This is a genomic window from Acinetobacter sp. YH12128, assembly GCF_013418655.1.
Classification (GTDB): domain Bacteria; phylum Pseudomonadota; class Gammaproteobacteria; order Pseudomonadales; family Moraxellaceae; genus Acinetobacter; species Acinetobacter amyesii.
Map to the genome: position 1 here is coordinate 1 of NZ_VPBO01000024.1, position 55,351 is coordinate 55,351.

The 55,351-nt window shown below is 39.9% G+C and carries 47 protein-coding genes, 4 tRNA genes and 1 pseudogene; 24 read left to right on the forward strand and 28 right to left on the reverse strand.

Going from position 1 to position 55,351, the window contains the following annotated elements; all coding sequences use genetic code 11:
* The first annotated feature begins 540 nt into the window (after window positions 1-540).
* The 5 genes and pseudogenes from atzF to FTU64_RS12770 all read left to right on the forward strand — a co-directional run bounded on the left by atzF (window position 541) and on the right by FTU64_RS12770 (window position 7,895).
* Entirely contained in the window at window positions 541-2,355 is a 1,815-nt protein-coding gene (atzF, locus tag FTU64_RS12750; protein WP_180059933.1) for an allophanate hydrolase, read from the forward strand.
* 19 nt (window positions 2,356-2,374) lie between these two features.
* Window positions 2,375-5,974 carry an urea carboxylase gene (gene uca, locus FTU64_RS12755; RefSeq protein WP_180055000.1) on the forward strand — a complete coding sequence of 1,200 codons (3,600 nt, stop codon included), beginning with the start codon at window positions 2,375-2,377 and terminating at the stop codon, window positions 5,972-5,974.
* 2 nt (window positions 5,975-5,976) lie between these two features.
* On the forward strand, window positions 5,977-6,663 hold the full coding sequence (locus FTU64_RS12760; protein WP_180055001.1) for a GntR family transcriptional regulator: 687 nt from the start codon (window positions 5,977-5,979) through the stop codon (window positions 6,661-6,663).
* A 156-nt stretch (window positions 6,664-6,819) separates the two neighbouring features.
* A pseudogene (locus FTU64_RS12765) lies at window positions 6,820-7,221 on the forward strand (guanosine-3',5'-bis(diphosphate) 3'-pyrophosphohydrolase); the annotation flags it as partial.
* A gap of 524 nt (window positions 7,222-7,745) precedes the next feature.
* Complete coding sequence (locus FTU64_RS12770) at window positions 7,746-7,895, forward strand: hypothetical protein (RefSeq protein WP_180055003.1); 150 nt, start codon at window positions 7,746-7,748, stop codon at window positions 7,893-7,895.
* Between the two features lie 30 nt (window positions 7,896-7,925).
* Here the strand turns inward: FTU64_RS12770 and FTU64_RS12775 are convergent, their stop codons facing one another.
* Window positions 7,926-8,621, reverse strand: coding sequence for a pirin-like bicupin family protein (locus FTU64_RS12775; RefSeq protein ID WP_180055005.1), 696 nt, complete (start codon window positions 8,619-8,621; stop codon window positions 7,926-7,928).
* A 192-nt stretch (window positions 8,622-8,813) separates the two neighbouring features.
* A complete protein-coding gene (locus FTU64_RS12780) occupies window positions 8,814-10,034 on the reverse strand; it encodes a L,D-transpeptidase (protein ID WP_180055007.1) in 1,221 nt (406 codons plus the stop codon).
* Window positions 10,035-10,239: 205 nt separating this feature from the next.
* Here FTU64_RS12780 and hemE point away from each other — a divergent pair, with 205 nt between their 5' ends.
* The 5 genes from hemE to FTU64_RS12805 all read left to right on the forward strand — a co-directional run bounded on the left by hemE (window position 10,240) and on the right by FTU64_RS12805 (window position 16,230).
* A complete protein-coding gene (gene hemE / locus FTU64_RS12785) occupies window positions 10,240-11,310 on the forward strand; it encodes a uroporphyrinogen decarboxylase (protein ID WP_180055009.1) in 1,071 nt (356 codons plus the stop codon).
* 40 nt (window positions 11,311-11,350) lie between these two features.
* Window positions 11,351-12,142 carry a DUF817 family protein gene (locus FTU64_RS12790; protein WP_180055196.1) on the forward strand — a complete coding sequence of 264 codons (792 nt, stop codon included), beginning with the start codon at window positions 11,351-11,353 and terminating at the stop codon, window positions 12,140-12,142.
* A 150-nt stretch (window positions 12,143-12,292) separates the two neighbouring features.
* A complete protein-coding gene (locus tag FTU64_RS12795; RefSeq protein ID WP_078190276.1) occupies window positions 12,293-12,763 on the forward strand; it encodes a DUF3015 family protein in 471 nt (156 codons plus the stop codon).
* 109 nt (window positions 12,764-12,872) lie between these two features.
* Window positions 12,873-14,747 (forward strand): DUF4105 domain-containing protein, encoded by a 1,875-nt coding sequence (locus FTU64_RS12800; protein WP_257222257.1) that lies wholly within the window; start codon window positions 12,873-12,875, stop codon window positions 14,745-14,747.
* Window positions 14,748-14,853: 106 nt separating this feature from the next.
* Window positions 14,854-16,230, forward strand: coding sequence for a diguanylate cyclase (locus FTU64_RS12805; protein ID WP_180022745.1), 1,377 nt, complete (start codon window positions 14,854-14,856; stop codon window positions 16,228-16,230).
* 79 nt (window positions 16,231-16,309) lie between these two features.
* Here FTU64_RS12805 and FTU64_RS12810 read toward each other — a convergent pair whose 3' ends face one another.
* From FTU64_RS12810 to FTU64_RS12840, 7 genes are all read right to left on the reverse strand, one after another.
* Complete coding sequence (locus FTU64_RS12810) at window positions 16,310-16,666, reverse strand: cupin domain-containing protein (RefSeq protein WP_180059902.1); 357 nt, start codon at window positions 16,664-16,666, stop codon at window positions 16,310-16,312.
* 119 nt (window positions 16,667-16,785) lie between these two features.
* Window positions 16,786-17,334 (reverse strand): GTP cyclohydrolase I FolE, encoded by a 549-nt coding sequence (gene folE, locus FTU64_RS12815; RefSeq protein WP_171262632.1) that lies wholly within the window; start codon window positions 17,332-17,334, stop codon window positions 16,786-16,788.
* Window positions 17,335-17,429: 95 nt separating this feature from the next.
* Window positions 17,430-18,119: a Smr/MutS family protein gene (locus tag FTU64_RS12820; RefSeq protein WP_078190270.1), complete on the reverse strand. Its 690-nt coding sequence runs from the start codon at window positions 18,117-18,119 to the stop codon at window positions 17,430-17,432.
* A 111-nt stretch (window positions 18,120-18,230) separates the two neighbouring features.
* Window positions 18,231-19,151 (reverse strand): hypothetical protein, encoded by a 921-nt coding sequence (locus FTU64_RS12825; RefSeq protein ID WP_257222256.1) that lies wholly within the window; start codon window positions 19,149-19,151, stop codon window positions 18,231-18,233.
* A gap of 169 nt (window positions 19,152-19,320) precedes the next feature.
* On the reverse strand, window positions 19,321-20,127 hold the full coding sequence (gene trpC / locus FTU64_RS12830) for an indole-3-glycerol phosphate synthase TrpC (protein ID WP_180059905.1): 807 nt from the start codon (window positions 20,125-20,127) through the stop codon (window positions 19,321-19,323).
* A gap of 16 nt (window positions 20,128-20,143) precedes the next feature.
* A complete protein-coding gene (gene trpD, locus FTU64_RS12835) occupies window positions 20,144-21,190 on the reverse strand; it encodes an anthranilate phosphoribosyltransferase (RefSeq protein ID WP_078191968.1) in 1,047 nt (348 codons plus the stop codon).
* An 18-nt stretch (window positions 21,191-21,208) separates the two neighbouring features.
* Window positions 21,209-21,793, reverse strand: a complete 585-nt coding sequence (locus FTU64_RS12840) for an aminodeoxychorismate/anthranilate synthase component II (RefSeq protein ID WP_078190263.1) — start codon at window positions 21,791-21,793, stop codon at window positions 21,209-21,211.
* 888 nt (window positions 21,794-22,681) lie between these two features.
* Here FTU64_RS12840 and glnA point away from each other — a divergent pair.
* Complete coding sequence (glnA, locus tag FTU64_RS12845) at window positions 22,682-24,097, forward strand: type I glutamate--ammonia ligase (RefSeq protein ID WP_171262625.1); 1,416 nt, start codon at window positions 22,682-22,684, stop codon at window positions 24,095-24,097.
* Between the two features lie 96 nt (window positions 24,098-24,193).
* On the forward strand, window positions 24,194-24,472 hold the full coding sequence (locus FTU64_RS12850; protein ID WP_168379164.1) for a hypothetical protein: 279 nt from the start codon (window positions 24,194-24,196) through the stop codon (window positions 24,470-24,472).
* A gap of 84 nt (window positions 24,473-24,556) precedes the next feature.
* On the opposite strand, the gene FTU64_RS12855 is transcribed toward FTU64_RS12850, so the two are convergent.
* Window positions 24,557-25,471 carry a polysaccharide deacetylase family protein gene (locus FTU64_RS12855; RefSeq protein WP_180059907.1) on the reverse strand — a complete coding sequence of 305 codons (915 nt, stop codon included), beginning with the start codon at window positions 25,469-25,471 and terminating at the stop codon, window positions 24,557-24,559.
* 203 nt (window positions 25,472-25,674) lie between these two features.
* Between FTU64_RS12855 and FTU64_RS12860 the strand changes: the two genes are divergently transcribed.
* From FTU64_RS12860 to FTU64_RS12875, 4 genes are all read left to right on the forward strand, one after another.
* Window positions 25,675-26,160, forward strand: a complete 486-nt coding sequence (locus FTU64_RS12860) for a chorismate lyase (RefSeq protein WP_111884531.1) — start codon at window positions 25,675-25,677, stop codon at window positions 26,158-26,160.
* Between the two features lie 22 nt (window positions 26,161-26,182).
* The gene (gene ubiA, locus FTU64_RS12865; protein ID WP_180059909.1) at window positions 26,183-27,064 is read left to right on the forward strand and encodes a 4-hydroxybenzoate octaprenyltransferase; all 882 of its coding nucleotides are present in this window, start codon (window positions 26,183-26,185) and stop codon (window positions 27,062-27,064) included.
* Between the two features lie 122 nt (window positions 27,065-27,186).
* Entirely contained in the window at window positions 27,187-28,641 is a 1,455-nt protein-coding gene (locus tag FTU64_RS12870) for a S9 family peptidase (protein WP_180059912.1), read from the forward strand.
* Window positions 28,642-28,824: 183 nt separating this feature from the next.
* Entirely contained in the window at window positions 28,825-29,085 is a 261-nt protein-coding gene (locus FTU64_RS12875) for a hypothetical protein (protein WP_168379169.1), read from the forward strand.
* Between the two features lie 75 nt (window positions 29,086-29,160).
* On the opposite strand, the gene FTU64_RS12880 is transcribed toward FTU64_RS12875, so the two are convergent.
* The 5 genes from FTU64_RS12880 to FTU64_RS12900 all read right to left on the reverse strand — a co-directional run bounded on the left by FTU64_RS12880 (window position 29,161) and on the right by FTU64_RS12900 (window position 30,449).
* Window positions 29,161-29,643, reverse strand: a complete 483-nt coding sequence (locus tag FTU64_RS12880) for a DUF2726 domain-containing protein (protein WP_218945491.1) — start codon at window positions 29,641-29,643, stop codon at window positions 29,161-29,163.
* Window positions 29,644-29,665: 22 nt separating this feature from the next.
* Window positions 29,666-29,741: transfer RNA gene (locus tag FTU64_RS12885), tRNA-Asn, on the reverse strand.
* 258 nt (window positions 29,742-29,999) lie between these two features.
* Window positions 30,000-30,075 (reverse strand) — tRNA-Asn (locus FTU64_RS12890).
* 217 nt (window positions 30,076-30,292) lie between these two features.
* Window positions 30,293-30,368, reverse strand: a tRNA-Asn gene (locus tag FTU64_RS12895).
* Window positions 30,369-30,373: 5 nt separating this feature from the next.
* Window positions 30,374-30,449 (reverse strand) — tRNA-Asn (locus FTU64_RS12900).
* Between the two features lie 504 nt (window positions 30,450-30,953).
* Between FTU64_RS12900 and FTU64_RS12905 the strand changes: the two genes are divergently transcribed.
* On the forward strand, window positions 30,954-32,297 hold the full coding sequence (locus FTU64_RS12905) for a hypothetical protein (protein WP_180059914.1): 1,344 nt from the start codon (window positions 30,954-30,956) through the stop codon (window positions 32,295-32,297).
* 327 nt (window positions 32,298-32,624) lie between these two features.
* On the opposite strand, the gene FTU64_RS12910 is transcribed toward FTU64_RS12905, so the two are convergent.
* Window positions 32,625-33,251: a superoxide dismutase gene (locus tag FTU64_RS12910; protein WP_078192384.1), complete on the reverse strand. Its 627-nt coding sequence runs from the start codon at window positions 33,249-33,251 to the stop codon at window positions 32,625-32,627.
* Window positions 33,252-33,407: 156 nt separating this feature from the next.
* Window positions 33,408-34,166 carry a Nif3-like dinuclear metal center hexameric protein gene (locus FTU64_RS12915; RefSeq protein WP_180026345.1) on the reverse strand — a complete coding sequence of 253 codons (759 nt, stop codon included), beginning with the start codon at window positions 34,164-34,166 and terminating at the stop codon, window positions 33,408-33,410.
* A gap of 169 nt (window positions 34,167-34,335) precedes the next feature.
* Between FTU64_RS12915 and FTU64_RS12920 the strand changes: the two genes are divergently transcribed.
* Window positions 34,336-35,514, forward strand: coding sequence for a S1C family serine protease (locus FTU64_RS12920; protein ID WP_180026344.1), 1,179 nt, complete (start codon window positions 34,336-34,338; stop codon window positions 35,512-35,514).
* Between the two features lie 186 nt (window positions 35,515-35,700).
* Complete coding sequence (locus tag FTU64_RS12925; RefSeq protein ID WP_078191893.1) at window positions 35,701-35,958, forward strand: hypothetical protein; 258 nt, start codon at window positions 35,701-35,703, stop codon at window positions 35,956-35,958.
* Window positions 35,959-36,062: 104 nt separating this feature from the next.
* Here FTU64_RS12925 and FTU64_RS12930 read toward each other — a convergent pair whose 3' ends face one another.
* The 3 genes from FTU64_RS12930 to lipA form a co-directional block, all read right to left on the reverse strand.
* A complete protein-coding gene (locus FTU64_RS12930) occupies window positions 36,063-36,449 on the reverse strand; it encodes a carboxymuconolactone decarboxylase family protein (RefSeq protein WP_168379173.1) in 387 nt (128 codons plus the stop codon).
* A gap of 159 nt (window positions 36,450-36,608) precedes the next feature.
* Window positions 36,609-39,122, reverse strand: coding sequence for an acyl-CoA dehydrogenase (locus FTU64_RS12935; protein ID WP_180059916.1), 2,514 nt, complete (start codon window positions 39,120-39,122; stop codon window positions 36,609-36,611).
* A 423-nt stretch (window positions 39,123-39,545) separates the two neighbouring features.
* A complete protein-coding gene (lipA, locus tag FTU64_RS12940) occupies window positions 39,546-40,559 on the reverse strand; it encodes a lipoyl synthase (protein ID WP_078190238.1) in 1,014 nt (337 codons plus the stop codon).
* Window positions 40,560-40,765: 206 nt separating this feature from the next.
* Between lipA and sthA the strand changes: the two genes are divergently transcribed.
* Window positions 40,766-42,181, forward strand: coding sequence for a Si-specific NAD(P)(+) transhydrogenase (gene sthA / locus FTU64_RS12945; RefSeq protein WP_078190237.1), 1,416 nt, complete (start codon window positions 40,766-40,768; stop codon window positions 42,179-42,181).
* A 143-nt stretch (window positions 42,182-42,324) separates the two neighbouring features.
* On the forward strand, window positions 42,325-43,437 hold the full coding sequence (locus tag FTU64_RS12950) for an AAA family ATPase (RefSeq protein ID WP_180059918.1): 1,113 nt from the start codon (window positions 42,325-42,327) through the stop codon (window positions 43,435-43,437).
* A gap of 34 nt (window positions 43,438-43,471) precedes the next feature.
* Here the strand turns inward: FTU64_RS12950 and chrA are convergent, their stop codons facing one another.
* Window positions 43,472-44,710, reverse strand: a complete 1,239-nt coding sequence (chrA, locus tag FTU64_RS12955; protein ID WP_180059920.1) for a chromate efflux transporter — start codon at window positions 44,708-44,710, stop codon at window positions 43,472-43,474.
* Window positions 44,711-45,045: 335 nt separating this feature from the next.
* On the opposite strand from chrA, the gene FTU64_RS12960 reads away from it, so the two are divergent.
* Window positions 45,046-46,029: an alpha/beta hydrolase gene (locus FTU64_RS12960; protein ID WP_257222258.1), complete on the forward strand. Its 984-nt coding sequence runs from the start codon at window positions 45,046-45,048 to the stop codon at window positions 46,027-46,029.
* A 93-nt stretch (window positions 46,030-46,122) separates the two neighbouring features.
* Here FTU64_RS12960 and FTU64_RS12965 read toward each other — a convergent pair whose 3' ends face one another.
* On the reverse strand, window positions 46,123-46,974 hold the full coding sequence (locus FTU64_RS12965; RefSeq protein ID WP_180059924.1) for a pirin family protein: 852 nt from the start codon (window positions 46,972-46,974) through the stop codon (window positions 46,123-46,125).
* A gap of 102 nt (window positions 46,975-47,076) precedes the next feature.
* On the opposite strand from FTU64_RS12965, the gene FTU64_RS12970 reads away from it, so the two are divergent.
* Window positions 47,077-47,988, forward strand: a complete 912-nt coding sequence (locus tag FTU64_RS12970) for a LysR substrate-binding domain-containing protein (RefSeq protein ID WP_180059925.1) — start codon at window positions 47,077-47,079, stop codon at window positions 47,986-47,988.
* A gap of 107 nt (window positions 47,989-48,095) precedes the next feature.
* On the opposite strand, the gene FTU64_RS12975 is transcribed toward FTU64_RS12970, so the two are convergent.
* The 4 genes from FTU64_RS12975 to FTU64_RS12985 form a co-directional block, all read right to left on the reverse strand.
* Entirely contained in the window at window positions 48,096-49,052 is a 957-nt protein-coding gene (locus tag FTU64_RS12975) for a TauD/TfdA family dioxygenase (RefSeq protein WP_180059927.1), read from the reverse strand.
* 221 nt (window positions 49,053-49,273) lie between these two features.
* On the reverse strand, window positions 49,274-49,408 hold the full coding sequence (locus tag FTU64_RS16390) for a hypothetical protein (RefSeq protein ID WP_257220694.1): 135 nt from the start codon (window positions 49,406-49,408) through the stop codon (window positions 49,274-49,276).
* A complete protein-coding gene (locus FTU64_RS12980; RefSeq protein ID WP_180004934.1) occupies window positions 49,401-50,612 on the reverse strand; it encodes an MFS transporter in 1,212 nt (403 codons plus the stop codon). The genes FTU64_RS16390 and FTU64_RS12980 overlap by 8 nt, the downstream gene beginning before the upstream one ends.
* A 240-nt stretch (window positions 50,613-50,852) precedes the next feature.
* Window positions 50,853-51,911, reverse strand: a complete 1,059-nt coding sequence (locus FTU64_RS12985) for an OmpW family protein (RefSeq protein WP_180059929.1) — start codon at window positions 51,909-51,911, stop codon at window positions 50,853-50,855.
* Window positions 51,912-52,355: 444 nt separating this feature from the next.
* Between FTU64_RS12985 and FTU64_RS12990 the strand changes: the two genes are divergently transcribed.
* Complete coding sequence (locus FTU64_RS12990) at window positions 52,356-52,535, forward strand: hypothetical protein (RefSeq protein WP_078190224.1); 180 nt, start codon at window positions 52,356-52,358, stop codon at window positions 52,533-52,535.
* 60 nt (window positions 52,536-52,595) lie between these two features.
* Here FTU64_RS12990 and FTU64_RS12995 read toward each other — a convergent pair whose 3' ends face one another.
* Together FTU64_RS12995 and FTU64_RS13000 are read right to left on the reverse strand one after the other, a co-directional pair.
* On the reverse strand, window positions 52,596-54,053 hold the full coding sequence (locus FTU64_RS12995) for a sensor domain-containing diguanylate cyclase (protein ID WP_180059935.1): 1,458 nt from the start codon (window positions 54,051-54,053) through the stop codon (window positions 52,596-52,598).
* Between the two features lie 196 nt (window positions 54,054-54,249).
* A complete protein-coding gene (locus tag FTU64_RS13000; RefSeq protein WP_180059931.1) occupies window positions 54,250-55,038 on the reverse strand; it encodes a hypothetical protein in 789 nt (262 codons plus the stop codon).
* Window positions 55,039-55,351: the final 313 nt, after the last annotated feature.

Sequence of the window (55,351 nt, forward strand, 5' to 3'; positions counted from 1 at the left end):
AGCAAGTAACTTGGACCAGTGTTGATCATTTAGCATTGTTCGAGGCATAGCGAGTGTAAAATTGGGTTTGGCGATTTAATTTTACTATCTCGCTATTTTTTTAATCAACAAATGTCAACAGACCCTACTACTTTTCTATTCAACCCGATCAATCTCAAAGCCCAATATTGCTTTAGCCATCATTGATGTATCTTTTTCTATATATAAAATTCAAAATATTTCTCAGTTCTTTTTATTCTAAGTTCAAAGTCATACAAAACATCTAAATTGAAAGCTTATAAAGAGTGAAAATAGAAAGTTCACTGTATTTATATCTGCATCTAAATGAAAAGAATCTATTGAAAACACGATTATAAAAGTCATGCACCAAAATAGTGGAGCTTGGAAACTTAATAGAACATTTATCCTTTTGTACTGGCTAAATAAAATAGGCAAATGATTGATAAAATATATTAAGATATTGAAAAATAAATAATAATTAGAGTTGGCATGATGTGTGCAACACAGTATTCAAACTTGGATACAAGAATGAGCACATCAATGAACTCAATAAAAACTTTAGGCTGGACCTTAGCGGAATGGAAAGCGGCCTACACGAATAACACAATTCAACTTGAAGACTTATATGCCTTGGTCGAGCAATTTGATCGCGTAGACCCAGCATGGATTTCCATTGCATCTATAGAGCAATTAACTTCTCAGATTAAAGCTTTAAAACAAATTGAAAATGCTACGGCCTTACCTTTATTTGGTGTGCCTATTGCAGTGAAAGACAATATTGATGTGGTGGGCTTTGCATCGACGGCTGCATTTAAATTATTTACGGACATTAAAACTGAAGATGCCTCTGTGGTGCAGCGCTTAAAACAAGCAGGTGCCATCATTGTAGGTAAAACCAATTTAGATCAATTCGCTACTGGTTTAGTCGGTACGCGTTCGCCATTTGGTGCCGTGCCGAATACTGTTAATCCTGACTATGTAAGCGGTGGTTCAAGCTCTGGTTCAGGCAGTGTAGTAGCACGTGGTTTAGTCCCGATTGCACTCGGTACAGATACTGCAGGTTCAGGACGAATCCCTGCAGCTTTCAATAATATTGTCGGTTTAAAGCCGACCAAAGGTCGCTTTTCAAATACAGGCTTATTGCCTGCCTGTAAGAGCTTAGATTGCATTTCAATTTTTGCCTTAACCGTCGCTGATGCGACTGCTGTGGCAGATGTTATGGAAGGTTTTGATGTAAGCGACAGCTATTCACGTGTGAATCCTGCAACAGCGCCTGCAACGTTCAGCGCACAATTAAAGTTAGCCATTCCAAAACAATTAGAATTTTTTGGCGATGCTCAATCGGCGGATGCATTTCAGCAAGCACTGACTAAATTAAAAAACTTAGGCGCAGAACTGACAGAAATTGATTTCAGCGCTTTTAGTCAATTGGCGAGCCAACTTTACCAAGGGTCATGGGTCGCAGAGCGTACGGCAGCCGTAGCTGAAATTTTAGACAGCCATGCAGATGACTTTGATCCAACAGTTTTAGAAATTATTCAAAAAGGGCAGCAGTACACTGCGGTGGATGCTTATAACGCCGAATATTTAAAGCAAGATTTGGCACGCCAAATTCAGCAAACCTTAGCGCAATTTGATGCTTTAGTGGTGCCAAGTTCGCCAACCATTCACACACTGGCTGAAATGGCAGAAGCGCCAATTGAAAATAATAGCCACTTTGGCACCTATACCAACTTTACTAATTTAGCTGACCTCAGTGCCATCGCTGTTCCTGCAGGCTTTCGTGCCGACGGGCTGCCTTTTGGAATCACATTCATTGCACCGGCTTGGCACGATACGGCTTTAGCAAACTTTGCAGAAAAATGGCAAAACCATCTGAAATTACCGCTGGGTGCAGTAGCGAAAACATTGCCTGAAAAAGCTTCAGTCATTTCTGCACCATCTGCACAGCATTTTCGCGTTGCAGTCGTAGGCGCACATCTCACAGGTATGCCACTCAATTTCCAACTGACAACACGTCAAGCCGTGCATGTCGAAACCACAACCACTTCTGCTGATTATGCCCTCTATGCACTGCCGGGCACTGTACCGCCGAAACCAGGTTTAGCACGTCAGGAATCGGGTCAAAAAATTATTGTCGAGCTTTGGGATATTCCAAAAGCACGCTTTGGTGAATTTGTTGCTGAAATTCCAACACCACTTGGTATGGGCAATGTCGAGCTTGCCGATGGACGTTGGGTGAAAGGCTTTATTTGTGAACCTTATGGCCTAAACGGTGCAAAAAATATCAGTGAATTTGGCGGCTGGCGCGCCTATATCCAATCACTGCAAGCAACAACAGCAAAATCAAATTAAAAAATTCGGGGAAATAATCATGTTTAAAACAGTGTTAATTGCAAACCGTGGTGAAATTGCTGTTCGTGCGATTCGTACATTAAAGAAACTCGGTGTTCAGTCGGTTGCCGTGTACTCAGAGACAGACCGTTATGCACAGCATGTGTTAGATGCAGATGTAGCGGTTTCACTTGAAGGTGTTAAACCTGCAGAAACTTATTTAAGTATTGAAAAATTGATTCAAGCAGCCAAACAAACCGGCGCTGAAGCGATTTTCCCAGGTTATGGTTTTTTATCTGAAAGTGCCGACTTTGCCCGTGCATGTGAGGAAAATGGTATCGCCTTTATGGGGCCAACGGCTGAACAAATTTTAGAGTTTGGTTTGAAGCATCGTGCACGTGAATTGGCGGCTGCAGCCAATGTACCTATGACACCGGGCACAGGTTTATTGGCAAGTTTGGATGAAGCGCTCGCATCTGCTGCAGAGATTGGCTATCCCATCATGCTGAAAAGTACTGCGGGTGGTGGCGGGATTGGTTTAACGCGCTGTGATGATGAACAATCATTAAAAGATGCGTATGAAAGTGTAAAGCGTCTAGGAGAGCAGTTCTTTAAAGATGCGGGTGTGTTTCTTGAACGTTTTGTCGATAAAGCCCGTCACGTAGAAGTACAAATTTTTGGTGATGGTTTAGGTCAAGTCGTTGCTTTTGGTGAGCGTGATTGTTCCTTGCAGCGCCGTAACCAAAAAGTCGTTGAGGAAACACCTGCACCGCATTTACCAGAAGCGACCCGTCAAAAATTGCACCGTGCTGCCGTAGAGCTCGGTCAATTGGTGAAATACCGCAGCGCGGGCACGGTTGAGTTTATCTATGATGCTGCCCGTGATGAAGTGTATTTCCTTGAAGTGAATACCCGTTTGCAGGTTGAACATCCAGTCACTGAAATGGTGACAGGATTAGATCTGATTGAATGCATGCTCAAAGTGGCAGCAGGTGATGCTTTGGACTGGGAAAAACTCAGCAATATTCAGCCCAATGGCGCTGCCATTGAAGTGCGAATTTATGCGGAAGACCCAGTGAAAAACTTCCAGCCAAGTCCGGGTGTACTCACGGATGTGTATTTCCCTGAAGACATCCGTGTGGATACGTGGGTATCTACAGGCACTGAAATTTCACAATATTTTGACCCGATGATTGCCAAAATTATTGTGCATGCAGCAGACCGAGACAGTGCGATTGCTAAGCTAAAAACAGCCTTGGCTGAAACCCGCCTGAATGGCATCAGTACCAACTTAGACTATGCGCATACCGTAGTGTCCGATGCACGCTTTGAAAATATGCAAATCTGGACACGTCTGCTGGATGATTTTAAATATGTGCCAAATGTAATTGAAGTGCTGCAACCGGGAACGCAAAGTACGATTCAAGACTATCCGGGGCGTGTGGGCTATTGGGATATTGGTGTACCGCCATCAGGCCCAATGGACGATTATGCATTTCAGTTGGCTAATCAAGTTGTCGGTAATCCAAAATCGGCAGCAGGTTTTGAGTTTACCTTACAAGGGCCAAGTCTTAAATTTCATGCCGATAGTATCGTAGCCCTTGCAGGTGCGCCATGCAGCGCGACTCTAGATGGCGTGAATATAGACTTTTGGCAGCCTATCAGTATCAAAGCCGGGCAAACTTTGGCGCTCGGACAAGTTGAATCGGGTTGCCGTACTTATCTTGCAATCCGCAATGGGTTAAATGTACCTGAATATCTAGGCAGCCGTTCAACCTTTGCATTGGGTAATTTTGGCGGTCATGCAGGACGAGTGCTGCGTGCAGGCGACATGATTAAAATGGTTAATCCAAGCCTGCCTTTAGATGGATTGGAAGTTGCTACAGCATCACCACAAGCTTTGGCAGCAGAGCGTATTCCAAGCTATGGCAAAGAATGGAAAATTGGCGTGCTGTATGGTCCGCATGGTGCACCAGATTTCTTTAAACCTGAATATATTGAAGAATTTTTTGCTTCAACATGGAATGTACACTTTAACTCAAACCGTTTAGGTATTCGCCTAACAGGCCCGACACCAAGCTGGGCACGTGAAAATGGCGGTGAAGCAGGTTTGCATCCATCCAATGTGCATGACTGTGAATATGCTATTGGGGCGATTAACTTCACTGGTGATTTTCCCGTGATTTTGGCTAAAGATGGCCCAAGCCTCGGTGGCTTTGTTTGCCCAGTCACCATTGCCAAAGCAGAACTTTGGAAGATTGGTCAACTTAAGGCAGATGACAGCATCAGTTTCTATCCGATGAGTGTGGAACAAGCCAATGCCTTGGAAGTTCAGCAAATTGCCGATATCCAAAACTTTGCTCAAGCACCTGAAAACTCAGAGGTGGCAAATTTTGAATGTAAGCCTGAAGGGATATTGGCTGTGCGTGAAGCTGATGCACATGCGCCAAAAGCGGTGTACCGTCAGGCAGGTGACAGTTACATCTTGCTTGAATATGGCGAAAACGTCCTCGATTTGGCTTTACGCTTACGTGTCTATCGTTTGATGCAGCTGATTCGTGAAGCGAACATTGATGGCATCTTAGAGCTTTCTCCAGGTGTGCGTTCACTGCAAATTAAATATGATGGATTGCGTTTCAGCCAAGCGAATTTGATCCAGTTTTTATTGGGACTCGAAAATGAGATGGGCGATTTGAGCCAAATCAAAATTCCATCACGAATTATTCACTTGCCGATGGCATTTGAGGATTCGGCCACTTTAGGGGCTGTAGAACGTTATCAAGAAAGTGTCTGTGCAAAAGCGCCTTGGTTGCCAAATAACGTCGATTTCATTCAGCGCATTAATGGCTTAGACAGCCGTGAGCAAGTCAAAGACATCATTTTCGATGCCAATTACTTGATTTTAGGTTTGGGCGATGTGTATTTAACTGCACCTTGTGCTGTGCCAATTGATCCACGCCATCGTTTACTCAGCTCGAAATATAACCCTGCACGTACGTTTACCGCAGAAGGCACAGTTGGTATTGGTGGAATGTACATGTGTATCTATGGCATGGACTCACCAGGCGGTTATCAATTGATTGGTCGTACCTTGCCTATTTGGAATAAGTTTAAAAAGAACAAGCAGTTTAGCGATCAGCAATGGTTCTTACGTTTCTTTGACCAAATTAAATATTATGAAGTGACTGAAGCTGAACTGGATCAATTCCGTGCCGACTTTGCCAATGGTGTGGCTGAAATCAAAATTGAAGAAACAGAGTTTGATTTTGCAGCTTATCAAGCCTTTTTAGAAACAGAGAAAGACAGTATTGCCGAATTTAAAGCACAGCAGCAGCAGGCATTTACAACTGAAGTTGAACGCTGGAAAGATGAGTTCGATGCACCTGCGGAAATGGAAATCCTGCAAGATGATACCGACTATAGCCAATTTGCAGCCTTGAATGCGTCGATGACTGGCAACATTTGGAAAATTTTTGTCGAAGCTGGACAGTCTGTGAAGAAAGGCGATACTGTAGCCATTATTGAAGCGATGAAAATGGAGCTTCCAGTCTATGCCGATGATGACGGTATCGTGAAAGCGATTATTTGCCGTGCAGGACAAACGGTACATAGCGGTGAGCCGCTGGTTTATATGGAATAAATATGACCTCAGCCATTGTTGGGAAAAGCTCAGACAACTTGTCTGAGCTGGTTTTCCAAAAAATAAAAAACGATATTTTTGATTTCCAGCTCAAACCGGGCGCACGTTTTACCGAATCTGAAATTGCCGAGTTGTATGAAGTGAGCCGTACACCCGTACGTCAGGCTTTATACCGTTTACAGCAAGCTGGCTATGTAAGAGTACATTTTCGTAGCGGTTGGGAGGTGAAGCCGCTGAACTTTAAAGCTTATGAAGAACTGTATGATTTAAGGATTTTGCTGGAGTGCTATGCCATTGAGCAACTTTGTAAAATGGAATCAACTCAGCTCAAACTGGCTTTACAAGACTTAGTAAATGTGTGGTGTATTCCGCCTGAGCAGTTTTTGCATGATTTAAAAACTTTATCGATGCAAGATGAAGCATTTCACTGCCAATTGGTTGAGGCAATCGGTAATAGTGAAATGGCGAAAGTGCATCGGGATGTCAGTGAAAAAATCCGTATTATTCGACGTTTAGACTTTTCTAAAGATTATCGAATAGAAGCCACTTATGCAGAGCATCAACAGATTTTACAATTGATCCTTGGACATAATGTGACAGTGGCATTGGAGAAAATGCGCAGCCATATTCAGCAAAGTAAAAAAGAGGTGAAAAAAATTACTTTGGAAATGTTGGCACGAATGGCATAGAAGTATTTTCAAAAGATCTAGCTCACGATAAGCCACGGTAGTGTATTTTACGAGTCAATCTGTGTCGTTCAAGTAGCGCTTAGAGCTACAAATATCTGTATTCATTGGTTAATATGATGGAGAAAAATAAAAAAGACCACGAAGGGGAGATTCTTTATTTCAACTTTAGAAAACGCGATTTCTTTGGCGACTGAACGCCATTTCGGACAAGTCGATAAAGCGGGTCAAGCTTATATTCAGCATCCACTTCGTGTGATGCAAAATGTGCAACATCCCGACGCTAAAATCGTCGCTGTATTACATGACATTTTAGAAGATACAGAGACAACGACGGATGAGCTTCATGCTTTAGGTTTTCAAGCCCATATTATCGACGCAATACAGGCACTGACTAAAACAACAGGTGAGAACCGATTTCAAGCTGCGCAGCGTACTGCTAAAAATGCAATAGCGTGTGAAGTGAAACTCAGTGATTTACACGACAATATGGATTTGTCTCGCTTAACTTTGGTCACAGCAAAAGATCGACGTCGTTATCAACAATATTTAAAAGTTAAACGTAGATTAGATCGTGCTCGGAGCGTCCATTTACATCTGATCGAATTAAATCTAACAACAGATTATCCGAGATTTCAATTTCAAAGTTCACAGCAAAATTTTCAGTATCTGCTCAATGCGATGTTTGATCTAGAGCATTCATTAGGTGGCATTCAGATTGGAAGTCCACAGGAATGGTGGATTTTATTTGAAGATGTCAGTGCATATTTTGCATATTGCCAAAGAATGGGAGTGGTTCCCAAGCAGGCAATATTCTTAAATTTAATTTTAACCATAGATCGAGACTATTTCGGGGGCATCTTTCAAACTGAACAAGATCGGCAATTATTTGCCTCTATGTTTTGCGTCTTTATGCAAAATCATTTTTATCGCGTGGAAACTGAAGGCTGATTAGATAGATTGCATCAGCAATAGAATAAAATCACCTTTGATTGATGAATTTTATCTAGATAATTAGATGCTGAGTGTCATTTAAGAATATCTCGAAATGCTTGATTTCGAGACTTTTAAAGTGATTCCATCCATTGACATCTCCAATAAAACATTTGGCCATGCTTGCTGAACCTTATGCCTCAATCCTACATGGCATCATGGTGGCTGCAGGATTTATCATTCCAACTTTGGTGTTGATGTGGTTGTATCAACGCAGTGAACGCCTAAGCCAAGCGGCATAAAAAAAGCCCTCACATTTGAGGGCTTTTTCGTTATTTTACTTCGGGTAAATCAAACCAAATCACTTGAGCATCTTCAAGCGCTTCAATTTTGCTAGCTTCTAGAAAGGCGATTGCGCCACCAGCTTCAACGGTATGTTCAGCAATTTTCACTGAGCCTGAAATGACATGCACATAGTTAATGTGTTGTGTTGCTTCAATGTCTAAAGATTGACCTTTAGAAATGACTGCTGTTTTCACTTCAGCTTGTTGGCGAATATGCATCGGTGCATTGTCATTCGGTCCAACAATTAAATGCCATTGATTGGGTTGATCACGTGGATCGCATTTAATTTGTTGATAGGTCGGCTCTGCATCACGTTCGTTTGGAATGATCCAAATTTGCAATAAATGAACATCTTCATCACCTTGGTTCATTTCACTGTGACGAACACCAGTTCCCGCGCTCATCAGCTGCCATTCACCCGCAGAAATGCCACCATGGTTGCCCATGCTGTCTTTATGCGTAATGGTGCCTTTTAACACACAGGTCAAAATTTCCATGTTGTCATGTGGGTGTTGACCAAAACCTTCATGTGCTGCAATTAAGTCATCATTAATTACACGAAGCGCACTAACGCCCATGTATTTCGGGTCATACCAGTTACCAAAAGAAAAGCTGTGTTTAGACTCAAGCCAGCCCATTTTTACGTGACCACGGTTTTCACTTGGATGTAAAAAAGCATTCATGGCATTCATCCTTATCTTAATTATTGAACATATGCCTATTTTAGGATTGAACTAAATAGTGATATATAGTTTTTTAGCGACAATTCATCCTATTTTTGCAACGCTCAGCCAAGATAGAGTTTTTTGTTATACATAAAGGCGCAACTATAAAAAAAGCCTGCACGAAGCAGGCTTTTTTAAATATGACTAAAATTATTCTAAGAATTTAACAGTCACACCAGATTTCACTTTCTTACCTAAATCATTTGCATCCCAGTTAGTCAAACGAATACAACCGTGTGATGCTGTTTTAGAGATAGCAGATGGGTTCGGTGTACCGTGAATACCGAATGATTTTTTGCTCAAGCCAATCCAGATATTACCAACAGGACCATTTGGACCAGGTGGTAAAGACAATGGTTTTCTGTTGTTGCCTTGAACAAAGTTAGAAGGTGAGTAGCTGTACCAAGGATTTGGTGCAACACCTGTAACTTTGTATGTACCTGTAGGTGATGGCGTATCTGAACTACCAATCGTTGCAGGGAATGAACCGATCATTTGGTTGCGGCTATTAAACAAGTAAAGTTGTTTCGCGCCTTTATGTGCAACGATTAAGTGAATATCTTCAGGAACTTCGTTACGAATATTCGCAACTAAGATTTTTTCACCAGCTTTTTTAAATGTCGCTTTTGGATTCAACTTTTTCAAAAAGTCTTCGTCCATGTGGAATTTTTCACCCAACATTTCAGTCACACGTGTGTAGTACAAGCCTTTCATTTTTGCTTGTAATGCATAGTCGTGTGGAATTGATGCTGCATAAGGACCTTTCAAGTCTGCATCAGTCAACGTGTATTCAATGAATGCAGGTTTAGAACCTTGTTTCGCAATCAGCGCATCCCAAGTTTCTTTAGTTAAAGTCCCTGTAGGTTTCAACCCATTCATTTGTTGGAATGAAGCGATCGCCTTTAGGGTATTTTTACCACTGGTACCATCAATTGCACCCGGTGAAGCATGTGCATTATTGAGCATGACATGCGCACGTGCATAAACAGGGAATTGACCTTTACCAATGTTGTCATACCACTGAGCATTATTTAGGTCATTTAAACCCCAAGCAACTTTGGCAGCAGGCGAAGTTGGTGTTGGAGTTGTAGCAGTCGCTGTAGCAGGTGCAGCACCGATGTCGGCTTTAACATCTTCTGATTGTTGCAAGCTGTCTAAAGTTTGCGATGCTTGGTTCAGATCTTCTTGTTCTTGAGCGCTAATCTGGCTAGTTGCAGATGAAGCTTCAGTCGCTAACGGATCAATGGGATCCTGAACTGCAACATTAGTCACTTTTTTTGGCGTTAATGGTTGTTCAGCAGTAGATGCGGCAATAGCTGTACCAGCAAATATGCAACTTAGGCTCAGTGCGAGCATGGTGCGAACGAACATGTAATTCAACCTTAAGAATTATTCATTTACTGTGTATTAAAAACTGGCTAAGTATTACAGAAAAAAAGTGGAGATGCAGTAGTTGTTTTGTGTAAATATCATTTTTGGTACTCAACATGATCGGTTTTTAAATGCTTGAGAAGTTATTATATTTACAACCTTTTTGATATGATGATGTGAATATCGAATTAAGTTGGGAAAGTGAATGACGACCTTAAAAAATGATCGTTTCTTGCGTGCCTTATTACGTGAACCGGTAGATGCCACTCCGGTTTGGATGATGCGTCAGGCTGGCCGTTATTTACCAGAGTATCGTGAAACACGTGCAAAAGCGGGTGATTTCCTATCCCTTTGTAAAAATACAGAATTTGCTTGTGAAGTTACTTTACAACCTTTGCGTCGTTATGACTTAGACGCAGCCATTTTATTTTCAGACATTTTGACTGTACCTGATGCGTTGGGTTTAGGACTGTATTTTGAAGCAGGTGAAGGTCCGAAGTTTCATAAAACTGTACGTACCGAACAAGATGTACTGAATTTACCTAAGTTTAATGCCAAATCTGACCTAGATTATGTCATGAATGCAGTGACTACGATTCGTTCAGCGTTGGGCGGACAAGTTCCTTTGATTGGCTTCTCAGGCAGTCCTTGGACACTGGCAACCTATATGGTGGAAGGCGGTTCAAGCAAAGATTTCCGTTTTACGAAACAAATGATGTATGCACAACCTGAAGTGCTGCATGCCTTATTAGACCGTTTGGCTGTGGCGGTGACTGAATATCTCAATGCGCAGATTGATGCAGGTGCCCAAGCCGTACAAATCTTTGATAGTTGGGGTGGGGCATTAGCACACCGTGAATACATCGAATTTTCACTAAACTACATGCAAAAAATCGTGGCAGGTTTACAGCGTGAAAAAGATGGACGCAAGGTTCCTGTGATTTTGTTTACCAAAGGTGGTGGTCAATGGTTAGAGCCAATGATTGCAACGGGTGCAGATGCCTTTGGTTTAGATTGGACTACGCCATTAAATGTGGCGCGTCAAACAGTTGCAGGCCGTGCAGCATTGCAAGGCAACTTAGACCCAGCAACATTGTATGGTTCGCCTGAAGCGATTGCGAAAGCGACGCGTGCCATGTTAGATGATGCATATGCCAACGGTGAAAAAACTGGTTATGTGGCGAACTTAGGCCATGGTATTACCCAGTGGGTAGATCCAACCAATCCGAAAGCCTTTATTGATACGGTACACGAATATAGTGCCAAGTATTTATAAGGCTTTAGGGAAATTGGTTTAGGATTCAACCGTGGTCAAGATGATAAAATCATGTTTTGAGTTCTCTTATAAGGCAGCTTCGGCTGCCTTATTTGGGATATTACTGCTGATCGCTTTTGCATTCACTGCAGCAATGGGAAGTCAGGAATATTTTGGCTTTTTCCGTTATGACTATTTATTGTTTTATGCACTGATCATTCAAGTGTGTTTACTCTGCTTAAAACTCGAGTCTTGGGCGGAAGCCAAAGTCATAGCACTGTTTCATATCCTTGCAATGGGGATGGAAATATTTCTGACCCATCCACATATTGCCTCATGGCAATATCCGCAGCCTGCGATTTTCAAATTGCTGACTGTGCCATTGTTTGCAGGTTTCATGTATTCGGCGGTGGGGAGTTTCTTTGCACGTTCGTTACGTCTATATCAGGTGTCGTTCAGTAACTTACCGCGTTTTGGCAATATGCTGTGCTTAGCCGTTTTGTCATATCTTAATTTTATGACCAAATTTTTTGTGCCAGATATTCGTATATTTTTGTTTGCTTGGAGTGTGGTGATCTTTTGGAAAACTAAGCTCAGTTTTCAATTACAAAATTATGTGATTCAGTTGCCGATGTTACCAGTACTGTTGATTTTGGCATTTTTGATTTGGATCGCAGAAAATATCAGTACTTTCTATCAAATTTGGTTATATCCAAGTCAGGTCGATGCATGGCATATGGTCGGTTGGGGGAAACTCGGTTCTTGGTATTTGTTGCTATTACTCAGTTTGGTTTTAGTGCTCAAAATTCTTGGAAAACGTGATGAAAATGGTACTTGGTTGCTCAAAAAATAGTGAAAAAGAACGTATTATTTTTAGCCAAAAGTTTTAGATGAAAATGTTTTGCCTTATCTGAAAGATCAAGTTAATCTACAGGTGTGTAATCAAAATTACACATGTTTTAATAATTAAAAACAATGGAATAAAATTCCCTGGAGAAGTGCCATGTTAAAAAAATTAGCTTTAGTTGCAGTCGTTGCACTAGGTTCTACAGCTGCTTTTGCTGACCGTGACGTAGGTTGTGGTGTTGGTTCTCAAGTTTGGGCTGGTCAATCAGGTAAAATTCCTAAAATTTTAGCTGCGACTACCAACGGTATTTTTACTAACCAGTTACTTGGTATTACTTTTGGTACTTTAGGTTGTAGCGGTACTGGTACAGTGACTGCTCAAGCGGTAACATTTACCAATGAAAATGCTGAATCACTTGCTCGTGATATGGCGGTTGGTCAAGGTGAGAGCCTGAATGTTTTGGCTGAGCTTTTAAACATCCAATCAACAGATAAAGCACGTTTCTTTGCTGTGTCTAAAGCAAATTTTGCTGAAATCTATTCAGCTGAAAACCAGTCTTCTCTACAAGTACTTGCTTCATTACAAAGCGTAATGGCGAAAGATGAAGTACTTAAAGCATACGTTTAATCGATGCTTTCAAAACCCTGTCTCTCGGCAGGGTTTTTTATTATCTAAAATATATAAAAATGGATTTGAATATAACTGAATGAAATCAACTGCTTTATTTTGTACCTTTATGATTCCGAGCATCTTATATGCTCAGCAAGTTGTAGATCCAAACCTCTCTAAAACCGTAGAGCTACAGCGATATATTGAACTTGCACAATCAAAAAAACTGTCTGAACACATCAGTTGGCAACGACTTTTATATACAGATCATAAAGGACAAAGTGAAGTTGCTTTTTCAGGTTACTTTCTAGCTGAAAATGGCCGTCAAAATGCCCAAGCCGAATTAGAGGCAGATGTCGCTGCACTGTTTCAAACCGCCGAACATAATCAAGCCTTTCGTTGTCGTTTCCCTGCGCGTAGTCAGTGGTTGATGCAAGAATTATCCATCCGTTCAGAGCAGTTACCAGTAGTGAGTTGCCCTGAGTTTGATGAATGGTTTGGGAAAATTAAGCCGTATAAAGCGACATTAATTTACGCCACAGACTTTATGGGGAATCCAAGTTCTATGTTTGGACATACCTTGTTGCGTCTCGATCCGAAAGATCAGAAAGAGCTAAATTTGGTGTCCTATGCCATTAACTATGCTGCGACAGTTGCAGGTGAAGATAACTGGTCTTATGCATGGAAAGGCTTAACAGGGCAATATCCTGGTGAATATTCCTTGATGCCGTACTACCGAAAGGTGAAAGAATATGGTGATTTTGAAAGTCGTGATTTGTGGGAATATGAGCTAGCACTGACCGAGCAAGAAACCAGTTATTTGGTTAAACATCTTTGGGAAATGCAAAATGTCAGTTTTCCCTATTATTTTGCCAGTGATAACTGTGCATATCGATTATTGGGCCTAATGGATTTGGTTCGCCCGACACTGAATTTAACCGAAAAATTTAAAGTCGCTTCCATTCCTGTTGAAACGATTAAAGCGATCAATGATGAACAACTGATTCAAGCAGCGGTGTATCGTCCTGCATTAGAAACGCAGCTTTTATCACAAGCGCAGCAACATGGATATCGTTTAGCACGTGAAGCGCATAAGCTCGCTGAAATTAAACCTGATAACATGTCGACAGCAGTCGCTCAGTTTAATGAAGCAGAGCAAGCGAAAATATTGGAAATGGCGTACGACCATCTGTATTTATTACTGATTGGTCGAAAGGTGAGTGCGGAAGAAACGCAGCCTAAATTGCGTCAAATCTTGGCCTTACGTAGCCAATCTTCACAACCCAAACAACGGACTGAACCTAAGCAGCCAAGTCTAGACCCAGTCAATGGACATCATGCGCGAAATTTTTCAGCCGCAGTAGGCGAAGTTCAAGGTGAAAAATATATCGAACTCGGGCATCGTCAGGCATATCATGACTTGATCGATCCGCAAGGTGGCTTTCGGATTGGTACGCAGTTGATGTTTTGGGATGGCTCGATCCAATATCGAGACGACCAACTCAAACTCAATCATTTTGATTTTTTATCGGTCAATTCTTACAACCCGATCACGCCATTTAAAACACCGCTAAGCTGGGGTTTTAATTTTGGCTGGCAGCAAGTGTCAGTAGATGCAGGTCAATTTAGCGAAACGAAACAACATGGTGTAGCTGAATTAAAAGCTCAATCTGGATATAGCTGGGCCAATCAAGAACGCACGCATTTGTGTTATGTGCAGTCTCAAATGCAGGTGCAGGGCGGTAAGTCTCTCGATCAGGGCTGGCGAGTTGGCCTTGGGCCGACACTGGGTTGCCAAAATATTTGGTCAGAAAAATTAAATAGTTTGGTTCAGGCAGAGCTTCCGTATTGGGAAGATGCACATCAATGGAATCTGAAACTCGATGCAGAATTACAATATATCGTCAACCAACAAAATGCCTTAAGACTAGGCTATGAATACCAGCAGCAAGATGATCAAGATTGGAATAAATTGAAATTGAGTTATGTATTTTTCTATTAATTTTTAAGATAGATAAAATATGAAATATCAAATAAATTTGTTTTTTTATGTAAGTAAAGCAAGGTATGATTGCTAGCTTTGTAATAGCTGTGGTTTGTGTCACCGAATGAATCAAGAATGTATTACAGGTCTAAGTCAGACTTGGAAAGATATTTGTGATCAATATACTGAAAATGAACATCTTGCAGCATTGCAATTTATCCAAAGGCATGTTGAACATTTAGTTACTGTTTTTTATGAACAAATGTCACGTGAGCCAGAGTCGGCTGAATTTTTTAAAGACGATATCATTCAAAAAAGGCTCATCGACACTTTAAGAAAATGGTTGTTAGAAACGTTTAATGTCGCACTGAATGGTGAATTTGAAAGCTCAGTCAAAAGACAGCAGAAAGTTGGAATGGTACACGCGCGTGTTGGTATTCCGTCATGGTTCATCATACGTGGTGTGCGTGAAATAGAACGTAAAATATTTGAAATTTTAGAGCTAAACCAAACGCAAAGTATTCTCCATATGTGCAGTTATATTGTACAAATTATGGGGTTCAGCACAGAAATTATGTGCCGATCTTATGAGATCAATACGGAAAAAAACCAAGAAACAAAACACAATTATCGCTTATTTTCAGCGATGCAAGATGTGGCCGTGCATAAAGATAAACAACGGGGTTCATTGCTCGACTGGGAAAATGAACTGATGTTTAAAATCTTTTCGGGCAATGTTGGTTTTTATCATCCCTTATTTTCAAAATCAGAGTTTGGGCTATGGTTCATTCATAAAGCGGCATATGCTTTTTCAGGTTCAGATCAGGTTCAACTGATTATTGACAGAATTTATGAAGTGGATCAATTAACCCAGCAAACGATGCAGATGACGGAAAAAGATCAGCTGCAACAGTTGATTCAACAGATTCGTGAATTGAACCGTGAAATTCAGCATCTAGTTGATCAACTATTTCAAGTGGCTGAATATATTGAGTCTGGCAATGATTCTTTGACTCAACTCCTAAACCGTCGTTATCTCAGTACGATTATTTCACGTGAAATTACCTTTGCGCGGCAAAATGAAACACCGTTGTCTTTGCTCGCCTTTGACGCGGATTATTTCAAAATGATCAATGATAAGTTTGGTCATGCGGCAGGTGATCTTGCGCTCAAATTTATTGCCGAAGCCTTACAGCGTTATAGTCAAGGTAGCGATTATGCATTCCGTATTGGTGGGGAAGAGTTCTTATTACTCTTGGTGGATACTGGTGTAAACCGTGCGATGAAAATTGCAGAAAATATTCGCCAATATATTGAAAAGGGTTTGATCCGAACGGCACAAGGTCAGCAATTTAGTTTTACCGTAAGCATTGGTTGTGTACAGTATGATGGACATCCTGATTATCAGCGTTTCTTAGATGCAGCAGATCATGCGCTGTATGCGGCAAAAAATAATGGTCGAAACTGTATCCAAGTCACTAAGCATTTGTCGTATATCTAATTCGTTCAGAGTATAAAAAACTCCCTTATGTGGGAGTTTTTTATGGGTAAATGCGTTTTATGGCGAGATGTGCCGTAATTTAAACTTCAACAACCACATAGTATTTTTTGACGGCTTCGACAACTTCAAACTTGCCCTGAAACGATGGGGGAATAATGCCCGCTTGGCCAGCGGAAACTTCAATATACCCGCCTTGTTGATCATAAATACGTACTAATCCTTCAAGGATTGTAAAAAACTCTTGTTTATTGGGTGCAAAGACAATATTCCATGCGCCAACTTCACATTGCCAAATCCCGCAGTCCATATTGGGGTGTGCATACATGCTTGCAGTTTCACGTTTGGGATTGCCCTGAACCAAACGGTCTGGGCGAGGGTAATCTATGCTGTGATCGGCTTGCGCTAAACCCTGACCAGCAATATATACATCTGACATGATTCATCCTGAAAATAGTGCTTTGCTATCAAAGCAAATGATTTGGGACATTAAAACACAAATAAAAAAAGCCTCAAGAGTTTGAAGCTTTTTTATGAGTGCTAACGCTGAATGTTCTGTTAATAGCTTTCAGGTACAGCACTTAGGAATTCACGGCGTTCTTCTTTATTGGTTTTAAAGTCACCGACAAAAGAAACGGTACGGGTTGTAGACTCTTGTTTACCCACACCACGCATCATCATACACATGTGAGCTGAATCAATCACCACAGCAACACCACGCGCACCAGTCACTTCAGCCACTGCTTCAGCAATCTGCTGAGTAAGGTTTTCCTGAATTTGTAAGCGACGGGCAAACATTTCTGTAATACGTGCGAATTTTGATAAACCTAAAACATTGCCTTCTGGGAGATAAGCAATATGTACGCGACCATAAAAAGGTAATAAATGGTGCTCACACAAAGAATAGAATTCGATATTCTTAACTAAGACCATTTCACGGTTATCTGATGGGAAAACCGCATTGTTGGTCACTTCTTCAAGTGTCTGGCTATAACCAGAAGTAAGATATGAAAAAGCTTTAGCAGCACGCATAGGCGTATCTTTAAGACCCGGGCGATTCAGATCTTCACCAACGGCAGTTAGGATATTTGCGTAGGATTGCTGCATAGACATAAGACGTGTTCACTTACACTGAGAGATTGAACAAGGACGGCATTGTAGCAGAAAACTATTACAATGCCTTCTTTTGGAGTTAAATCCGATTATTGTTTAAACTGTGGGTTTTTTTCTGCACGTTTAAGCAGAACCAGTACAGCACCTGTGCCGCCTTGTTTTTCTGGGGCGCTCACAAATGCCAATACATCACGATGTTGACGTAACCAACTATTTACATAAGTTTTTAAAATTGCTTCTGGACCTTTGCCATGCACAATTTTAATGACGTTTTGATTGTCATCTTTCGCCATTTGAATAATTTGCAGCACGGCAGAACGGGCTTCTTCAACAGTGCAACCGTGTAAGTCGACAGCTTCAAACCAACGTAGATTACCAGCTTTCAAATCTTCAAAAACTTTATGTTGTAAGGTTGCAATGCGATAGCTTAAGGCCGCTTGACTGGCAACAGGGTTGAGCATCGCTTGCGTATCAGAAAGTAATGCATCATCTGTTTCCATAGGACCAATTGCAGCAGCACGTTTAGCCAACGTTTGCGCATCAGGTTTTTTACGACCCACTTTTTCCATTTTTGCAGTATTTCCTGCATTCATTTTTTGAACACCTTGCATTTGCTTTTGGAAAAGCGCGAAGTCTTCTTCCTGCTCTTGTTCAACAGTCTTTGGCGTTGGCTCAGGCTGTTTAGCAATCGTTGAGGAATGTGGATTCGTAATTTGCTTTTTAAAAGATTTCAGTAGGTTGTACTGATCTTTTGAAAGCGAAGAATCGTGTTTGCTCATAATGAAAAAACGGGAAATATACAAAAATTTAGTGCAATTATAGCCTTAAATGGCACTGATTTGAACTGGAAAGACTTTATATAAAGAAGATCTCCTAATTCATTACAAGTCCTATTTGGGCTTCAAAGTTGAATTAATTAATTTAATAACTTTTTTATTTTTATATTGTTCTGCAAGAGCTAATGCTGATTGTTCTTCATTAAATTTAGAAATACACACGATTTCGGTTGAAGCGCCTTTTTCAAGTAAATAAGAAATTATCTGATATTGATTTAGGCGGATAGCTTTACCTAATGGGGAGCATCTAGTGAAATAATATGTTTGTGGTTCAACTTCATCTACTACAAGTTCATTTATTTTTCTCAGCTTCATTTTTTTGATGAAAGAAATATCTGTGTGCTCGATAGCCGCCATAATTAAGGTGGTATCATAAAATTCATTGTTTTCACCAAAATTTAAATATTCAAGATACAAATTTTTGGCTTTTTCATAATTATCAATATCATTTTTCTGTGTCAGGTTCTTTATCGCATTTTGGAAAAAATCATTCATATCATCAAAATCATTTATTGCTGCATGGAACATGAATAGATTTATTAAATATGGCTCATCAGCTAAATTCTTTTTCAATAAATGAGGGGTATCTTTATAAAAAATCTGTTCAAAATGATTTAATTTTTCCATGGAATAAGGGTGAGATTTAATATTGATTGGTTTTGATAAAGAATTTTTTTGTCCTTTAGAAATAGAAAAATAGGTTGAATTTTCAATATTCTTGTTTTTAGTATTGATTGAGAAATTAATGACTATTGGTAAGCCTTGATAACTAACGATTTCAATTTGATTCTTATTGAAATCATAATTTTTGCCCTTTAGCACGTTAGTATTTATATTTGGAAAAATTTGATTTAGGTCAATCTGCGCAGCAATGATGCCTTCGGGCATAGTGGAAATATTAAAGTAGAGGATATGATTTTGGTCAATAAGATACGGTGAGCCTGTATACAGAGTTATATTTTTTGCCCAACTCATCTGGTGTAGTGAAACCAAGATTAATGAAATGAATAGAAGAGTAGAAGAAATAATCGACTTCATTATTTTTAATTCTCAAATGAATAAAAATTATAAAAAGGATGTGTAATTTTTTTAATATGGATGCAAAGGAGAAAAAGGGTGAGCGAACTCACCCTACATATTTCATTTATATTTTATCAGGCACACCAAACAGCTCTTTAAAAGCCTGATCAGGGCGTGGTTGCTTCATAAAACTTTCACCGACCAAGAAGGCATGAATGTCATGTTCTTGCATCATGGCTACATCAGTAGGTGTTGCAATACCGCTTTCTGTTACAAGTAGGCGAGAAGGCTCAAGTAACTTCTTCAAACGTAATGATGTATTGAGGTCAACATCAAAAGTTTTTAGATTGCGGTTATTGACGCCAAGTAGACAGTTGTCAGAAAGACGCATTGCACGCTCAAGTTCTTCTTCGTCATGTATTTCAACCAACACGTCGAGATTGTGCTCAAAAGCAGTTTTCGACATTTCTTCGAGTTGTTGATCAGACAAACAAGCCACGATTAATAAAATACAGTCCGCATGTAAAGCGCGTGCTTCAATTACGCCATAAGGATCAATTAAAAAATCTTTACGCAGCGCAGGTAAGTCACAGTTCTTACGTGCAATCTGAATGTTTTCATCGGCACCTTGGAAAAAATCCACATCGGTGAGAACAGACAAACATGCCGCACCAGCATCTTGATACTGCTGCGCAATTTCAGCAGGGTTAAAGTTTTCACGAATGATGCCTTTCGATGGTGATGCCTTTTTAATTTCAGCAATCACCCCCGGACGTTTAGAGCCGAGGTTTTGTGCAAAACCTCGAACAGGTGTAGCTGCTTGAGCTAGCTCTTCGACATCTTTATAGCTACGTTGTTTAAGACGGGCTGCAAATTCTTCTTTTTTACGGTCAACAATTTTACCTAAAATTGTATTGGCGATATCTACCATGATTTGAGTCCTAATCTTAAGCTTCGTATTCTTTTAAAGTTTTCGTAAATTCTGACAAAATGCCCATTTTCTCTAGAGCTTGACCGCCATAGATAATGTCATGTGCTAATGCAACACCTTGTTTATAGCTATTGGTTAAGCCTGAAACATAGATACCGGCACCTGCATTTAGGGCAATCATATTCGCGGCTTTATCACCGAGAGCAGATTTATTTTTACCTAAAGCATCTTTAATTAATTTCAGACTTTCCGCAGCACTATCTACAGATAGACCTGTTAAGGTTTGCGACTCGATATCTACAGCTTCAGGTTGAATTTCCCATTCAGTGACTTCGCCATCTTTGAGTTCAGCAACATAAGTACTTGATGCAAGGCTAATTTCATCTAAACCGTCTTTTGAATGCACCACCAAGACATGTTCTGCACCGAGTTGTTTTAAAACTTCAGCCATAGGACGACATAATTCTGTAGAGAAAACACCAATCACAAAACGTTTTACGCCGGCCGGATTCGTAAGCGGGCCAAGTAGGTTGAAAATACTACGGAAGCCCAATTCTTTACGTGGACCAGCAGCATATTTCATGGCTTTATGATGATTAGGTGCAAAGAGGAAACCAACGCCCATTTCACGAATACAACGTTCAGTTTGCTGCATGTTCAGGTCAAGGTTAATTCCAGCTTGTTCTAAAAGATCAGAAGAGCCTGATTTTGATGAAACACCACGACCGCCATGTTTAGCAATGGTTGCACCTGCTGCTGCAATGACAAAACTAGACGCAGTAGAAACGTTAAATAAGTTTTGACCATCACCACCTGTACCAACGATATCCACCAAATGTGGCAGATCACTGACATCGATTTTGATCGCAAACTCACGCATTACACGTGCTGCGGCAGTGATTTCATCAATACTTTCACCTTTTTGGCGTAAGCCCATCATAAGTGCGCCAATTTGCGCATCGGTTGCTTCACCTTGCATGATGGTACGCATCACTTCTTCCATTTGAGGTTGAGTGAGTTCAATATTTTTCGTGATGTTATTTAAAGCTTGTTGAATATTCATAATATTTTTTGCACTCGATTATGCGTAAATTTCTAAGAAGTTTTTAAAGATTTGATGGCCATGTTCACTAAGAATTGATTCAGGGTGAAACTGCACGCCTTCGACAGGCAATGTCTTATGTTTAACGCCCATGATTTCTTCCATCGTGCCATCTTCTTCATTGGTCCAGCAGGTCACTTCTAAACATTCAGGCAAAGTCGCTTGATCAATCACCAAAGAGTGATAACGCGTTGCGGAAAATGGAGAAGGGAGGTTGCTGAAAATACCTTGATCGCTGTGATACATGTCAGATAAACGACCGTGCATCACTTTTTTAGCACGAATAATATCGCCGCCAAAAGCTTGTCCTATGGCTTGGTGGCCTAAACACACACCGAGTAAAGGAATTTTTCCCGCAAAGTGTTGAATCGCAGGAATTGAAATACCTGCTTCACTTGGCGAACAAGGGCCAGGACCAATGACTAAATACTTCGGTTGCCATCGCTCGATATCTTCCAATGTCACGGCATCGTTACGTACAACTTTTACTTCCTGATTTAACTCGCCAAAATATTGGACGATGTTGTAGGTAAAAGAGTCATAATTGTCGATCATCAAAAGCATGAGCGTATTAACCTTTGAAATTTATGCACTTAACTGTGCTTAGAATAGTCCGAAATGATTCTAAATAGTTGTATATTGACCCAAATATCGTGTGGATATTTTAAATAGAAAAATAGTGAAATATTTAGAATGCAGTCAATCATAGCAAATATTATTCAATTTCTGCTGAACAATTTCGCCAAAGTTCATCGCAACTGAAATCATTTCAGCAAATTATCGACTTATAAATTTAGGATTTAAGTTGAACAAAGCAATAGGCTGAATTTAAGTGTTTAAAATGTGTTCAATTGATATTTTAAAAAGATCTGCTTACTGTCGTTAAAAATTGCAATTCAGGCTCTAGCTGGAAAAATATGAACCGTTTTGAAGCAAAATCACCAAAATGGAGCACAATTAATGCAAAGGTAGATTGATCAAAATTAAAACAAAATGGTTAAATCTACTTCAAAAAAAGAGTGCTTTAAGGGCTCAAAAAACCTAAATATCGATCATGAATATAGTGATTACGCTGGTATTTTTCCATCTAGAACTAGCTAAACCATTAGTTTCTATCGTATTTAAATTCGACCTTAAAGCTTGAATAAAATCCTAATAATTTTATCGTTGAAAGCGATTAATCATTTTGGTGCATACTGGTGCAAAACCAAGTTGCACTATTTTGATACACCTGCGAGAAGTTTTTAAACAAAAGTGATGAAGAGTGGCTGAATATGGTGCATTTACTGTTACACACAGTATAATAGTCGAAAAGCAAGGAGCTAAAATCTTCTATTCTGATAAGGAATTCAGTATTTTAGCTTAGCTTTTAAAAGTTGGTACGGTAATTGCTTAATAACTACCAACTACTAACACGCACTTCAGTGTGCACAAAAAAATCATCGGAGCAAAATGAGCATGGCGAACAAGGTCCTTCAACTCATCCAAGAAAGTGGCGCAAAATGGGTCGATTTTCGCTTTACTGATACTAAGGGTAAAGAACAACACGTAACTTACCCAGCAGATTCAATCGACGAAGATACGTTTGAAGATGGCAAAATGTTTGATGGTTCTTCAATTGCTGGTTGGAAAGGCATTGAAGCATCTGACATGATCTTACGTCCAGATGCAGAAACTGGTTTTATCGACCCGTTCTTTGCAGAAGCTACAGTTGTTGTGACTTGTGACGTTATCGAACCTTCAACTGGTCAAGGTTATGAACGTGACCCACGCTCTATTGCTCGCCGTGCGGAAGAATACCTAAAATCAACTGGTATCGGTGATACTGCTTTCTTTGGTCCAGAACCAGAATTCTTCGTTTTTGACGAAGTAAAATGGGACATCGATATGTCTGGCGCGCGTCACACATTAATCGCTGAAGAAGCTGCTTGGTCTACTGGTAAAGATTACGAAGCGGGTAACTCTGGTCACCGTCCACGTGTGAAAGGTGGTTACTTCCCAGTTCCTCCTGTAGATTCTTCACAAGATATGCGTGCAGATATGTGTGCAAAAATTGAAGACATCATGGGCCCAGGTCGTGTAGAAGTACATCACCACGAAGTTGCATCTTGCCAGCTTGAAATCGGTGTAAGCTTCAACACTATGGTTCGTAAAGCGGACGAAGTACAACAGTTCAAATATGCTGTTTGGAACGTTGCTCACCAATATGCTAAAACTGCTACGTTTATGCCTAAACCAATGGTTGGCGATAACGGTTCTGGTATGCACGTTCACATGTCGATCTCTAAAGACGGCAAGAACTTGTTTGCTGGTGATGAATACGCTGGTCTTTCAGAAATGGCGTTATACTTCATTGGTGGTGTGATCAAACATGCTCGTTCATTGAACGCAATCACAAACCCTTCGACTAACTCGTACAAACGTTTAGTTCCACATTTTGAAGCACCGATTATGCTTGCTTACTCAGCACGTAACCGTTCAGCTTCTATTCGTATTCCTTACGTTTCTAGCCCGAAAGGCAAACGTATCGAAGCACGTTTCCCAGATCCAATGATGAACCCGTACTTAGGTTTCGCTGCACTTCTTATGGCTGGTCTTGATGGTATTCAAAACAAGATCCACCCAGGTGAAGCTGCTGACAAGAACTTGTACGACCTTCCTCCTGAAGAAGAAGCTAAAATCCCTACAGTGGCTCATAGCCTAGATATGGCGCTTGAAGCGCTTGCTGCGGATCATGATTACCTTCTTAAAGGTGGTGTGTTCACTAAAGAAATGCTTGATGCCTACATCGAACTTAAAACTGAAGAAGTTCGTCGTCTTAACACGACTACTCACCCAGTTGAATTTGACATGTACTACAGCTTGTAATTCTGTACAGAATTTCACTGTAAAAAGACCCGCCTTGTGCGGGTTTTTTTATGGGATGGGTTAAGATAAAGCAAAGAGTTGAATGAATATCTAAACATGGCAAAACCACGTAAAAAACATACCGGTTTTTTCCCTTGGATTGATCCAGCAGATCAGGCAAAGGGATTTAAACTTAACTTCTCAGAAGTGACTTATTTGGAAGTGGGGCGGACCGTTGAAGGTTATAAGCAGGCTCAATTTATCGAGCTGAAAAACCCAGAGCTGGCATTGGAGTTTCATTACCCTGAAAGTTTTTATATTACAACCGAAGGGTTGGTTTTAATAAAAACGCCGCAAGGCAAGTTTGAAGCCATTGCCAAGACAGATAACTTTTAATTCAACACTAAAAAATTGAACTGAAAAAATGACCTACAACGTTGCAGGTCATTTTTTATTGAGCTTTAAGTGATTTGCTAACCGTCATTGCAAACCATGCTGTTTTAAATTATCGATTTCATATGGTGCATCTTCGGCAGGGTAGCGTAAGTTTTCTAATCCTTTGGTTTTGGCAATCGACCAAATCACACTTTCACCCGCAGGGATGTTTTGGCTGTGCTGTGCATATAACGGGTCTTGCAGGGCGCGCTCAGCTGAAATAAATGTCCAGCCATGCTGTTGAAAAGCAGTAATGGCATCCTTTAAAAATGCGGCATTAATGGCATTTACATGTAAAAGCAAAACATGCTGCGGTGAACGTTGTAAAGTGAGCTGCGCAAGCTGGTCATAATAATCCGCTCGGTGAAGCAGGTGAGCAATATACGCTTGTTTTAGACGCTCTAATTTGTCAAAGTCTTGCTGTTTGGCATAGTCGAGATATTTCCGGTTATAAAACCAGTCACTGGCATCAATACTCACACCGCCAATGCGGTATTGATGCTGCTCTAACCAGTGATAGACAGCATCACGTTTTTCAGCGTTATTACCTTCTTTTAAAAATGGATAACGGTAAATACGGATGTAATTCGGCAGTGTTTTTAATACGGTATCTGCCTGTTCAATGCTATGCAGATAATCGTGTACAGTGACATTTTCTTTATTTAGATTTTGGTGTGCTGCGCTGTGATTGCCAATTAGATGGCCGGATTGTCCCCACGCTTGAATCAGTTGTTTACCTTGATAATCGCCAATTTTAATCAGGCTAGGGAAGACAATAGTTTTGATTTGTTGATCATGCAGATGTTTTAAAATTTGGGCATTGATTTGTTCCGCTTGTGCGTTAAACGCTGGATTTAATCCATCATCAAAACTGAGCGCAATAGATTTTGCTTGAGCCGTGATATTGGCACAAAGTAAAACGAAAAAAATAAAAACATATAGCGGCTTATATGGAAACATTATGCTTGTGTAATTTAGTGGTTATCCACGACATCATACTGTGTATGTGAGGTTTGTGTTGATTACATATGTAATGAACTGCTTAAGCTGTTTTGGTTTTGCTCATTTTACTGAAAACAAGCTATTGGTCATGAAAAACGATGTTGAGTTGGTTACACTAAGGATTCGCTATACTCAGCAAATGCTTATAAGGGAAATGAAATATGCAGCGTCAAGCATGCGAAATGCGGGATAAAAGAATGTCTCCTGAATTAAGAACATGGTTGTATGCTTCGGGTTCATTAACCCAACAATTAACAGATTTTGCCCAAGGTGTATTTAAAGTTGAGCCGAGTATTGAGCAATTTCAACGTATGACGCTTCAAGATGCACGGTGGCTACAAATGCCAATACAGCACACAGCTTGGGTACGTGAAAGTTATTTATATGGCTGTGAAGCTGAGCCGTGGGTCAAGGCAAAAAGTATATTTCCAATCCTTAGCATACAAGGACGTGCGCGGATTTTTCAGCATATTGGTAAAAAACCGATCGGACATTTTTTATTTCAGCGTACCAATCCGAAGTGTGAGCGGCGTGTACTGTGGCTAGACGATGGTTGGACACGTCAGAGCTGTTATACTTGGCATGGTTGTAAATTTATAGTTCAGGAAACTTTTTTAGCGAGTTTTGAGCAATATTTGCAGAAATAACATTACCAGATGAAGGACAATCATGGCCGTGGTGCAACAGATTACTTGGCAGCAGCGTTTAGAAGCTTATTACTATTTATGTCGCTTCGATAAGCCAATTGGCACGGAACTGGTTTTTTGGCCAACCATGTGGGCACTGTGGATTGCCAATCAAGGAATACCGCAATTCAGTATTTTGATTCCCATGATTTTGGGCACGATATTTATGCGTGCAGCAGGTTGTGCGATTAATGACTTTGCTGACCGTAAAGTCGATGGTGCTGTGGAAAGAACCAAACATCGTCCTTTAGCCACTGGAGTGATTAGTGCTAAAGAAGCCATATATGTGTTCTTGATCTTGGTGCTTGCTAGCGCATGTATGTTGTTCTTTTTACCGATAGAAACTTTTTATTGGTCCTTTGGTGCATTGTTTTTAGCGTTCATTTATCCCTTTATGAAACGCTATACGCATCTGCCACAAGTATTTTTAGGCGCGGCATTTTCATGGTCGATTCCTATGGCTTATACCGCTGTGGGGCAAACACCTGATTTAACGTGTTGGTTATTGTATTTCGGTAATTTGGCGTGGACCATTGCATATGACACACAATATGCCATAACTGACCGTGAATATGATTTGAAAATTGGCGTGAAATCGACTGCGATTTTATTTGGTAAATACGATATTGAAATTATTTCATTATTGCAGGCGCTAAGCATTGTACTGATTGGTTCTGCGTTGTATTTAGAAGATCTCTTGATGCCATTTGGTTTAGTTGCAATGTTGGCTGTGGCTGCCGATTTTATTTACCAGTGGACTAAAACCAAAGGCCGTGATCCTCAGTTATGTTTTTGGGCGTTTCGCCATAACCGTTGGGTAGGGCTTATGATTTTTATTGGAATTTTCATGGCACTGACGCTTTAATGTCATTGATCTGAAACTGTTTAAAATGAACTAAAGCATCCTATTTGGGTGCTTTTTTTTATGCATTAATAAAAAGGCATGTAGTTTCATGCTTAAAGAATAATGATTAAAAAGGATATTTTATGAAACGTTCAAAAATAGCATTAGCTCTGACAGTTGCAGTTTCTATGCTGTCTTTAACCGCGTGTAATGACGATGATAATGACTCATCATCTTCGAATCAAAAATCAACATTTGTGTCTGAAGCAAATTATGCTTTAGATACTGTAGACAATACATCGTCCATTAAAGTCATGACGTATAACATGACCAATGTGCAGGGGAAAGCAGCAACAGCAACAGCCTTAGTATTATTTCCAAAAGCTACACAACCTAAAGATGGGTATCGTGTTGTGGTATGGGAGCATGGAACAGTCGGGGCTGGAGATGAATGTGCGCCAAGTAAAAATCTAATTCATCCACGTTTTAAAATTCTAGCTAATACGCTTATGGCGGCAGGTTATGTAATTGTGGCACCAGACTATGAAGGTTTAGGTACGAAGGGGGTGCATCCATACCTCAATTTATCGAGTGCGGCAAATTCGGCACTTACTGCGGTTAAAGCGGCAAAAGAACATTATGGTAAGCAACTCAATGGTCAGTGGATGTCGATCGGTCAATCGCAAGGTGGTCATGCATCCTTAGGGACGGCGGAATTTGCAAATACGGATGCAAACTATAAAGGGGCAGTGGCAGCCGCACCTGCATCGAGTTTGGGGACGATTATTAAGATCTATCTTGATCCTGCTTTAAATCTGGATGACAACGGCGTGAGTAAGGGCGTCAATATCTTAGATGAACAATTGCTTCAAATTCGTTACGCGCTTGCAAATAACATAATCAATGCACAGCAAGCAGATGCGTTAATGGGGCAACTTGCAGATGGCTATGCTGAGCTTTTGGCATATGCTGCATTGACCAGTTCGGGTATTAAAGCCTATGAGCCAAATTATGATTTAAAAAATATCTTTACTGCAGATGCTGGTGTTATTGCAGAAAAAGCCTATGGACGTACAGGGGATGATGGTGCATGTTTAAGTTATGCCGATCCAAATGGCGCAAATGGTTTGCAAGAACAGTTTAAAGCAGCTGTGATTGAATTCTTAAAAGATCCAACGCATATGGTTTCACAGTACGGAATTGATTTGAATAAAATCGATACCGATCCCGTTGTTCAGAAATTTTTAAATGATAATCAGCCAGCGACGAATGCAACTGCTGCCAAAGTAATTAAAGCCCCTGTTTATATTATTCAAGGTGAAGAAGATAAAGCTGTATTACCTCCTGTGACTCAAGCTTTATTTGAAAATATGAAATTGCAAGCGGTGAAATACTTCCCACAGGCAAAATATGAGGATGGATATTTATTGGATATTGTGCCAAAAGCAAGTCATACACAGGCGATTATCTGTAGAAATGCGCAAGCGGTCGAATTTATTCAAGCTAAAATGTCCGCAGGTACAGGTATTGATTTAACCAATGAGCAAAAAGATGCGAGCCAAAGTCCACATTGTACGGGTATAGTTGCTTCAAGCTAAGTTTTTAAATAATAAAAAAGGAGCATGTCTCCTTTTTTTATTGAATATTGGATTGTTAATCATTCAATCCGTGAAAATGAGGGGGTATAGTTGGTTAGAGTAAAGAATGATATGAAGGCTTGAGCGAATTTTGTTTTTTGCTATATTGGGCGTCGAATTATTTATGTAAATGAAAGAATCGTTATGTCTGAAGTTAAGCCAAAGCCCAATACCAAAAAGATGATCATTTTGATGGCACTTGGGCTATTGATTCCTATATTTTTGGTCAGTATGGCTTTTCTTGCAGTCAATAGTGATGCCAAAAACCAAGAAAAATATAAGCAACAACAAGCTGAAATGATTGAGCGCATTAAAGCTAAAGAAGCCCAAGATGAGGCTTTGGCTGCTGAGGCTGACCAAGCAGTATCAGAAGTGCTGGCTGCTCAAGAGTCAAATGCTCAATAAAATTCTGTTTACATTATCGATGTGAATGCAATGCGCATTCACTCAATGTTTGATTTTGATTTACGTATTTTACAACTATTTATTTATATCATGCCTGAGCGTGTGAACTGTTGGAATACTGGTGTAGCGGATTACACGGTAGCCCGCTTCTTCAAGCATTGCATCACGTTCAGCATCTTCTTGCTCTTTGCCTATATGACTAGGGTCATCCAGTTCGATAATCACAAGCACATTATAAGTTTGGTCAAGTATGACAAAATCAGTGACTTTTCGATTAAATCTATTCCTAATTTTATAATTTTGATTGGTGATCAGTGCGCTAAAAGCCACTTGGGCTAAAATGTGGTAGTTCGGAAATGCTTCATTTAAACGATGAAACATCTTACTTTCAAAGGCAGTGATTACACGACGTGGGAAAAACTTTTGTTTGCTTCTAAACAGTCTCGGAAAGACTAAGCAGACAAGTGCAAAAGTTGCCAAGCAACCAATAATAAAAAATATGAACTGACTGAGATCTGGCACGGAATAAACTACATATATGAAAAAAGCCCACGTCATGATGCGTGGGCTTTTTAGAATTTGGCTCTCCAACCTGGGCTCGAACCAGGGACCTGCGGATTAACAGTCCGTCGCTCTACCGACTGAGCTATTGGAGAATCTGCACGCATTCTATGGGGCAAATGCAGTGAGGTCAAGTCGGAATTGCAAAAAATAAGAAAATTTAGGCTGAATGTATTAAATATAAACACCTTTAATATAAAGTGTTTTTAAAACTTAAGCTTTGATAATTGCTTCTAATGTGGAAGGAGAGGTCGGTGAATAGCTTAGGTCATAGAGCAAGTGATTCTTATCTTAAAAATAAAAGCCTAGAGCATAAAAAAAGCCCACGACATAATGCGTGGGCTTTTAGAATTTGGCTCTCCAACCTGGGCTCGAACCAGGGACCTGCGGATTAACAGTCCGTCGCTCTACCGACTGAGCTATTGGAGAATCTGAAACGGATTCTAAAGATGTATGGCAGGGTGGTCAAGCCTGATTTAAATAAAATACAGAAAAATCAAATTAAGTGTTTTAAAAATAGCCTAATCAGACAACTTGGTACATATACGGATACTTTTAGGAAAGCAAAAACAAAAAAAGTAGGTATGCTTTGTTAAATAGTAGGCAATAAAAAACCCACTTCGCAATGAGTGGGCTTTTTAGAATCTGGCTCTTCCACCTGGGCTCGAACCAGGGACCTGCGGATTAACAGTCCGTCGCTCTACCGACTGAGCTATGGAAGAATAGATGGCTCTCCAACCTGGGTTCGAACCAGGGACCTGCGGATTAACAGTCCGTCGCTCTACCGACTGAGCTATTGGAGAATCTGATGCGCATTTTAGGGATGAAAGCTAAAGTGGTCAAGTAAAAATAAAAGATAAAGCGCTTAAATGTTTTTTTATTATCCAAAGATGTGTTTGTTGCTTATTTATTGATTCTTTTAAGCTTTTATCGTATTAAAAGTCATCAGAATACTTTGGTGATTATAGTTAAAAGTGTAATTGATGAAATGGTGAGTAAGGTTGCGTTAGATCGCTATTCTTGTTTTAGACATGCTGAGAGAAGTACGCACTGTCATTTTGTATGATCGCTATTTTGTTACATTGGGCAATAATTAGACGGCCAATTACAGTTTTTAAAATAAATAGAAGATTTTTTAATAATTTTTAGATAAAAAAATCGTCTAAGTACACAAGTGGCTTAGCTTCCTGTATAAGAACTAGGCAAAGTTTCATTGTTTTATGAAATGGTATTGAATATTTACAAAAGTAGTCTAAATTCAGTATTTTTATAAAATTTAAAAATTTATTTTTTAAACAAGGATTTATATGCTTCACCTTAGAAGAAAATTATTCCCTTTAACTCTTTTATCTATTTTATTAGTCGCATGTGGTGGAGGGGGAGGAGAAAGTAGTCCAACGTCATCAGAAACATCTGTACCGAAGCCTATTGAAGAAACTACTGTACTAAGTCCAGATTTGACGCATGGCTATTTTGAAATTGAAAATTCTGGCATTGCTAATCACTCAACCATCAAGTTTTCACCATTTCACACAGATAGTGTGATTGAAGCATCTGCTACAAACAATAATATGTGGGATTTAGAAATTCTTACACCAAGCAATGATTTGTCTGCCCATATTAATAATTTGGCGGGTCTTTATTTTTATCCTAATGACGATAAAGTTGGAGTTTTTAGCTATTCAGAGAATGATAACGGGTATCTGAGAGTTCAATGTCAAAATTCATGCAGCGATACATTTTCTTATAAAATTGAAAAGCAGAGTAATGGTAAAACTTACTTTATTATAGACGCAAATGGTTCTATAGCAGGACGTTTAAATAATATTGGCTTTGCATCTACAGCTAAAATTAAGGGCTCTGTTAAGTTTGAAGTAAATTCTGATTGGCCAGTGTGGAACACCAAACGATTTAATGAATATCATGCGGAATCAGACTTAGTTGTTAATGGTAAACCTGCAACAATAGAAAAATTTTTGGATTGGAAAACTAGTTCTGTTTTAAGTTTTACGACCGATAAAGAATACTATTTTAATTTTAATAATCCTGTGGATCTTGATCACGATAGATTTATCTTAACAGAGGGGAATTATTTCAGTAATGAGCAACCTAAAGATGTGCACATATATAAGGGATACTTCAATCGAGATTTTATATTAAATACAGATTATGAAAATGGTATAACGACCTTTAAATTCATCAATAACTTATTTACTAACCCTATTGAATATATTGCTTCTCCAGACTTAAAAGTATCTGGAGGTTTTGTGAAAAAAATTCCTTATGGTCAAGTCATTGCAGGAGATGAAGTTTTTAAAATTGATGAAACTGTTTCAGCAGTTGCATATGCAGAGAATGAAAGTAAATATTATCGTTTTATGAGTCGAGATAAGCAATCTGATCTAGAGTTCACAGTGAAATACGATACTATAACTAAAAATGTAAATGTAGCTTATCAAAGACCACAGAAGGGTCAATTAAATGTGAATATCTATCTGAAATGGAACTGTAAATTGACGAATAATCATTGTAGTGGTGTAACTGTCAATGATTCAGAGGGAACTATAGGATTTAAAAACGTGCAGTTAGATGATGGTCGTCTAATAAATGGCAAGTTTGGTCATTTAGGCGTAAATGATCTCTTAAGGTAATAATTGCGTAGTTATACTCTCAAAAATATAACTATGGTAATTCTCCTACAATTAATTTAATACATAGTATTTGAAAACACCTTAATTTTAATAAATTTCAGAATCTTGTGTTGGGAAAGGCCATACCTACGGATTTTAAATTTTTAAAATGTTTAACATGCAACATGTGTAATAAAAAATCCTTGTTGCATAACTTTATTTAATTTCACTTGAACTAAAACAAGAAAAAGTAGTGCTTATATATTTTTATAGATTTTAAAATTGTTAAGCCCATAAAAAATCACCCTAAAAGGGTGATTTTTTTGACTTTTGAATAAGTTTTAAAACTTATTTTTCAACGCCAGCAGCTTGACCTGCATATTTAGCGTTTGCATAGTCCCAGTTCACTAGGCTTTCTAAGAAAGTAGAGATGTATTTAGGACGAGCGTTACGGAAATCGATGTAGTAAGCGTGTTCCCAAACGTCGATAGTCAACACAGCAACTTTACCGTGAGCAAGTGGAGTGTCAGCATTTGAAGTTTTAAGGATAGAAAGGTTGCCGTTTACTTCGTCAGCAACTAACCAAGCCCAACCTGAACCGAACTGAGTTGCAGCAGCATTTGCAAATTCTTCAGCGAATTTTTCGTAAGAACCGAAAGCTTCGTCGATTTTAGCTGCTAAAGCGCCAGTAGCTTTACCGCCACCGTTTTTAGCCATACAGTTCCAGTAGAATGTGTGGTTCCATACTTGAGCTGCATTGTTGAAGATACCAGCTTTAGAAGCATCGCCTTTAACAGCAGTGATGATTTCTTCTAAAGTTTTGCCAGCAAGGTCAGTACCTTCAATTGCTTTGTTTAGGTTAACCACATAAGTATTGTGGTGTTTGTCGTGATGGTATTCTAAAGTTTCTTTGCTGATATGAGGAGCAAGATCTTCGTAACCGTAAGGTAACGCTGGTAAAGTAATCGTTGTCATGTTTTCAATTCCTTGCATTTTGCTGGGTTTTGACATTAAGTGCCGTTATTGTAATAGATTCTTGCAGTAAAATGCGCATTGCTTATAAATAACAATACAGAATAAAGCCTGAAAATATACGTATAAGGACTGAGCCAAAGACCAAGACGATTTAAATTAAATCGGGTTATTTAATTCGAAATAACTATACTCAATATTGAACTGTTCTGAAATAGCTTTCGCGAGTCGTTGTACACCATAACGCTCGGTTGCATGATGCCCACATGCATAATAATGCACGTTTAATTCTTGAGCCTCGTAAAAAGTACGTTCACTCACTTCACCTGAAATGTACGCATCACAATCTAATGCAGCCGCTTTACCGATAAAGTCCTGTGCGCCGCCTGTACAAAAACCAATTTTTTGAATAGATGGTTTATCTGCAGGCAGGTGAATGGCATCAAATCCTAATCTTTCAGAAACGAACTCTTTAAACGCTGCTGGAGTCATGGCTTGTTTTAAATAACCAACATTGCCAATAGGATTGCGTTCAGTAGGATCTAAAGCTTCAATATTTTCTAATTCGAGCAAATCTGCTATCGCTGCATTATTACCTAAAGTAGGGTGACTATCTAAAGGTAAGTGATAACCAACGAGTGAAATATCGTTTTTGATCAGGCTTTTGATGCGTTTGCCGCGCATACCTGTGATTGGGTAAGCTTCACCTTTCCAAAAATAACCATGGTGTACCAATAGCAAATCAGCTTTTTCTGCTATCGCGGCTTCAATCGCTGTTTGTGATGCGGTAACTGCACATAAAATTTTATGCACTTCTGCTGAGCCTTCAATTTGCAAGCCGTTGGGAGCATAGTCCTTAAATTCATGTGCTTTGAGTGTGCTGTCACACCACTGAATAATTTCACTTAACTGAGCCATATATTGTCCAAAATCTCAAAGAGATGAATCAAAATTTACGATTGTTTAAATTGTAACTAAAGAATCACAAATCTCTGTATTTATTTTTAATTTTGTTGAAAAGATTACATTACAATACGATATAAATTATTTAGCCATCAATGAATTATAAAATTTAGAGGATATAGACGTGCGTCGGACCTTTACATGGTTACCTTGGGTATTATTAATACTTGTGATCATCGGTTTCTTTACATGGCAACAGGTTCAAAAACCTAAAGCACCCATTGCCCCAGATGGGGTTAAAATGCCTGCAGAAAAGGTTGAGCCCCTCATCGATACGTCGCGTACAGGCGGTGTAGTTTCGTATAGTGCTGCGGTAAAAGTTGCTGCTCCAGCGGTTGTCAATATTTTCACTACGCAAAAAGTGAAACAATTGGATCATCCTTTATTAAATGATCCTGTTTACCGTGAGTTTTTTGGTAATCAACTTCCAGATCAAACCAATCAAAACGAAAATAGTTTAGGTTCAGGTGTGATTGTTCGTCCAGATGGCTATATTTTGACGAATAACCACGTGATCGCACAGGCCGATCAGATCGTTGTGGCTTTACATGATGGTCGTCGTGCTGAAGCGAAAGTTGTGGGTACAGACCCAGATACAGACCTAGCTGTGATTAAGATTGAAATGAGTCAATTACCGGTTTTGCCATTTAAGCTAAGTGGCAATGAAGTCGGTGATGTCGTCCTAGCGATTGGTAACCCTTTTGGCGTGGGTCAGACGGTTACGCAAGGGATTATCTCAGCTACAGGTCGTTCAGATTTGGGAATCAACACTTACGAAGACTTTATTCAAACAGATGCTGCGATCAACCCCGGCAACTCTGGTGGTGCTTTAATTGATGTTGCAGGGAACTTAATTGGTGTAAATACCGCGATCTTCTCGCAGTCAGGTGGCTCTTTGGGGATTGGTTTTGCCATTCCTGCAAAAGTATGTCAACAAGTGCTGAACGCTATTTTAAAAGATGGGCGAGTGGTTCGTGGTTGGTTAGGTATTAGTTTACTTCCAATTAAACAAGAAAATATTTTAGATCCACGTGTGAATGGTGTGATTGTCGCAGATGTCATTCGTAATGGACCTGCAGCACAGGCAGGTTTAAAACGTGGTGATAAAATCGTGAAAGTGAATAATGAGCTGATTACCTCGACCTCACATTTAATCAATTACGTTGCACAACAAGCGCCATTGAGCACTATGCAAATTGAGATTGAGCGAGACGGAAAGGCGATGACATTGCCGGTACAAGTGGGAGAGCGTAAACTGCAAACTCAAAACAGTGACTCGCAATATATTCCATTACCCCGCTAGCATAGAAAATCCCTCTTCATGAGGGATTTTTTTTGAGTTCCTTTTTTTGTATATCGCTTTGAAGAGCTTCGTTTGCGCCAAACAATGCGCTTTGAAATTGAAATATCAATTACAAAAATGCATTGCACGCTTTGCTGAATTTGGCTTAATTTATAAGCAATAATAATCAGATAAGCGTATAAGAATATGAGCTTTTTACCCGCTGAACATGCCAAAGTTTTATCCAGTCAAGCCAATTTAGATATCGCCTTATATAAGACACGTTTGGCTTTGCTGATTGAGGAAAATGCCAAACAGGGGAATACCGCCGTATTTACGGTTTTACCCAAGCATTTAGCTTTAGAAGAGATTCGAAGTTTATCTGCTGAGCTTACAGAATTGGGATATCAAGTTCGATTTGAAGTGAATGAATTCTTCTATAATTTTAATGTCTACTGGATTTGATTCGGGATTCACTGCATTTAAGGTCCTAAGTTAAAAACAAGATGAAACCCTTTAGAAAACCACGCTAAGCGTAGTTTTCTAAAACTGTTTTATAACGCAGTAACTTATTTAGATTTTTGATAGTCATTAATGACTTCAAGTGCCGCACGAAAGGCTTCTTGAGTCGCCGGTGCGCCACAATATGGCAAACTATGAAGTAACACTTCCTGAATTTCTTCTACAGTCGCCCCATTATTTAAAGCACCTCGGACATGACCCTTGAGTTCTGTTGGACTTTTTTGTGCAGTTAAAAATGCAATGGTAATCAGTGAGCGATATTTACGGGGTAAAACGCCTTCACGCTGCCAAGTTGAACCCCATGCATGCTCATTAATCCAATCTTGCAAAGGTTGAGTAAATGGCACGGTATTGTCTTGAGCACGTTTAACGAAACTTTCACCCATAACTTCAGTACGAACTTTTAAGCCATTTTCATAATCTTGTTGTGACATGTAGCAAACCCTCTGTGATGTAATTTTGCAGTACAGCCTATACCTTTGACTCTGCGATACCATTGGCTGATGGTCGTATAAAAAAGCCATCCCATTGTTTAAGAATGGAATGGCTTTTATTTTGAGAAAAATAAAGCTTAAAAGCGATGCAGAAGCTGATTAATAACGTAGAAATGCTTCTGGTTCATCATCGGTGTGTTGTTGCTTTTTCACTTCTGGTGCAATGGTTAAATGTGGATTGGATAGCTCAAGTTCGTGGATGAGTTGCATATCGAAAACATCTGTGAGCATACTGTCATAGCGTTGAATGTTGTAAGTGCTGAGCTGTTCAGCTTCGGAGGCAGTAATGACTTTTTGTGCAATTGCATCGGCTATATGTGCTTCAAAAGTTAAACCTTTAAATTGGCCTTTAGATTCAGCTTTTTTAAATTGGTTCCACAGCGGTTCAATTTTCAACAATTGTAAAAAGGCATTTTCCATACGACCAGAAACTTCATCTGCTGCAGTGCTGTAATACACGTGCTTTTTCAGTTCTTGGCGGAAAGTATTGTCTAGCATCATTTGAGTGGCAACTTCACGTTTTAAACGGTCTGTCGGTTTAGCAACAACTCGTCCAAACGGAAAGCAGATGATTTTTACTACGCTTGCTGCTAGTCGCATTGGGAAGTTATCAAATAAGCCATGGAAAGCTTCTTCAACATTGTACAAAGCTTTATCTAATGCAAGTTGCGCATGTAATTGTTCAGCTTCGCTTCTTTGACCTTGTTCATAATATTTAAGAATAGCCGTTGCTATAAATAAATAAGAGTGAATGTCCGCCAAACGTCCCGAAAGCATTTCTTTACGTTTAATATCGCCGGCTAAAAGGCCAAGACACATATCTGCAGTCAGCGCGAAATCGGCACTGAATCGATTAATTTTTTTATAGTAGGGGCGACTAAATTCATCTGCTGAAGCAGGTGAGTCTGATGGGCCACCAGTGAACGCATAAGCAAAGGCACGTGCAGTTCGGTTAAAAGTATAGCCCAAGTGCTTAAAGAGCATTTCGTTGAATGTATTGAGTGCAGTGTTTTTATCTTCGGCTTGAAGTAATTGTAGCTCTTCAAATAAATATGGATGACAACGCATGGAGCCTTGTCCAAAAATCATCAGAGAGCGACTTAAAATATTGGCGCCTTCGACGGTAATTGATACGGGAATGGCCTGATAATTCAAAGCTAAAAAATTACGAGGTCCCATTTGCACGGCACGTCCACCGACGATGTCCATGCCATGATTGACTACTTTACGCATGGTTTCAGTGGCATAGTATTTGGCCATTGCAGTCATTACAGCAGGTTTGCCGCCTTGGTTTAAACCACAAGTCACCAAATAGCGGAATGCTTCAAGCATATAAGCATCTGATGCGATATCACTCGAAGCTTCTTGTACACCTTCAAAATTACCCACGGAAATTTTAAACTGCTGACGAACTTTGGCAAATGCACCGACATTTAGATATGCCATTTCACCGGCTGCCGTTGACAATGCAGGGAGTGAAATACCACGACCAACCGCTAAGCATTCCATTAGCATACGCCAGCCTTTGCCTGCATTTTCAATCCCACCAATGATCCAGTCTAAGGGAATAAAGACATCTTTACCTTCAACTGTCCCATTCATAAATGGTGAGCCTGGATTATGACGAGGGCCTGTAATGACACCGTCATGACTCGCCGGTAGCAGCGCGCAGGTGATACCATATTCCGTTTTATTTTTATCTCCCAATAAGCCATCTGGATCGTATAACTTAAATGCAAGACCAATGACGGTGGCAATTGGTGCAAGAGTAATCCAGCGTTTGGAGAAGTTCATGTTTAAGCCGAGCACTTGTTGTCCCTCAAAGGTGCCATAACAGACAACACCTGTATCTGGAATAGCACCTGCATCCGAACCGGCTTCAGGACTGGTAAGTCCAAAACATGGAATTTCTTCACCTTTTGCAAGGCCAGGGAGGTATCTGTCTTTTTGTGCTTCGGTACCATAGTGTAGAAGTAATTCCCCCGGTCCAAGCGAGTTGGGCACCATACAACTGACTGCGGCAGTGAGTGATCGGGATGCAATCTTGCTCATGACACGGCTTTGTGCAAATGAACTAAATTCACGTCCTCCATACGATTTTGGAATCACCAGTCCTAAGAAGCCATTATCTTTAATAAATTGCCAAGCTTCTGGTGGGAGGTCTTTATGTTTATGGTGAATATCCCATTCGTTGAGCATGGCACAAAGTTGTTCGACTTCATTATCAATGAAGGATTGTTCTTCAGCGCTGAGCTGAGGGTAGGGATAAGCCTCAAATTTTTTCCAATCAGGAGCGCCCATAAATAGCTCTTTTTCCCACCAACTTGTTCCTGCATCCAACGCTTCACGTTCCGTAGTACTCATACTCGGCATTGCATTTGCTAAGGTTTTATAGGCAGGTTTGGTGAGCAGATTGAGCCGCAGTGGGTCAATCAACACAACTAAACTCAAAGCAATAAGAGGGATGCCAAGTATTAATGACCATGGGGTTAAAAAGGCGAGTGCAATTGAAACAAATATCAGTGTTATTGCGCCTACAGCTCGTGAAAGTTCAAAGAAAAAAACGGCCCAAAGAGCAAAAATAAAGAGTACTGCACTGAGTATAAATAGCATTTGTTATGGCTCCAGTGACAAGGGCCAGAGCGTTATGCGTTTAAAACAGCCTACATGCGTTTAAAAATGATCTCATCTTTTGTCTTTCTGATTTTAAAGTGCATGAGACTGTCAAAATGGCATCACTCGGCTGGTGAGTATGATTGGACAATTGCGCGAATATAATGAAAGCGCAAATAAATTGTTATCAATAGGTTGATTAATAAATAATCACAACACAATCCCTATCGGGCAAAGAAATGTCACATTACGTAAACTTGGATGATTCGATATATTGGGTTGAACATTGCATACAGGTGTAAGGAACGCACTATTTTCGAAAAATCTTATATTGGTAAACGAATTGGGCTGAGTGTGAAAGTCACAAAAAAGCCCTCAATCAATGAGGGCTTTTAATTTGCGATGTTTTAAATCTTTGCGTGATTAGGCTTCAATCGTTTGAACTGCAATTTTCTTTGCAGGATCAGTTTTACGACGTACCGCAGGCACTGGCTCACCATAGTATTGACGGTCAGCAAAGTAGCTTGAACGGACCATTGGTGCAGCCCAAATGTTTTTGAAACCAAGCTTTTGACCATGTGCAGTGTAACGCTCAAATTCTTCTGGGCTTACAAAACGGTCAATAGGGGCATGTTCTTTAGAGGGCTGTAAGTACTGACCAATGGTGACATAGTCAACATCGTGTGCTTTTAAGTCGTCTAATAGCGCAATGACTTCTTCTTCAGTTTCACCAATACCGACCATCAAACCACATTTGGTAGGGACATCTGGGCAGTATTCTTTAAACATTTTTAATAAGTTTAGAGAGTGTTGGTAGTCAGAACCTGGACGCATTGCTTTATACAAACGTGGCACAGTTTCAATGTTGTGGTTAAACACATCAGGTGGGCACTCCGTCATGATACGAAGGGCAACATCCATACGACCACGGAAGTCAGGGACTAAAATTTCCAAAAGTGTTTTTGGACTCAAGTCACGAGCTTCTTTAATACAGTCAACAAAGTGCTGCGCACCGCCATCAACTAGGTCATCACGGTCGACAGAAGTAATTACGGCATATTTCAAACCAAGATTGGCAATGGTTTCTGCCATGTGACGTGGTTCATCTGGGTCAAGAGCATTGGGACGACCATGTGCAACGTCGCAGAATGGGCAACGACGAGTACAGATATCGCCCATAATCATAAAGGTTGCAGTACCGCCACCGAAACATTCAGGTAAGTTCGGGCAAGCCGCTTCTTCACACACGGTATGTAATTTTTGTGCGCGCAAAGTTGTTTTAATACGTTGAACTTCATCAGGGGCAGCCATTTTGACCCGAATCCAGTCAGGCTTACGAGGCGTTTCAACCGTTGGCACGACCTTCACAGGTATGCGAGCGACTTTTTCTGCGCCACGAAGTTTTACACCCTGTACAGGTTTACGGTTCTCAGACATATTCAACTTTTCCACTGTTTTTGACAAGGAGATATTCAAAAAATTAGCTCGATCATTATAGCGGACTTGAGCTTAAATAGGGGGAAAACGATATTCATATAATAAATGTGGTTATCACATAATATATGTGAGCTAAATATCCAAAAAAGTTAGGATATACGTCATAATACAGCCTAGATTAAAGAATATTTGTAAAGGAGCGTTGAATGCCACGTAAGAAAGAGGTCGTTAGTGGAACTTTCGTGAAATACGATGCGGTAGTTCTGGGTTCTGGCCCTGCGGGTGAAGGCGCTGCAATGAAACTTGCTAAATCAGGTAAGCGAGTTGCAATTGTAGATATGCGTGAACAGCTTGGTGGTAACTGTACCCATGTAGGAACAATTCCAAGTAAAGCATTGCGTCAGACCGTTTCAAGCATTTTACGTTACCAACGTGACCCTATGTTCCAAAAAGTCGGTGAATGGAAACAGTTCACGATGAAACAGGTGTTACGTAATGCGCATAAAGTGATTCAACAACAAGTTGAAACGCATTCACGTTTTTATGACCGTAATAAAATTGATATTTTCCACGGCCGTGCGTATATCCAAGATCAAAACACTGTTTTGATTTTTAGCAATGAAGGTATGACGGAAACTTTAGTATTCCAGCAATTAGTGATTGCGACAGGTTCACGTCCTTACCGTCCAGCTGCTTTAGACTTTAATCATCCTCGCGTATTTGATTCAGACAAAATTTTGGATCTGGATTATTCAATCCAAAAAATCATCATTTATGGTGCAGGTGTGATTGGTTGTGAATATGCGTCTATCTTTATTGGTCTAGATCACAAAGTAGACTTGATCAATACACAACACAAATTACTCAGCTACTTAGACGATGAAATTTCAGATGCATTGTCATATCGTTTACGTGAGCAGGGTGTACTGATTCGCCATAACGAACAGATTGATCATCTTGAAACACATGATGATCATGTCGTTCTTCACTTGCAAAGTGGTAAGAAAATTAAAGCCGACGCGATTTTGTGGTGTAACGGCCGTTCTGGTAATACAGATGGTTTAGGCCTAGAAAATGTAGGTATCAAACCAAACAGCCGTGGTCAATTAACCGTGAATGATCAATATCAAACTGAAGTAGAGAATATCTTTGCTGCGGGTGATGTAATCGGTTGGCCTTCACTTGCATCTGCTGCGTATGACCAAGGTCGTTGTGCCGGTTCTAACATGAGCGGTGAAGAAGGAATTGCACCTGTAACGGATATTCCTACAGGTATTTATACAATTCCTGAAATTTCTTCGATTGGTAAAACTGAACAACAGTTAACTGAAGAAAAAATTCCGTATGAAGTGGGTCAGGCATCGTTCCGTCATTTGGCACGTGCGCAAATTACGGGTGATACCGTAGGCGAGCTTAAAATCTTGTTCCATCGTGATACTTTAGAAATTTTAGGCGTTCATTGCTTCGGTAATAATGCTGCGGAAATTATTCACATTGGTCAGGCCGTGATGAACAGCCCGAACAATACGATTAAATATTTCGTAGAAACCACATTTAACTATCCGACTATGGCGGAAGCGTACCGTGTTGCAACATTGAATGGTATGAACCGTTTATTCTAAGGTTAAATTGAACTTAGAATGTACAATGAAAGACCCGTAAGTTTCGGCTTGCGGGTTTTTTTATAGTTAGGATAAAGTGTATGCAAAATATACATTCAATCCACTTATAATCATCAGCATTTCCAACTCATTTTAGGTAGCTTATGACGATCCGTTCAGTGACCATTCAAGGTTTTCGATCTATTCATCATATGAATCTGACCTTATCGCGTCTGAATATTGTCAGTGGTCCGAATGGTTGTGGTAAATCCAATCTATATCAAGCTGTACGTCTCCTGCATGAAGCTGCAAATGGCCAATTATCCCAAGCTATTGCAAATGAGGGCGGGATTCAAAAAATCATGTGGGCAGGTGGTCACCGTGCGGGTGATCGATCGAAAGACCCTAAGCGCATGAAGCTTGCAGTGGAGATGGAGCATTATGAATATCAACTTGAAATAGGTTTTCCTGAACCGCTCATCACCTTGTTTGCACTCGATCCTTTGGTCAAAGTAGAAGGAATTTGGTTAAGCGGCTATCAACGTCGAAAAATGAGTGAGTTGTTGGAAAGAACCAACCAAGCGGCATTTCTTAAAAATGTTGATGAAGAACGGATTGCTTATCCGATGGCATTAACACCAGAAGAGTCGGTGTTTGGACAATTGTCCGATCCACACTTATATCCCGAAGTTTCACAAGTGCGTGAGACCATGAAAAACTGGCGCTTTTATCATGAGTTTTCAGTCAGTGGAAATTCACCGATCCGTGTCCCACAGGTGGGCATTCGTTCGCCAGTTTTAGCGCATGATGGTACAAATTTAGCCGCAGCTTTTGAAACCTTGCGTGAGCGGGGCAACAGTGAAACCTTGTTTGAAGTACTAGAAAAAGCCTTTCCGCAGACCCAATTTTATGTGCAGGAAATGGGAGGGCGCTTTCAAATGATGATGCAAAAGCAAGGGATCTTAAGACCTTTAGAAAGTGCAGAATTTTCAGATGGGACGTTACGATTTTTGTGTTTAGCCGTAGCTTTACTGAGTCCTAGACCCCCAAATTTCATGGCACTGAATGAGCCTGAAAATAGCTTACATCCCGATTTATTACCTGCCTTGGCGATGCTGATTGCCGAAGCAAGCCGCTATACACAGCTTTGGTTGACCACACATTCCAATGAGCTGGTTGAAATGATCAAACAGTATAGTGATGTGCAGCATTATCAACTGGATCAGGTCGAGGGGAAAACTGTGGTCAAGGGCGCAAGCTTAATCGATGAGGATTAGATTATTCCTTTAGCTATAGTTTTTTTGCTTTCGTTTAAAAAGGCAGAAAAGTTAAAAAAGCATAATAGCCGATAAAACTGCTTATTAAGCTGAACCAGATTGGCAGCTTGCTGCGAAGTAAAGCAATAACGACGGCAACAAATATAAAGTCCGTCCATTGAATGATGTATTTCTGGCTCATTTGAAATAGTAGACACAGTAAGAGACCGACGACAGCCGCATTGATTATTTTTAAGGTGCCAAAAAGCATCGGGTATTTCATCAACTTATTCCAAAACGGTAATAAGCCAAACAGTAATAAAAATGATGGTAAAAATATCGCCACAGTCGCGAGTGAGGCATTCAATATTGGCACATCGGTCATGGGTAAAAGTGTGCCGAGATAGGTGGCGAAACTAAACAAGGGCCCCGGCATGAGTTGTGCAAGGGCATAGCCTAAGTCAAAATTTTCATTACTGATCAGTCCTGTAGAGACAAAGTCCTGATGTAAAAATGGCAAAATAATATGTCCACCACCAAAGACGAGGGATGCTGTGCGGTAGAAGCTTTCTAAGCTGAAAGACAATATATTGCTATGTTGTATATCGAAGAATGGCAGAACGAAAAAAGGGCTGATAAAGGCGAGAAGCCATAGCCAAGAGGTGCGAGTATTTTCATATGCATTCTGGCTAAAATTGTCATGTTTGGGTGGAACTGTTTCGGTGATATTTGGCTTTTGGCTGCGTAATTGATTTGACGATAAAACTAAACCGATAATTGCAGCAGTTAAAATCACCAAAACTTGATTTAGAGAAAATTGAAAGAAATAAATAAAAAATGCAGCTAAAAGCATGACTAGATACTGAAATTTTGTTTTACAGAAGCTTCGCATCATTTGCCAAAATGCCCATGTAACCACAGCAAGGACAATCAACTGAATAACATGAAAGAACTGTGTTGAGAGTTGATCGCTAAGTTTTAAGCTTAAAATCGCCGCGGCACACATCAGCAGGGCGGATGGTAAAGTAAAGCCTAACCACGCCAAACAAGCACCTTGATAGCGGTTGAGTTGAAATCCAATCGCCATGCCGAGCTGGCTACTGGTTGGGCCTGGAAGGACTTGAGTCAAGGCAAGCAAATGCGCATATTCATGCTCCGTTATCCATTTTTCTTGTTTCACAAAATATTGAAAAAACAACACTAAATGCGCAGCAGGTCCACCAAATGCAATACACCCTAATCTTAAAAAGGTGAGAAAGATGACAAGGTTTCGTTGTGGTATGGACTGGCTCATGCGTTACCAATATTAAAAATCGAAATAAGGTTATGAATTTCTAAAGGATAAAATCTTGAATGTTAAAAGATTTTAAAGGTCGATTATTGCAGGAGCATGTAAGTCCTGCTTCAAAATTATTCTGAAGCGCTTAGCAGGGAAAAAGATAATTGGACGAAGTGACATAGTGCTGTCCCACATGCACATGGCATCAGTTTTCGCCGCTGATTAGCATCAGCACATACACATAAAAAATTTGTCTAAAAATGACTACTCCAAAATCAGACACATTAGCAGAAATTTTGAGCGCTTTATTAAAGTGGTTGATGAGTGGCATTGCATCGTTACTTTCAATCATGGCATTTGCAGATGATCAGCTACCTGCTTCACAACCATTAGCAAGTTATGCAGATCAAAACAGTTGGCAGGACATTCAGCACTATCTACCCAAAGAATACCATTTAGATGAAATTCAACGACCTAAAGAAGAGTGGTGGAATTGGCAGGGGCATACTGTTCACTTAGATACTTATCGAAATCCACAAGCAAAAGTGAGGGTCATTCTGTTTCATGGTGTGGGAACAAATGGTCGACAAATGTCGATGATTTTGGGTCAGCCTTTGGCACAGCGTGGCTATGAAACTATCGCTATTGACATGCCCGGTTATGGCCTAACTCAAGTCAAAAAAGGCTCTAAAACTCGTTATGATGATTGGGTTCAAGCAGGCAATGACCTCATTGAAGCTGAGCTACAAAAAGATCATCGTCCTATCGTTTTGTATGGGCTCAGTGCTGGTGGTATGTTGACCTATCACGTGGCGGCAAAGAATAAAAAGGTCAAAGGCATCGTCGGGATGACCTTTTTAGACACTTCAAATCAAACCGTGCGTGATCAAGTCTCTTTAAATAAATTTATGAGCCGCGTGGGCAGTCCAATGGCTCATGTGACAGCACATACACCATTATCAGCATTGCCAATGCCGATGCGTTGGGTAAGTAAAATGCACCGTTTGGTGAATAATGAGGCGGCATTGCAGGTCTTTATAAAAGATAAAACGTCAGCTGGGAATACTGTATCGGTTAAATTTCTAGATTCGTATTTATATTATAAAAATGATACGCCACCGGAGCAGTTTAATGTCTGCCCAATTCTACTGACGCAGCCTGAACAAGACCGCTGGACACCTTTGGCTTTAAGCCAGCCATTTTTAACACGGATTCATCAAGTTCCAGTCGATGTCGTCATGTTAAAAAACGCAGGACATTATCCTTTGGAACAACCGGGACTTGAGCAAATGGTCAATGCAATCGATGCGTTTTATCAAAAAGTCACGCAATAATCTGTTGAAAGCGTGATGCGTAATTCATACCAACATAGATATAAAAAACCGCTAGAAGGCGGTTTTTTTATTGGGACTTTATCGTGGAAATATTTAAGCAAAATGACCATGTTGAAAATCATAAAATGCCTGACGTATTTCATCTTCAGTATTCATTACGAATGGTCCATGTGCCGCAATAGGTTCATTTAAAGCTTCGCCACTTAAAATAAGCAGTTTGGTTGCTTCAAAAGATTTAAGTTTCAAGGACGATACTTGGTCACTGACATATAAAGTCTGTTTCGCATCAAAGCGTTGACCTTCAATTTCGATCGCGCCACTTAATACAAAAATCATGTTATTCCACTGTGGGTTGAATGAAAATTCCTGTTCAGCATTTGCATTCAAGCGCACATCCAATACATTCATCGGGCTAAAGGTTTCAGCGGCGCCCAATGTATCTTCAAATTGGCCAGCAATGACGCGTACCACGCCAGCATTTTGTGCAAGCTTTACTTCAGCAATATTGGCTGTTGTCAGTTCTTGATAGCGAGGTTCAGTCATTTGGGCATGACGAGGTAAATTGACCCAAAGTTGTACCATGTCTAAATTTCCGCCTGTTTTGGCAAAATCTTTAGAATGATGTTCTTCATGCATAATGCCTCGACCCGCAGTCATCCATTGCACTTCGTCTTTGGCAATACTGCCGTGATTTCCTTTAGAGTCAAAATGCTCCAATTCACCTTCATAAACAATGGTCACTGTTTCAAAGCCACGGTGTGGATGTGACCCAACACCACGTTGATGATGACTTGGAGAGAAATGATATTGGCCGGTATAGCCCATAACGAGGAATGGACTGGTTTGATTGCCCATTTCTTGCATAGGGAGCATAGAGTTTGTTGGGAAGCCATCGCCCACCCAAGTCCTACGATCACTATGATAAACACGTTTGATTGAATTCATAATTCAGCCCTCAATATATTGCTTCTGAGATCTATTATTGAGGTATAGTGAGGGAATGACAGGGCGAAAAACTCAACAGATTATTCTAAAAATGAAATAATGATGCAAAATTTAAATGACTATTACTACTTCGTGCAAGTGGTAAAATACCAAGGTTATACCAAAGCCAGTGAAGCATTGGGTATTACAAAATCTAAGCTATCACGCCGTATTACAGAGTTAGAGACCCGTTTGGGTGTACGTCTGATTCAGCGTAATACGCGAAAATTTACTGTGACTGAAATAGGACAACAGTTCTATTTACACTGCTTAAAAATTTTAGAGGAAGTCAGCGAAACGGAAAACTTTGTGCTCAGTACGTTGAACGATCAACTCTGTGGCCAAATTAAAATCTCTTGTCCTGTGGCTTTGGTGGAAATGCCTGTTGCAAAAATGGTCACCGATTTTATGCAGCAATATCCAGACATCAGTGTGCATCTGATGGCGACCAATCATCGGGTTGATGTCATCGAGGAAGGTGTAGATTTAGCTATTCGTGTGCGCAATATGCCTTTAATGGATAGTGATTTGATCGTTCGAGATTTAGATGCTTGGGATCATGTTTTGGTGGCATCGCCACAACTTTTCTTTGAGCGTGAAATGCCACAGCAATTGGCTGAGATTCAAAATTTTCCGTGTATTGGATTTGACCGGCCTAAACATTTTTGGGATTTCCGACATCGTGAAAAAAGTGAAACCCAACAAATTGAATTTCATCCACGCTTAAGAACCGACAGTTTTAGTGCGATGATTTCTGCTGCTATTTCTGGCGTGGGAATCGCTTCTTTGCCCAAAGTGTTTGTACGTGATGCTTTAAAAAGTGGTGAGTTAATTGAGCTATTTCCTGAATGGCAATTGCCGCAAGGGGTCATCCATGTTGCATACGCGACACGACAAGGCATGCTGCCGGGTGTGCGTGCGATGTTAGACCATTTGATTTCAGGTTTTAAGGCCTTAGATATAGATCATCCGTAATTTGAGCAGTGTTCTTATTGTTTTCATATTCTAATTATTTTGGGTTATTGCTCAAACACGGATTTTGCTGTTTTATTTATTTTTTATTGTTGGTATGACATTCAACATTAGTATGGTCGTCCTCCAGCTAGGCTAATTCGCTTTAATAAGCGGCGTTGGTCTGAAGGGAAAGGGCGGCGTGAGTGTAAAGTGGTTTGGTTATCCCAAAATACAATGTCACCTTCTTCCCATTGATGTTCATATCGAAACTCAGGTTTCAATAAATGTTCACGTAAGGATGCAATCAATTCACTGCCTGACTGATCATCGTAGTGAACCAATTCCACTTCAGATCGTTCATTTAACCACAGACCTTTACGGCCACTTTCTGGATGGGTACGTACAAGCGGATGTGGATAGGCATGTCCAACAATCGGTTGGTCTTTGAAACGGTAAAGCGGTGTAGCGCCATATCCCGTTGTGCCTTTATTATTTTTGGCACGGACAAATGGGTTGTATGTAATGAGTTGAAGTTGGTCTAAATGTTTTTGTGTCGCTTCATCTAAAGCTTCATAGGCTTTAATGGTGTTATACCATGAGGTTTGTCCACCGTCTTGTGGCAGTTCAATGGCATAGAGTAATGAACCAAAAGATGGCAGCGGAGTCCACTGATGGTCTGCATGCGCAGCCAATTCACCATGTCCAGTATAGTCACCTTTGCCGACTGCATTTGAAACAGGTACGACGTCTGGTGGTGTACCGGTATCATCTTGTGACGCTAGCACAGGAATATCTGCACCAGGACGGAAAATTGAACCGAAGTAGCTTGCAAACGCGAGATACTGTAAATCATCTAGACTTTGATGTTTGAAAATTAAAATCAAGTGTTCTGCCAACGCTTGTTTTAAACGGTAGATGGTTTCCCCAGACTGTGCTTTACGCGCATCTAAACCATAAACCACAGCCCCCAAAGCTTGGTCATGTTGCGCTTCAATACGAATTTCATTGCCATCTTGAAATTGTTCTGCTTGATGCCAACGTGGAGCATCATGAATGGCTTGTGAAAGTTGAGTTAATGCGGTCATTTCATAAGTTCTCAAATTGTTCTTTATTGAGACTTAATCTATGAAAGAAAGTGCAGGTTGGAAAATTAAAAAATAAGCTAAGTTTATGAAAAAACTTATTATTAATACTAATATGCTGAAAATGCAGCTTTTATTGAATCGTGTAGAAAATAGCTAAAAAACTGCTGTTGTAGTGTTGATAAAACAGCAGTTTGAATTGGAATTAAGGCTTCTATGCGTCTTTAATGTGCACAAAACGCTTGGTTAAAGTATTCGAATAATTCAGGCGTTTGGCTCCATAAGCCGATGGACAATGCCAACAAGGCCAGAATACTGATGCCAATACTGAGTCGGAACCATAATGTTGAATTAGTCATGAATGACACTTTCCTCATTAACCATGAAATGTACCAATACTCCAAAAATACTCAGGACAATCGAAAAAATCCAAATGGCATTATAGTTACCGGTTATATCGTGGTTCACACCACCCAACCAACCACCAAAAAATGAACCGACTTGATGAGTAAAGAATACGATACCACTTAGCATACTGAGATATTTAACGCCAAACATATTGGCTACAATACCGTTGGTGAGCGGTACGGTAGAAAGCCATAGTAGACCCATAATGACGCCAAATGCATAGATTGTCCATGTGCTTAAAGGCAGCAAAAGAAAGGCAATAATGGCAATGCCACGTAAACCATACAGTCCCATTAACAGCTTTGGTTTGGAATATTTGCCACCGAGCCAACCTGCTGTGTAGGTGCCGACAATATTAAACAGTCCAACGAGCGCTAGGAAAATCGTGCCTGTAGTGGCATTAAAGCCATGATCGATTAAATATCCCGGAAGATGGATGCCAATAAACACCACTTGGAAGCCACAGACAAAGAAACCGAGTGCTAGAAACCAAAAGGGTTTATGCTCCCAAGCCAATTGCAAAATTTGTTTAAAAGTCAGAGAGGCTTCATGCGTATTGGTTGCATTTGGTGCAACATACATTGGTGCTTTTAGCATCCAAGCTAAAGGAATAATAAGTGCAATTAAAATGGCGCTGACCACCAAAGCTGAAGACCAACCAAATTTTTGCAGTAACAGTAACGTAGAGGGCAGCATAATGAACTGACCAAAAGAACCTGCGGCACTGGCAATACCCATGGCTAAACTACGTTTGTCTGGATGCGCTGCACGACCTACGGCAGAAAGTAATACTGGAAATGAAGTGGCTGAGAGAGCCAAACCCAGGATTAAACCTGCGCTTAAATTAAGCAGTAAACCGGTAGAGCTGACGGCCATGAGTAATAGTCCGAGGGCATATAATGCACCACCGACGGCGACCACGATCTTACTGCCATATTTATCTGCAAAAGCCCCAGTAATCGGCTGCACAGCACCCCAAATTAAGTTTTGCATGGCAATGGCAAGGCTAAATACGTTATGTCCCCAACCAAATTCATCACTCATCGGCACGAGATAGAGGCCAAATGCATGACGAACCCCTAAAGACAATGCCAAAATAATAGCACTGCCAATGAGCATGTAAATCAGGGGCTTTGAGAAACGAGTATCAGACATACAGCAGGCTACATTCTTTAAATTTAATCCAATGGTATTCGAATAAACGCAGAGTTGCGATTAAATTTAATTCACCAAACAATAAATTTTTTTTATAGGTAACTATGGATGAATAAAGGAAATTGACACAGCGGAAATTCAAAAGTGTCTAAAAGAGTTAGAAAAGGTATCTCAGAATAAAAGACCATATAAAAGCCAATAAAAAAGACGACCGTAGTCGTCTTTTATATATGTTATTTATTAGAAACGCATACCGATACCTGCATACGCAAGAATTGGATTTACTTCAATATCAGCTTTAGATTTGATCAGTTCACCATGTGTGGCATCTGTAACGGTAATGGTGGTTTCATTTTGTAGGTGTGCATAGCTAACAGAACCTACAGCAAACCATTTGTCATTGAAGTCATAAGTAAAACCAGCTGTCACAACAGGAGCAAAAGCATCAGAAGCTTCTAACTCAACTTTTGGCTTAGCTTTACTTGGTTTTCCTTCTAAAGAAGCGCCTGCATTACCTTCTTTAATGTTGGCAATCATGTGACCTGCGGCAATTAAATCTTTCTCAATTTGTGGATTCATTTCCAACTCATTGAAGTAAGCATACATCACGCCTAGACCCACATAGGGACGGAATTTATTGACGCCAGTTTTACCGAAGTGATATTGGATTTCAGCAGCCGGAGTCCATGCACGTGCAGAAGCTGCTGCACCATGTGCGCCTAAGTCGGTAATGAAAATATCATTTTCAAGTTCAAGATTTCCCAGTGCACCGCCGAGTGGTTTTGCAATGGCAGAAAATGGTGCATAAATTTTCCCTGAGCCTTGTAAATCAACTTTTGGCGGAATACCCGCTTTCATTTCTAGTGATACATTGTCAGTGAAGAAATAGTTGGTCATGATCCCAAGCGTGGTGACGTCGTCTGCTTCAAGACCTGTCCCTGGATTGTCCCATTGTTCAAGTCCTGAAATAGTGGCTTTACCACTCATTTCAGCAGGAACAGTGTCCAAAGTATTTAGCGCAACTTCTAGTAGGGGCGGAACTTTGTACCCTTCTCGAATATTGTCTTTTACTGTTTGTGATTTAACTTCGCCAACATCTGCCTCATAGCCTTCATTGATGGCAGTATTTACACGGAATGGCTGTGCTTTACCTTGTGGCATAACATGTAGAGCACCAACAGAGACAGAAAAACGTTTGAAGCCATCGCCATCTTTTAAACTAAAATATGGTGAGTCTGCATGACTGAGCATAGGTAGGGCAGCCATAGAAGCAGCAATGCACAATACACTTTTTTTCATTTTAAAGGACTCCATGTCCGTAAATTGATAATAATTTTTCTAAGTGCCCATTATTCAAAATTAGTGCGTAAAAAATGTTATAGAAAACAAGAATAAACGTAATAGTCCTGTAACATTCTTGATGATTTGTATTATTTGAAGACTTTAATTAGGTATTTGTGTAAAAAAATCGAACATTTTTGAAATTTAGAAATGGTTCTATCTATTTGTATATATTCAATATTTATTGACATAAGTGACAGTGTATTGGTTGATTTGGGTCAATAAAATAGTTTAAAACGACCATATTCAAAGCACTTTTTTGTGCTGTTGTCCTCTATAGATATAAAAATTCATATCTAATCATTGGGTCTTTATATGTCAATCGTGGCTAATCTCTCAAAGCCTTTTACACCAAAACCATTTTTTTTGTACAATAGCGCCAGATTCAATTGAGTTATTCGTATGAGTACGCAAAACCCTCCCAAGAAAAAGGCTTTAGTCAATTTGCCTTTTCCGATTAAAAAAGCTGAAGATAATGCTTCGGATGAAATCTTTGAAGATATGCGTCCAAAACCTCAGCGTTATGCTGACCGTACTTGGATGCCACCACGCGGTACACGTCGTTCGATGGGTAAGCGTTAAAAGATTTAAATAAAAAAGCCATGGTACAAACCATGGCTTTTTTATTGCAAATTATTGATGTTAATTGCGTATTTCAGACTGAATTCTTCGGTCTTTATTGAGATAATACTTTTTCTTCTGACGATACATGTCCAAATCGGCACGTTTAAGCATATCGTCCATCCGCTCATTCAGCTCATTGGTGGCACAGCCAATCGAGATACTCATCGGTTGATTAGAATAAAATTGGTTATCGACCAATAACAACTCATTCAAACTTTGTAAGCAGTTTTGCAGCGCCGCATCATCTGCACCAGGTAATAGAATGACAAATTCATCACCGCCAATGCGCGAAGCAGAATAGGGCGTATGCTGAATAAGTTGGTTTAAAATGTTGCCCAGACGTCTGAGGATACTGTCACCAGCATCGTGCCCAATACTGTCATTGAGTTCTTTTAGTCCATTTAAATCAATAAAAATACAAGAAACAGGACGTAATTGATTGCGTTCGAGACGATTGAGTTCTGCGATATAAAATGAACGGTTATAGAGTTTGGTCAGGACGTCATGTTTACCTAAATATTCAAGATAATTTTCAGCCTTTTTACGTGCGGTAATATCAGTCAGAGCAACCTGCACGGTGCTCCAGTCGTCGAGATAATCAGGAAATACGGTAAATTGCAGCAAGACATGGCGAATACTGCCATCAAGTGCATAATTTACGGCTTCACGTTGATGATGTAGATTGCCATTCCAAAGTTCAATCAACTGTTCTTTAAAGGTTTGCAGCATTTCTTTGGCAAACACTTTATGTACATTTTTGAGCAATATTTCTTTGTTCTGAGCGCCAAATAAATCAAGCGTGGCTTGATTGACGTCAACGATCAGTATTTCCTTAATACACTCTTGTACAAAATCGGGGTGAACATCCAAAAATGTCACAAAATCTTCTATACCTAAAGCGCGAAGTTGATCTAATTTTATTTTAATCCGGCTGAAATCTTCGACCCAAAGAGAGGTCGGAGAATAATGAAAACGCGCTTCTGCCAAATGACGACTTTGTTCTTGTAAACGACAAGCTTCGGTATAAGAAGTGATATCTTCAGTCGTAATTAAGACGGCAGATAAATCCTGCTCATGACTCGGTAGCACGATGCCCTTCAGTTGAATGTCTAGGCGTTGTCCACGGAGCGTATAGTTCACGGCAGAATGGGAAAAATGCGTTTCACCATTCCACAATGCAACCAACTCTCTAATGTGTGTTTGACACATCTCCGCCTGAAAAACGAGATCAAGGTTTTGACATAAATGTTCAAAGTCACGTGCTTGATACAGTTCTAACGTTTTTGTATTGACCTGTAAGATTTTTATTTTTCTTGCACATTGCAGAATACGTGATTCATCTTGTTGAAGAAAAGTGGAGAGATCCTGCACACCTTGCTGACGCCAGAGATCAAATTGTTTTTTGACTTCACTGTAATCTTCAAGCCACATGGCAATGGGGGATAGCTCAAAAAAAGGAGAATCTAGCATGTCTATTTTATGTGCTCATCATTCTTTATGATAATTACAATATGTAGTATAAGACGAAAAAAATGATATTAAAATAATGTGATATGTAAAATAAACTTTATTTTTAATGTGACTTAAGTCGCTAAAAGTCATTAATCCACATTAGATTAAAAGCCAATGTAGACTTTGGCTTTTTTGGGGGGAAATGTGGTGAAAATAGTCTTTAGCGGCTGGCTTTACGAGCTTTATTTTCAGGCTTTGGTGCAGCGATTTCACGTTCAGCTTTCCAAACATCAATAAAATCTTTTTCATTAATATTGTACAGTTCAAGTAGGGCTAAAATGACACCGCCAAACATCATTGGGCCTTCTGAGTTGCTTTGAAACTCAAATATTTTCCCATTCAGGGCATGCAAAATATCTTCAATTTCAAAAATACGGTCACGACCATTGCTATCTGTCGGGTACATTTGGGTATTCAGCACAATTTTCGCAAGACTTTTTTCATTATCTGTTAAGGCCAGAACATCAACCAATTCATCTGCCGAAGGTGCAAAAATTACTGAGTCTTGAAAAATTGTATGTAGAAGTTTCGAAGTAAGTTTAGGTAAAGCTTTTTCAACGAAAGGACGGAATGAAATTGGAAAAATAACATTTCTGGAAATCCCCTTAAACATGGGAGCAATTTCTTCAACTTTATAGCCAGCGACACCACAGCCAATCGACGTAATGAAATATTTGGTCTTGGGATGATTCTTGGTATAGATTTTAAAATCATCAACATAATGTTGAATCTGAGACAATGGCATTTGTTGTAAATGCTCATTCATTGTTGGAATCGCAAAACTTTGACCTGCCCATCCACGACCAATACCATTCATTGCACCAAAATGCTCTAGTGCGGTACGCGCTGCACCGCCAGCATATCGACCTGCCATATTGCTGCCAAAAACAAAAATGGTATCTTCAGCTAAGTTTTTAACAATACTTTCGTCATGATATTGATAAGTCATAAAGTTTGATCTGTGGCGTCCTTTTATTCATGTTGCAGGTGAAATTTAGCTAGGTCAAGTATCTATCTTGGTTAAATGAACGCTTTATCTATAAGTTTTTTAGCCTAAAGAGTTTCTTTAAAAAAAATTGGCTCAATCAGGTGCTTTATATTTATGAAGATGACGAAAAAATCTAGAAACACATACTAAATAACCCGAATCGCGGATAAGAAATAAACTTGAAAATAAGAAGACTAGAGCCATCAGTTGAGTTACCACACAAAACTCACAACTCTAGTCCTAATGTTCAATAGTACCGAATTATTCTGCGTAA

Bases quoted from the DNA above. Each gene is read 5' to 3' on its own strand.
- FTU64_RS12760 (WP_180055001.1), top strand. From the start codon at position 5,977: ATGACCTCAGCCATTGTTGGGAAAAGCTCAGACAACTTGTCTGAGCTG.
- FTU64_RS12805 (WP_180022745.1), top strand. From the start codon at position 14,854: ATGAATCAAGAATGTATTACAGGTCTAAGTCAGACTTGGAAAGATATT.
- atzF (WP_180059933.1), top strand. From the start codon at position 541: ATGAACTCAATAAAAACTTTAGGCTGGACCTTAGCGGAATGGAAAGCG.
- FTU64_RS12880 (WP_218945491.1), bottom strand. From the start codon at position 29,643: ATGACGTGGGCTTTTTTCATATATGTAGTTTATTCCGTGCCAGATCTC.
- FTU64_RS12965 (WP_180059924.1), bottom strand. From the start codon at position 46,974: ATGAATTCAATCAAACGTGTTTATCATAGTGATCGTAGGACTTGGGTG.
- FTU64_RS12875 (WP_168379169.1), top strand. From the start codon at position 28,825: ATGTCTGAAGTTAAGCCAAAGCCCAATACCAAAAAGATGATCATTTTG.
- sthA (WP_078190237.1), top strand. From the start codon at position 40,766: ATGCCACGTAAGAAAGAGGTCGTTAGTGGAACTTTCGTGAAATACGAT.
- trpD (WP_078191968.1), bottom strand. From the start codon at position 21,190: ATGAATATTCAACAAGCTTTAAATAACATCACGAAAAATATTGAACTC.
- trpC (WP_180059905.1), bottom strand. From the start codon at position 20,127: ATGGTAGATATCGCCAATACAATTTTAGGTAAAATTGTTGACCGTAAA.
- FTU64_RS12950 (WP_180059918.1), top strand. From the start codon at position 42,325: ATGACGATCCGTTCAGTGACCATTCAAGGTTTTCGATCTATTCATCAT.
- FTU64_RS12980 (WP_180004934.1), bottom strand. From the start codon at position 50,612: ATGTCTGATACTCGTTTCTCAAAGCCCCTGATTTACATGCTCATTGGC.
- FTU64_RS12780 (WP_180055007.1), bottom strand. From the start codon at position 10,034: ATGTTCGTTCGCACCATGCTCGCACTGAGCCTAAGTTGCATATTTGCT.
- FTU64_RS12975 (WP_180059927.1), bottom strand. From the start codon at position 49,052: ATGACCGCATTAACTCAACTTTCACAAGCCATTCATGATGCTCCACGT.
- FTU64_RS12960 (WP_257222258.1), top strand. From the start codon at position 45,046: ATGGCATTTGCAGATGATCAGCTACCTGCTTCACAACCATTAGCAAGT.
- FTU64_RS12800 (WP_257222257.1), top strand. From the start codon at position 12,873: ATGATTCCGAGCATCTTATATGCTCAGCAAGTTGTAGATCCAAACCTC.
- FTU64_RS12840 (WP_078190263.1), bottom strand. From the start codon at position 21,793: ATGCTTTTGATGATCGACAATTATGACTCTTTTACCTACAACATCGTC.
- FTU64_RS12820 (WP_078190270.1), bottom strand. From the start codon at position 18,119: ATGAGCAAACACGATTCTTCGCTTTCAAAAGATCAGTACAACCTACTG.
- ubiA (WP_180059909.1), top strand. From the start codon at position 26,183: ATGGCCGTGGTGCAACAGATTACTTGGCAGCAGCGTTTAGAAGCTTAT.
- FTU64_RS12855 (WP_180059907.1), bottom strand. From the start codon at position 25,471: ATGTTTCCATATAAGCCGCTATATGTTTTTATTTTTTTCGTTTTACTT.
- FTU64_RS12795 (WP_078190276.1), top strand. From the start codon at position 12,293: ATGTTAAAAAAATTAGCTTTAGTTGCAGTCGTTGCACTAGGTTCTACA.
- FTU64_RS12790 (WP_180055196.1), top strand. From the start codon at position 11,351: ATGATAAAATCATGTTTTGAGTTCTCTTATAAGGCAGCTTCGGCTGCC.
- FTU64_RS16390 (WP_257220694.1), bottom strand. From the start codon at position 49,408: ATGACTAATTCAACATTATGGTTCCGACTCAGTATTGGCATCAGTATT.
- hemE (WP_180055009.1), top strand. From the start codon at position 10,240: ATGACGACCTTAAAAAATGATCGTTTCTTGCGTGCCTTATTACGTGAA.
- FTU64_RS12825 (WP_257222256.1), bottom strand. From the start codon at position 19,151: ATGAGTTGGGCAAAAAATATAACTCTGTATACAGGCTCACCGTATCTT.
- FTU64_RS12915 (WP_180026345.1), bottom strand. From the start codon at position 34,166: ATGGCTCAGTTAAGTGAAATTATTCAGTGGTGTGACAGCACACTCAAA.
- FTU64_RS12930 (WP_168379173.1), bottom strand. From the start codon at position 36,449: ATGTCACAACAAGATTATGAAAATGGCTTAAAAGTTCGTACTGAAGTT.
- FTU64_RS12935 (WP_180059916.1), bottom strand. From the start codon at position 39,122: ATGCTATTTATACTCAGTGCAGTACTCTTTATTTTTGCTCTTTGGGCC.
- lipA (WP_078190238.1), bottom strand. From the start codon at position 40,559: ATGTCTGAGAACCGTAAACCTGTACAGGGTGTAAAACTTCGTGGCGCA.
- FTU64_RS12860 (WP_111884531.1), top strand. From the start codon at position 25,675: ATGCAGCGTCAAGCATGCGAAATGCGGGATAAAAGAATGTCTCCTGAA.
- FTU64_RS12850 (WP_168379164.1), top strand. From the start codon at position 24,194: ATGGCAAAACCACGTAAAAAACATACCGGTTTTTTCCCTTGGATTGAT.
- FTU64_RS12810 (WP_180059902.1), bottom strand. From the start codon at position 16,666: ATGTCAGATGTATATATTGCTGGTCAGGGTTTAGCGCAAGCCGATCAC.
- glnA (WP_171262625.1), top strand. From the start codon at position 22,682: ATGAGCATGGCGAACAAGGTCCTTCAACTCATCCAAGAAAGTGGCGCA.
- FTU64_RS12970 (WP_180059925.1), top strand. From the start codon at position 47,077: ATGCAAAATTTAAATGACTATTACTACTTCGTGCAAGTGGTAAAATAC.
- chrA (WP_180059920.1), bottom strand. From the start codon at position 44,710: ATGAGCCAGTCCATACCACAACGAAACCTTGTCATCTTTCTCACCTTT.
- FTU64_RS12925 (WP_078191893.1), top strand. From the start codon at position 35,701: ATGAGCTTTTTACCCGCTGAACATGCCAAAGTTTTATCCAGTCAAGCC.
- FTU64_RS12905 (WP_180059914.1), top strand. From the start codon at position 30,954: ATGCTTCACCTTAGAAGAAAATTATTCCCTTTAACTCTTTTATCTATT.
- FTU64_RS12910 (WP_078192384.1), bottom strand. From the start codon at position 33,251: ATGACAACGATTACTTTACCAGCGTTACCTTACGGTTACGAAGATCTT.
- folE (WP_171262632.1), bottom strand. From the start codon at position 17,334: ATGCAGCAATCCTACGCAAATATCCTAACTGCCGTTGGTGAAGATCTG.
- uca (WP_180055000.1), top strand. From the start codon at position 2,375: ATGTTTAAAACAGTGTTAATTGCAAACCGTGGTGAAATTGCTGTTCGT.
- FTU64_RS12870 (WP_180059912.1), top strand. From the start codon at position 27,187: ATGAAACGTTCAAAAATAGCATTAGCTCTGACAGTTGCAGTTTCTATG.
- FTU64_RS13000 (WP_180059931.1), bottom strand. From the start codon at position 55,038: ATGACTTATCAATATCATGACGAAAGTATTGTTAAAAACTTAGCTGAA.
- FTU64_RS12985 (WP_180059929.1), bottom strand. From the start codon at position 51,911: ATGAAAAAAAGTGTATTGTGCATTGCTGCTTCTATGGCTGCCCTACCT.
- FTU64_RS12775 (WP_180055005.1), bottom strand. From the start codon at position 8,621: ATGAATGCTTTTTTACATCCAAGTGAAAACCGTGGTCACGTAAAAATG.
- FTU64_RS12990 (WP_078190224.1), top strand. From the start codon at position 52,356: ATGAGTACGCAAAACCCTCCCAAGAAAAAGGCTTTAGTCAATTTGCCT.